Origin of the sequence: Halopseudomonas sp. (genome assembly GCF_038130085.1) — a bacterium.
GTDB lineage: Bacteria > Pseudomonadota > Gammaproteobacteria > Pseudomonadales > Pseudomonadaceae > Halopseudomonas.
Genome location: NZ_JAYPMU010000001.1, coordinates 113,080 through 170,283, shown reverse-complemented (window position 1 = coordinate 170,283; position 57,204 = coordinate 113,080). Strand labels below are relative to the sequence as shown.

51 protein-coding genes are annotated in these 57,204 nt (G+C 59.1%); 36 read left to right on the top strand and 15 right to left on the bottom strand.

The genetic code is table 11. The annotated features are described in order from the left end of the window. Window positions 1–276: 276 nt before the first annotated feature. The 3 genes from AAFM31_RS00790 to metH are packed head-to-tail and all read right to left on the bottom strand — an operon-like array spanning window position 277 to window position 5,635. On the bottom strand, window positions 277–507 hold the full coding sequence (locus AAFM31_RS00790) for a DUF2970 domain-containing protein (RefSeq protein ID WP_341705988.1): 231 nt from the start codon (window positions 505–507) through the stop codon (window positions 277–279). Window positions 508–564: 57 nt separating this feature from the next. Further along, window positions 565–1,899, bottom strand: a complete 1,335-nt coding sequence (locus AAFM31_RS00785; protein WP_341705987.1) for an MATE family efflux transporter — start codon at window positions 1,897–1,899, stop codon at window positions 565–567. A 4-nt stretch (window positions 1,900–1,903) separates the two neighbouring features. After that, a complete protein-coding gene (gene metH / locus AAFM31_RS00780) occupies window positions 1,904–5,635 on the bottom strand; it encodes a methionine synthase (protein WP_341705986.1) in 3,732 nt (1,243 codons plus the stop codon). 128 nt (window positions 5,636–5,763) lie between these two features. Here metH and nfuA point away from each other — a divergent pair, with 128 nt between their 5' ends. Beyond that, window positions 5,764–6,348, top strand: coding sequence for a Fe-S biogenesis protein NfuA (nfuA, locus tag AAFM31_RS00775; protein WP_341705985.1), 585 nt, complete (start codon window positions 5,764–5,766; stop codon window positions 6,346–6,348). Window positions 6,349–6,444: 96 nt separating this feature from the next. Beyond that, window positions 6,445–7,377, top strand: coding sequence for a chemotaxis protein CheV (locus AAFM31_RS00770; RefSeq protein WP_341705984.1), 933 nt, complete (start codon window positions 6,445–6,447; stop codon window positions 7,375–7,377). A 50-nt stretch (window positions 7,378–7,427) separates the two neighbouring features. Here AAFM31_RS00770 and AAFM31_RS00765 read toward each other — a convergent pair whose 3' ends face one another. Next, entirely contained in the window at window positions 7,428–9,359 is a 1,932-nt protein-coding gene (locus tag AAFM31_RS00765; protein ID WP_341705983.1) for a transglycosylase SLT domain-containing protein, read from the bottom strand. Window positions 9,360–9,558: 199 nt separating this feature from the next. On the opposite strand from AAFM31_RS00765, the gene AAFM31_RS00760 reads away from it, so the two are divergent. After that, window positions 9,559–11,481, top strand: a complete 1,923-nt coding sequence (locus tag AAFM31_RS00760) for an ATP-binding cassette domain-containing protein (protein WP_341705982.1) — start codon at window positions 9,559–9,561, stop codon at window positions 11,479–11,481. Window positions 11,482–11,545: 64 nt separating this feature from the next. Here the strand turns inward: AAFM31_RS00760 and AAFM31_RS00755 are convergent, their stop codons facing one another. Beyond that, a complete protein-coding gene (locus tag AAFM31_RS00755) occupies window positions 11,546–11,983 on the bottom strand; it encodes a universal stress protein (protein ID WP_341705981.1) in 438 nt (145 codons plus the stop codon). A gap of 518 nt (window positions 11,984–12,501) precedes the next feature. Here AAFM31_RS00755 and fadB point away from each other — a divergent pair. The 6 genes from fadB (at window position 12,502) to AAFM31_RS00725 (ending at window position 19,695) form a co-directional block, all read left to right on the top strand. Continuing rightward, the gene (gene fadB / locus AAFM31_RS00750) at window positions 12,502–14,649 is read left to right on the top strand and encodes a fatty acid oxidation complex subunit alpha FadB (RefSeq protein WP_341705980.1); all 2,148 of its coding nucleotides are present in this window, start codon (window positions 12,502–12,504) and stop codon (window positions 14,647–14,649) included. A 30-nt stretch (window positions 14,650–14,679) separates the two neighbouring features. Continuing rightward, window positions 14,680–15,855: an acetyl-CoA C-acyltransferase FadA gene (gene fadA, locus AAFM31_RS00745; protein ID WP_341705979.1), complete on the top strand. Its 1,176-nt coding sequence runs from the start codon at window positions 14,680–14,682 to the stop codon at window positions 15,853–15,855. Between the two features lie 82 nt (window positions 15,856–15,937). Next, window positions 15,938–16,150: a DUF1653 domain-containing protein gene (locus AAFM31_RS00740; protein ID WP_211287094.1), complete on the top strand. Its 213-nt coding sequence runs from the start codon at window positions 15,938–15,940 to the stop codon at window positions 16,148–16,150. A gap of 93 nt (window positions 16,151–16,243) precedes the next feature. Continuing rightward, window positions 16,244–18,865: a type I DNA topoisomerase gene (gene topA / locus AAFM31_RS00735; RefSeq protein ID WP_341705978.1), complete on the top strand. Its 2,622-nt coding sequence runs from the start codon at window positions 16,244–16,246 to the stop codon at window positions 18,863–18,865. 11 nt (window positions 18,866–18,876) lie between these two features. Continuing rightward, window positions 18,877–19,377, top strand: a complete 501-nt coding sequence (locus AAFM31_RS00730; RefSeq protein ID WP_341705977.1) for a DUF6586 family protein — start codon at window positions 18,877–18,879, stop codon at window positions 19,375–19,377. A 72-nt stretch (window positions 19,378–19,449) separates the two neighbouring features. Continuing rightward, a complete protein-coding gene (locus AAFM31_RS00725; RefSeq protein WP_341705976.1) occupies window positions 19,450–19,695 on the top strand; it encodes a hypothetical protein in 246 nt (81 codons plus the stop codon). Window positions 19,696–19,761: 66 nt separating this feature from the next. On the opposite strand, the gene sulA is transcribed toward AAFM31_RS00725, so the two are convergent. After that, a complete protein-coding gene (gene sulA, locus AAFM31_RS00720) occupies window positions 19,762–20,250 on the bottom strand; it encodes an SOS-induced cell division inhibitor SulA (protein ID WP_341705975.1) in 489 nt (162 codons plus the stop codon). A gap of 10 nt (window positions 20,251–20,260) precedes the next feature. Further along, window positions 20,261–20,869 (bottom strand): transcriptional repressor LexA, encoded by a 609-nt coding sequence (gene lexA, locus AAFM31_RS00715; RefSeq protein WP_341705974.1) that lies wholly within the window; start codon window positions 20,867–20,869, stop codon window positions 20,261–20,263. Between the two features lie 212 nt (window positions 20,870–21,081). On the opposite strand from lexA, the gene AAFM31_RS00710 reads away from it, so the two are divergent. The 5 genes from AAFM31_RS00710 to AAFM31_RS00690 are packed head-to-tail and all read left to right on the top strand — an operon-like array spanning window position 21,082 to window position 25,240. After that, on the top strand, window positions 21,082–21,750 hold the full coding sequence (locus AAFM31_RS00710; protein WP_341706140.1) for a TetR family transcriptional regulator: 669 nt from the start codon (window positions 21,082–21,084) through the stop codon (window positions 21,748–21,750). Window positions 21,751–21,806: 56 nt separating this feature from the next. After that, window positions 21,807–22,295, top strand: a complete 489-nt coding sequence (locus AAFM31_RS00705) for a L,D-transpeptidase (protein ID WP_341705973.1) — start codon at window positions 21,807–21,809, stop codon at window positions 22,293–22,295. Between the two features lie 49 nt (window positions 22,296–22,344). Further along, window positions 22,345–23,331: a beta-N-acetylhexosaminidase gene (gene nagZ, locus AAFM31_RS00700; RefSeq protein ID WP_341705972.1), complete on the top strand. Its 987-nt coding sequence runs from the start codon at window positions 22,345–22,347 to the stop codon at window positions 23,329–23,331. Continuing rightward, on the top strand, window positions 23,328–24,491 hold the full coding sequence (locus tag AAFM31_RS00695) for a mechanosensitive ion channel family protein (protein WP_341705971.1): 1,164 nt from the start codon (window positions 23,328–23,330) through the stop codon (window positions 24,489–24,491). Before nagZ ends, AAFM31_RS00695 begins: the two co-directional genes overlap by 4 nt. After that, a complete protein-coding gene (locus AAFM31_RS00690) occupies window positions 24,488–25,240 on the top strand; it encodes an S-methyl-5'-thioinosine phosphorylase (RefSeq protein WP_341705970.1) in 753 nt (250 codons plus the stop codon). The genes AAFM31_RS00695 and AAFM31_RS00690 overlap by 4 nt, the downstream gene beginning before the upstream one ends. A 19-nt stretch (window positions 25,241–25,259) precedes the next feature. Here AAFM31_RS00690 and AAFM31_RS00685 read toward each other — a convergent pair whose 3' ends face one another. Beyond that, the gene (locus tag AAFM31_RS00685; protein WP_341705969.1) at window positions 25,260–25,826 is read right to left on the bottom strand and encodes a CsiV family protein; all 567 of its coding nucleotides are present in this window, start codon (window positions 25,824–25,826) and stop codon (window positions 25,260–25,262) included. After that, on the bottom strand, window positions 25,823–29,308 hold the full coding sequence (gene mfd / locus AAFM31_RS00680; RefSeq protein WP_341705968.1) for a transcription-repair coupling factor: 3,486 nt from the start codon (window positions 29,306–29,308) through the stop codon (window positions 25,823–25,825). The genes AAFM31_RS00685 and mfd overlap by 4 nt, the downstream gene beginning before the upstream one ends. 184 nt (window positions 29,309–29,492) lie before the next feature. Between mfd and AAFM31_RS00675 the strand changes: the two genes are divergently transcribed. Continuing rightward, window positions 29,493–30,932, top strand: a complete 1,440-nt coding sequence (locus AAFM31_RS00675) for a glyceraldehyde-3-phosphate dehydrogenase (protein ID WP_341705967.1) — start codon at window positions 29,493–29,495, stop codon at window positions 30,930–30,932. 62 nt (window positions 30,933–30,994) lie between these two features. On the opposite strand, the gene AAFM31_RS00670 is transcribed toward AAFM31_RS00675, so the two are convergent. Further along, the gene (locus tag AAFM31_RS00670) at window positions 30,995–31,510 is read right to left on the bottom strand and encodes a chalcone isomerase family protein (RefSeq protein ID WP_341705966.1); all 516 of its coding nucleotides are present in this window, start codon (window positions 31,508–31,510) and stop codon (window positions 30,995–30,997) included. A 351-nt stretch (window positions 31,511–31,861) separates the two neighbouring features. Between AAFM31_RS00670 and AAFM31_RS00665 the strand changes: the two genes are divergently transcribed. Genes AAFM31_RS00665 through sthA form a run of 9 tightly spaced genes read left to right on the top strand, consistent with a single transcriptional unit; the run spans window position 31,862 to window position 40,438 of the window. Further along, window positions 31,862–33,199, top strand: coding sequence for a Na(+)-translocating NADH-quinone reductase subunit A (locus tag AAFM31_RS00665; protein WP_341705965.1), 1,338 nt, complete (start codon window positions 31,862–31,864; stop codon window positions 33,197–33,199). A 1-nt stretch (window position 33,200) separates the two neighbouring features. Continuing rightward, window positions 33,201–34,415: an NADH:ubiquinone reductase (Na(+)-transporting) subunit B gene (locus AAFM31_RS00660; protein ID WP_341705964.1), complete on the top strand. Its 1,215-nt coding sequence runs from the start codon at window positions 33,201–33,203 to the stop codon at window positions 34,413–34,415. Beyond that, complete coding sequence (locus AAFM31_RS00655; protein ID WP_341705963.1) at window positions 34,405–35,184, top strand: Na(+)-translocating NADH-quinone reductase subunit C; 780 nt, start codon at window positions 34,405–34,407, stop codon at window positions 35,182–35,184. Before AAFM31_RS00660 ends, AAFM31_RS00655 begins: the two co-directional genes overlap by 11 nt. A 2-nt stretch (window positions 35,185–35,186) precedes the next feature. Next, window positions 35,187–35,858, top strand: coding sequence for an NADH:ubiquinone reductase (Na(+)-transporting) subunit D (locus AAFM31_RS00650; RefSeq protein ID WP_371832991.1), 672 nt, complete (start codon window positions 35,187–35,189; stop codon window positions 35,856–35,858). Between the two features lie 6 nt (window positions 35,859–35,864). Continuing rightward, complete coding sequence (gene nqrE / locus AAFM31_RS00645; RefSeq protein WP_083726043.1) at window positions 35,865–36,473, top strand: NADH:ubiquinone reductase (Na(+)-transporting) subunit E; 609 nt, start codon at window positions 35,865–35,867, stop codon at window positions 36,471–36,473. 15 nt (window positions 36,474–36,488) lie between these two features. After that, window positions 36,489–37,712, top strand: a complete 1,224-nt coding sequence (gene nqrF, locus AAFM31_RS00640; protein ID WP_371832990.1) for an NADH:ubiquinone reductase (Na(+)-transporting) subunit F — start codon at window positions 36,489–36,491, stop codon at window positions 37,710–37,712. Between the two features lie 3 nt (window positions 37,713–37,715). Then, window positions 37,716–38,738: an FAD:protein FMN transferase gene (locus tag AAFM31_RS00635; RefSeq protein WP_341705962.1), complete on the top strand. Its 1,023-nt coding sequence runs from the start codon at window positions 37,716–37,718 to the stop codon at window positions 38,736–38,738. 3 nt (window positions 38,739–38,741) lie between these two features. After that, window positions 38,742–38,984 (top strand): (Na+)-NQR maturation NqrM, encoded by a 243-nt coding sequence (nqrM, locus tag AAFM31_RS00630; protein ID WP_341705961.1) that lies wholly within the window; start codon window positions 38,742–38,744, stop codon window positions 38,982–38,984. Between the two features lie 56 nt (window positions 38,985–39,040). Next, window positions 39,041–40,438, top strand: coding sequence for a Si-specific NAD(P)(+) transhydrogenase (gene sthA, locus AAFM31_RS00625; RefSeq protein WP_341705960.1), 1,398 nt, complete (start codon window positions 39,041–39,043; stop codon window positions 40,436–40,438). Window positions 40,439–40,453: 15 nt separating this feature from the next. Here sthA and AAFM31_RS00620 read toward each other — a convergent pair whose 3' ends face one another. From AAFM31_RS00620 to AAFM31_RS00610, 3 genes are read right to left on the bottom strand one after another with little or no spacing between them, the layout of a single operon-like run. Then, complete coding sequence (locus tag AAFM31_RS00620) at window positions 40,454–41,185, bottom strand: glycerophosphodiester phosphodiesterase (RefSeq protein ID WP_341705959.1); 732 nt, start codon at window positions 41,183–41,185, stop codon at window positions 40,454–40,456. A gap of 6 nt (window positions 41,186–41,191) precedes the next feature. Then, window positions 41,192–41,485 carry a phosphodiesterase gene (locus tag AAFM31_RS00615; RefSeq protein WP_341705958.1) on the bottom strand — a complete coding sequence of 98 codons (294 nt, stop codon included), beginning with the start codon at window positions 41,483–41,485 and terminating at the stop codon, window positions 41,192–41,194. 13 nt (window positions 41,486–41,498) lie between these two features. After that, window positions 41,499–42,059 carry a PilZ domain-containing protein gene (locus tag AAFM31_RS00610; RefSeq protein ID WP_341705957.1) on the bottom strand — a complete coding sequence of 187 codons (561 nt, stop codon included), beginning with the start codon at window positions 42,057–42,059 and terminating at the stop codon, window positions 41,499–41,501. Window positions 42,060–42,171: 112 nt separating this feature from the next. Between AAFM31_RS00610 and AAFM31_RS00605 the strand changes: the two genes are divergently transcribed. Continuing rightward, a complete protein-coding gene (locus tag AAFM31_RS00605) occupies window positions 42,172–43,416 on the top strand; it encodes a lipoprotein-releasing ABC transporter permease subunit (protein ID WP_341705956.1) in 1,245 nt (414 codons plus the stop codon). Beyond that, window positions 43,409–44,089, top strand: coding sequence for a lipoprotein-releasing ABC transporter ATP-binding protein LolD (lolD, locus tag AAFM31_RS00600; RefSeq protein WP_341705955.1), 681 nt, complete (start codon window positions 43,409–43,411; stop codon window positions 44,087–44,089). The genes AAFM31_RS00605 and lolD overlap by 8 nt, the downstream gene beginning before the upstream one ends. 4 nt (window positions 44,090–44,093) lie before the next feature. Here lolD and AAFM31_RS00595 read toward each other — a convergent pair whose 3' ends face one another. Further along, the gene (locus AAFM31_RS00595; protein ID WP_341705954.1) at window positions 44,094–44,624 is read right to left on the bottom strand and encodes a DUF2062 domain-containing protein; all 531 of its coding nucleotides are present in this window, start codon (window positions 44,622–44,624) and stop codon (window positions 44,094–44,096) included. Between the two features lie 93 nt (window positions 44,625–44,717). Here AAFM31_RS00595 and AAFM31_RS00590 point away from each other — a divergent pair, with 93 nt between their 5' ends. From AAFM31_RS00590 to murB, 8 genes are all read left to right on the top strand, one after another. After that, a complete protein-coding gene (locus AAFM31_RS00590) occupies window positions 44,718–46,970 on the top strand; it encodes a DNA internalization-related competence protein ComEC/Rec2 (RefSeq protein WP_341705953.1) in 2,253 nt (750 codons plus the stop codon). An 84-nt stretch (window positions 46,971–47,054) separates the two neighbouring features. Continuing rightward, window positions 47,055–47,738 (top strand): MotA/TolQ/ExbB proton channel family protein, encoded by a 684-nt coding sequence (locus tag AAFM31_RS00585; protein WP_341705952.1) that lies wholly within the window; start codon window positions 47,055–47,057, stop codon window positions 47,736–47,738. A 2-nt stretch (window positions 47,739–47,740) separates the two neighbouring features. After that, entirely contained in the window at window positions 47,741–48,175 is a 435-nt protein-coding gene (locus tag AAFM31_RS00580) for a biopolymer transporter ExbD (protein WP_341705951.1), read from the top strand. Beyond that, the gene (gene lpxK, locus AAFM31_RS00575) at window positions 48,172–49,197 is read left to right on the top strand and encodes a tetraacyldisaccharide 4'-kinase (protein WP_341705950.1); all 1,026 of its coding nucleotides are present in this window, start codon (window positions 48,172–48,174) and stop codon (window positions 49,195–49,197) included. Before AAFM31_RS00580 ends, lpxK begins: the two co-directional genes overlap by 4 nt. Window positions 49,198–49,200: 3 nt before the next feature. Further along, complete coding sequence (locus tag AAFM31_RS00570; RefSeq protein ID WP_341705949.1) at window positions 49,201–49,386, top strand: Trm112 family protein; 186 nt, start codon at window positions 49,201–49,203, stop codon at window positions 49,384–49,386. 2 nt (window positions 49,387–49,388) lie between these two features. After that, complete coding sequence (gene kdsB / locus AAFM31_RS00565) at window positions 49,389–50,147, top strand: 3-deoxy-manno-octulosonate cytidylyltransferase (RefSeq protein ID WP_371832989.1); 759 nt, start codon at window positions 49,389–49,391, stop codon at window positions 50,145–50,147. Then, on the top strand, window positions 50,147–50,605 hold the full coding sequence (locus AAFM31_RS00560) for a low molecular weight protein-tyrosine-phosphatase (protein WP_341706136.1): 459 nt from the start codon (window positions 50,147–50,149) through the stop codon (window positions 50,603–50,605). Before kdsB ends, AAFM31_RS00560 begins: the two co-directional genes overlap by 1 nt. Further along, window positions 50,602–51,627, top strand: coding sequence for a UDP-N-acetylmuramate dehydrogenase (gene murB / locus AAFM31_RS00555; protein ID WP_341705948.1), 1,026 nt, complete (start codon window positions 50,602–50,604; stop codon window positions 51,625–51,627). The genes AAFM31_RS00560 and murB overlap by 4 nt, the downstream gene beginning before the upstream one ends. 61 nt (window positions 51,628–51,688) lie before the next feature. Here the strand turns inward: murB and rne are convergent, their stop codons facing one another. Continuing rightward, complete coding sequence (rne, locus tag AAFM31_RS00550) at window positions 51,689–54,865, bottom strand: ribonuclease E (protein ID WP_341705947.1); 3,177 nt, start codon at window positions 54,863–54,865, stop codon at window positions 51,689–51,691. 672 nt (window positions 54,866–55,537) lie between these two features. On the opposite strand from rne, the gene rluC reads away from it, so the two are divergent. After that, complete coding sequence (gene rluC / locus AAFM31_RS00545) at window positions 55,538–56,503, top strand: 23S rRNA pseudouridine(955/2504/2580) synthase RluC (protein WP_341705946.1); 966 nt, start codon at window positions 55,538–55,540, stop codon at window positions 56,501–56,503. Then, on the top strand, window positions 56,490–57,176 hold the full coding sequence (locus AAFM31_RS00540; RefSeq protein WP_341705945.1) for an HAD-IA family hydrolase: 687 nt from the start codon (window positions 56,490–56,492) through the stop codon (window positions 57,174–57,176). The genes rluC and AAFM31_RS00540 overlap by 14 nt, the downstream gene beginning before the upstream one ends. The last annotated feature ends 28 nt before the right edge of the window (window positions 57,177–57,204 follow it).

The window sequence follows — 57,204 nt, the reverse complement described above, 5'->3', positions numbered from 1 at the left end:
GGGCAGACAATAGCAGTTTTTGAATATGCACAAAAGGAATGTTTATCTATATCTTTAGATTGAAAATGCACATAAAAAGTCGCCTTGTGGGCGCTTTGGGAATGGTCTTAACTGACTGCTGTGACCATAACAATAATCAGGGGGCACTTACCATGGCTGATCAACAACTGCAGGGCAACGAATCCTCTCTCGACGCAATCGCCGCCATCGCACTGATCATGATTGTAGTTGTAGCGGCGGTGTTCTGGGTGAGCGGCCAATAGTCTGCGTGGTAACTCAGACGCCAGCCATGTGCAGTACCAGTTTCACCACACCGAATACCACCAGTACGAAAACCAGCGTAAAGGCGATGCCTAGGGCGATGAAGTGACTGGGCTTGCCGCGTGAGAAGTCGCGCTCACGGGCGCGATTGCTTTGCACGCCAAGCGCTGCCGCGGCTACGCTTTGCAGGGTGTCACGCAGTCGCATCGGTTGCTCGTTACTCGGTTTTTGTTCCTGGTCGCTCATGCCGCCTCCGATTCATCCTTCCACAGCAGCATAGTCGTCTCAGGGTATTTGCGCTGGTCAGATGTCGATTCTGGCCCAATGCCGGCGGCGCCACATGATCGCGAAGATCAGTGAGTTAATGCAGCGATTTACCGATTGCAGTAGCCAGACCGCCAGTAGCCCGCCGCCCATGACTGGGCCAATGAGATAGGCGCAGGGTAAAAACAGCAGCCACTGGGTCCCGAAGTTGACGCCCATGACCGTGCGACTGGCGCCGGCGCCCAAGAGTGCCTGGGTCAGTACCAATGCGGTAGCGTCGAGGCTCATGCCGAGACCGGTGATGCGCAGCGGCCATTCGCCCAGCGCAATCAGATTCGCGTCAGGCGTGAACATACCCAAAATCAGGTGCGGCGCCAGCCAGAAGGGCACGCCGAGTAGAAACAAGGCGCATGCGGCCACGCGTACCACGTCCCAACCCCAGCGATAGGCTTCTTCGCGATCATTCTCGCCAAGGCTATGACTGACCAGCGTGGTTGCGGCCATGCCCAGGCCAACACCGGGAAGGATGAGAAACAGCGCGAGGTTGGTCAGCACGTGGGCGATGGCCAGTTCGTCGGTACCAATCTGCGCGATGATCCAGAACAGGGTGGTGATGCCGGTGGCGAAAAAGAACTGCTGCAGGGAGTTCGGCAGTGCCAGCCGAAGCATTGCGCGGATATCCCGCCAGCGCGGGCGGGCACGTAGGAATCCGTGCTCGCGGCCGCTGTGCCATGTGGCGACAAAGTAGAGTGCAGAGCCGATCAGCATGGCAATCGCGGTGCCGGCGCCAGAACCTTCTGCGCCCATTTCCGGTAGTCCCAAGCGGCCGAAGATTAGGCCGTAGCTGATGCCGATGTTGGCCAGATGCATGATCACCAGGATCTGCAGATAGCGCCCGGAGTTGTGGGTGCCATTCCAGTAACCGCGAAAGGCAAAGTTGGCGCCAACCGCGGCGATGGCCAGCACACGCCACTGGAAATAACCCGTACCGACTTCCACGACTGCCGGATCGTCGGCAAGAAAGCGGATGATTGCATCGGCCTGTGTCCAGCCGAACAATGTGAGCGGGATGGCCAGCAGCAGGGCGATGAGCAAGCCTTCGTTCAGTGGTGCGGCAATCTCACCGGTCGCGCCCGCGCCCTTGCGGCGGGCAACCATGGCCTGAACTCCTGCCCCCAGCCCCATGACTAGTGCTACGGCCATGAAGTTGGCGTAGCTGCCGAGGCCAACGCCCGCCAGCGCTTCGCTGCCGAGGCTGCCGACCATCGCGGCATCAATCAGGTTCAGCAAGCTCTGGCTGAGCATGCCACCCATGATCGGCAAGCCGAGGGTGGCGATGCTCTTGAGCCGGTCGCGCGCCGGCAGCACGGCCATCAGTTCAGCGGTCGTAGTTCAGGTTCGGAGCGAGCCAGCGCTCGACGCCGTCCTGTTCTTGCTGCTTGCGCTGGCTGTAAGACTCAACCTGATCGCGACCGATCTTGCCCACCGCGAAGTACTGGCTCTGCGGATGCGAGAAGTACCAGCCGCTGACGGATGCTGCCGGGTACATGGCGAAGTGCTCGGTCAGGTCCACGCCGCACTGCTGCTTCGGATCGAGCAGCTTGAACAGCGTGGCTTTCTCGGTGTGATCCGGGCAGGCCGGGTAGCCCGGCGCAGGACGAATGCCGCGGTATTTCTCGCGGATCAGGTCGTCGTTGGCCAGATGCTCGTCATCGGCGTAACCCCAGTAGTCCTTGCGCACCTGCTCGTGCAGCCACTCGGCGCAGGCTTCGGCCAGGCGGTCGGCCAGCGCTTTAACCATGATCGCGTTGTAGTCGTCACCCTTGGCCTCGTACTCCTTGGCCATTTCCTCGGCACCGATGCCAGCAGTGGTGATGAAGCCGCCGACGTAGTCGGTCTTGCCGCTATCGTCGGGCGCGACGAAGTCGGCCAGCGACAGGTTGGGCTTGCCATCCGGCTTGATGTTTTGCTGACGCAGGTGGTGTAGCCGGGCGAGTGGGGAGCCGTTCTCGTCGCACAATTGGATGTCGTCGCCATCCACCTGATTTGCCGGCCAGAAGCCGAACAGTGCGCGAGCAGTCAGACGCTTCTCACTGATGATTTTTTCCAGCAGCGCCTGAGCGTCGTTGAACAGCGAGGTGGCGGCTTCGCCGACGACTTCGTCCTGCAGGATGCGCGGGTATTTGCCGGCCAGATCCCAGGCGATAAAGAACGGCGTCCAGTCGATGTATTCAGCCAGCGTGCGCAGATCGATGTTGTCCAGTAGCTGGACACCTTGTACGCGGGGTACTGGCGGAACGTAATCGCTCCAGTCGAGTTGCAGGCGGTTGTCGAGCGCCTGCTGGTAGGTCAGGTACTCGGTGCGAGCTGAGCGGTTGGCGGTGCGCTCGCGTACCACAGCGTAGTCCTCACGTACCTTCTGCACATAGCCGCTCTTCAGTTCCTTGGAGAGCAGCGAGGTGGCGACGCCGACGGCACGGGAAGCATCGGTCACGTAGACCACCGCGTCGTTGTGGTAATGCGGTTCGATTTTCACCGCGGTATGCGCCTTGGACGTAGTGGCGCCACCGATCAGCAGCGGCAGGTGGAAGTCGCGGCGCTGCATTTCGCGGGCAACGTGGACCATCTCGTCGAGCGACGGGGTGATCAGGCCGGACAGACCAATGATGTCGCACTTCTCATCAATGGCGGTCTGCAGGATCTTCTCCGCCGGCACCATTACACCCAGGTCGACAATGTCGTAGCCGTTACAGCCAAGTACCACGCCGACGATGTTCTTGCCGATATCGTGTACGTCGCCTTTGACCGTGGCCATCAGGATCTTGCCCTTGGCTTCGGGGGTGTCGCCTTTCTCTTCTTCGATAAAGGGGATCAGATGGGCAACCGCCTGTTTCATCACCCGGGCGGATTTGACCACCTGCGGCAGGAACATTTTGCCGGAGCCGAACAGGTCGCCGACCACGTTCATGCCAGCCATCAGCGGGCCCTCAATCACCTCGATCGGGCGCGTGCAGGCCTGGCGGGCGAGCTCGGTATCTTCGACGATCCAGGTGGTGATGCCCTTGACCAGTGCGTGCTCAAGGCGTTTCTCAACCGGCCAGCTGCGCCATTCCTCGTTTTCCGCTTCCTTGACGCTGCCGTCGCCCTTGAACTGGTCGGCGATGGCGAGTAGGGCCTCGGTAGCTTCGTCGCTGCGGTTGAGGACAACGTCTTCGACGCGCTCACGCAGTTCAGCCGGGATCTCGTCGTAGATCTCCAACTGGCCCGCGTTGACGATACCCATGCTCAGGCCGTTGCGGATCGCGTAATAGAGGAAGACCGAGTGGATAGCCTCGCGCACCGGGTTGTTGCCGCGGAACGAGAACGAAACGTTGGATACACCGCCCGAGCTCAGCGCATACGGCAGGTTATCGCGGATGTAGGCACAGGCGTTGATGAAGTCAACGGCGTAGTTGTTGTGCTCTTCGATGCCGGTTGCAACGGCGAAAATATTCGGGTCAAAGATGATGTCTTCCGGCGGGAAGCCGACTTCGTTGACCAGGATGTCGTAGCTGCGCTGGCAGATTTCGTTCTTGCGCGCCTCGGTGTCGGCCTGGCCTTGCTCGTCAAAGGCCATGACGACGACAGCGGCACCATAGCGCTTGCACAGACGAGCGTGATGCTTGAACTGCTCAACGCCTTCCTTCATCGAGATGGAATTGACGATGCCCTTACCCTGAATGCACTTCAGACCGGCTTCGATTACCTCCCATTTGGAGGAGTCGATCATGATCGGTACGCGGGAGATATCCGGCTCGGAGGCGATCAGGTTCAGGAACCGCACCATCGCCGCCTTGGAGTCGAGCATGCCCTCGTCCATGTTGATGTCGATCACCTGAGCGCCGGCCTCAACCTGCTGCTGAGCCACTTCCAGTGCTTCGGCGTAATTCTCTTCGCGGATCAGGCGGGCGAACTTGGCGCTGCCGGTAATGTTGGTGCGTTCACCGACGTTGACGAACAGGGAGTTGCGGTCGATGGTGAACGGTTCCAGGCCTGACAAGCGGCAGGCACGCGGGATCTCGGGGATCGTGCGCGGCGGATACTTGGCGACCGCCTCGGCAATTGCCTGAATATGGCCAGGCGTGGTGCCGCAGCAGCCGCCAATGATGTTCAGAAAACCTGCGGCGGCGAATTCTTCGACCACAGCAGCCATTTGCGCCGGGGACTCATCGTACTCACCAAACTCGTTCGGCAGGCCCGCGTTGGGGTGGGCGGAGACGTGGGTATTGGCTTTGTTCGACAGCTCTTCCAGATAGGGGCGCAGCTCTTTGGCGCCGAGTGCGCAGTTCAGGCCAACCGAAATTGGATTGGCGTGGCGCACCGAGTTCCAGAAGGCTTCGGTCGTTTGACCGGAAAGAGTGCGGCCTGAGGCGTCGGTGATGGTGCCGGAAATCATGATCGGCAACTCGACGCCGTCTTCTTCAAACACTTGCTGAACCGCAAAGATCGCGGCCTTGGCGTTCAGCGTATCGAAAATGGTCTCGATCAGGATGAGGTCGGCGCCGCCTTCGATCAGGCCGCGTGTGGCCTCGGTGTAGTTCTCGACCAGCTCGTCAAAGGTGACATTGCGGTAGCCGGGATCGTTGACGTCGGGCGAAATCGAACAGGTACGACTGGTCGGGCCAAGCACGCCGGCAACAAAGCGTGGGCGGTCAGGTGTTTCGAGCGTTTTGGCATCGCACACCTGGCGGGCGATGCGGGCGCCGGCCACGTTCAGTTCGTACGCCAGTGCCTGCATACCGTAGTCGGCCTGAGAAATCTGGGTGGCGTTGAAGGTGTTGGTTTCCAGAATGTCGGCACCGGCGTCCAGATAGGCTTTCTGGATCTCGGCGATGACCGGGCCTTGGCTCAGCAACAACAGGTCATTGTTACCCTTGACGTCGCTCGGCCAGTCGGCAAAACGCTCGCCACGGTAGTCCGCTTCCTCCAGCTTGTAGCTCTGGATCATGGTTCCCATGCCGCCATCAAGGATCAGAATACGCTGCTGCAGTGCGTCGCGCAGGGCGGTCAGGCGGGTGCTACGGTCAGACATGGGTACTCCGAAAAGAGGCGCTGAAAAGCCGGCAAGCATACCACGGCGTGCCTGTCGGCAGAATCTCTGTAGGCTCTGGATAATAACCAAGCAAAAAGGTAGGGCTTTATTCGTGTCGCCGCATCCCTTACACTTGCACCCTCAGGTCATTGAGCAAGAGGCATTTCATGGCAGGCATTACCTTTACCAAGGCAGCAGAAGAGTATTTGGCCGATCTGCTGTCCAAGCAGGACACCGAGGGCGTAGGCATCCGGGTGTTTATCACTCAGCCGGGCACCCCGTACGCCGAGACCTGCATTGCCTACTGCAAGCCCGGTGAAGAAAAGCCTGAAGACCGTCTCTTGGCGCTAGATTCTTTCAAGGTATTCATCGATGCGGTCAGCGAGCCGTTTCTGGAAGAAGCGTTGGTCGACTTTGCCACCGACCGCATGGGTGGGCAGCTGACTATCAAGGCGCCCAACGCCAAGGTTCCGATGGTCAATGACGACAGTCCGCTGAATGACCGCATCAACTACCTGCTGCAGACTGAGATCAATCCGGGTCTGGCCAGTCATGGTGGTGATGTGAAGCTGGTTGATGTAGTAGAAGGCGGTATTGCCATTCTGCAGTTTGGCGGCGGTTGCCAGGGCTGTGGCATGGTCGATGTCACGCTGAAGGAAGGTATTGAGAAAACGCTGGTTGCGCGGATTCCGGAAATCAACGGTGTGCGTGACGTTACCGACCATAGCGTTACCGAGAATGCCTACTGCTGATAAGCCCTTGTCCTTCCTGGCATGACTGGCGCTATACTGCCGTAACCGGGCTGGCATCCTGCCAGTCCTTGAGTTTACGGTTTGGCGAGGCTTGTTATGGCAGGGGTACTGGACACGGTCGATCAGCGAACTCGCCTGGTAGGTGAGAACCGGCTCGAAATATTGCTGTTTCAGCTGGCCGGTCCGCAGCTGTTCGCCCTCAACGTCTTCAAGATTCGCGAAGTTCTTACGTTACCTGCTCTGACGCAGATGCCGCAGCGCCACCCGCACGTGGTCGGCGTGATTCATCTGCGCGGTCAGACCATTCCGGTTATTGATTTGTCTGGTGCTATTGGCCTGCAACCGCAAAAGGTCGAGCCGGACAGCACCATTATCGTCACGGAGTACAACCTCTCTGTTCAGGCTTTTCTGGTGCGTACAGTTGATCGCATTCTGAATCTTAATTGGGATGCGGTGCAGCCGCCGCCGCGCGGGGCGGGGCGTGCGCACTACCTGACGGCAATCACACGACTGGAAAATATGCGGCTGGTCGAAATCATTGATGTAGAGAAGGTGCTGGCCGAAATTGTGCCGTTCAACACCCGCGTCAGTGATGCGTTGTTGGAAGATCCGCTACTCGAGCGTGCCCGCGGGCGCGAGGTGCTGGTAGTGGACGATTCGCCTACCGGGGTTAATCAGGTGCGTGACACGCTGGCCCAGTTGGACCTCAAGCTGCATGTCGCAACCGACGGCCTGAAAGCCTTGAAGATGCTCAAGGCGTGGGCTGACGCGGGTGAAGATATTAATGAGCGGCTGCTGATGGTGATCACCGACGCAGAGATGCCCGAGATGGACGGCTATCGCCTGACGACTGAAATTCGTCAGGATCCGCGTCTGAAAGACCTGTACGTAGTCTTGCACACGTCGCTGTCCGGTAACTTCAACAAGGCGATGGTTGAGAAGGTTGGCTGTGATGGCTTTCTTTCCAAGTTTCAGCCCGACCAGTTGGTGGAAACCGTACGCACCCGACTGCAGCGTTTGGAATCCTGATCGCTGGCTCAAATGAAAAGGCCTCTTGCCTGCGCGGCAAGAGGCCTTTTTTATGGCTCCAGATAGCGCTCATGCTGCTCCATGACCGGTTGCTGGATGCCGAGTTTCTGGCCGTAGATAACGGCATAACTCAGTACGCTTTGCACGTACTTGCGGGTCTCGTCGAACGGGATCGCCTCAATCCAGACGTCTGCCGGCAGGCTGCCCATGCCGCGAGTCCATTGACGTACTCGTCCTGGGCCGGCGTTGTAGGCGGCAGAGGCCAGTACCCGGTTGCCGCTGAACTGCTGGCTCAGCCCTGACAGGTAGGCTGCGCCGAGCGCGATGTTGCGTTCAGGGATCAGTGCGTCCGCGTTGCCAGAATAGGGTATGGCGTAGCGGCGTGCGGTCTCGCGCGCCGTGGCTGGCATCAGCTGCATCAGGCCCATGGCGCCGGCATGGGAGCGGGCGTCGGCCATAAAGGCGCTTTCCTGGCGCGTGATGGCGTAGACCCAGGTGGAGTTTATCTGGCGCGCTCGGGCCTGATCCTGAATGGGTTGCTGGTAGGCCATCGGGAAGCGGATATCCAGATCGTCCCAGTATTGCGCCTGGCTGATGCCGCGGATGGCCGGGAAGTACCAGGCCATTTCGTTGGCGAGCACCGCCTGGGCAATCAATTGCTCGCGATTGAATCGCTCTCCGGCGTGGTACCACTCGCGGCGTGCGCTGATGACATCGTTGCGGTTGAGGAACTCACGAGCGCGCAAGATGCCCGGGTCCTGTTGCACGCTGCGCATGACATCGTCGGCGACGCTCGCGCGCTGGTGATTCAGGGCGTAAGGCTGGCGAGCACGCTCGGCGGCGAGGAAGCCGTAAAAATCCCGCTCCTGTGCCAGCGACTTGTATTCGCTGACCAGTTCGCCGGCGGCGCTGGACGATAGCTGGGTGCTGCGCAGACGCCAGTACTGCCAGCGGCTTTGTTGCGCCAGCGACGCTGGGAGTTGCTGGGTTAGCTGGCGCGCGGTATCCCACTGGCGGGTGCGAAGCGCCAGACGGACGCGCCACTCGCTGACTTCGTCATCCTTCATCTGGGGATCGTTGGCAGCCATGAAGGGCAGGGCAGCGGGGTCGACCTTCTTGGCCAGGCGCACGCCGATATCGCGGGTGATCGCGAGACGATCCTCTTCGCTGTAGGGCAGGTCCTTGTAGTCGGGCCACAGACCGAGTGCTCCGCTGGCGTCATCACGACCCATGCGGCGCAACGCGACGGTGGCGATGTCGGTCATCTGCTTGCTCGGCAGGTTGCGGTAGCGAGCGGTGTCGCGCAGCTTGGTTGGCTGGGTGGCGGTATCGACAAACAGGGTTGCGAGGGCCTGGTTCTGCTGCACTAATTTGGCCAGGTAGCGCGCAAGGGCGTCCTGACGGTACAGCAGGGCAAGCCGGATGCGCTGCCAGACGATCTCGTCGGTCAGGCCCCCGGCGGCACGCCAGCGCTCGAACAGTGGGTCGCAGGCGTTGGGTTGGGAGCGGCCAACGGTCCAGAGCGCCTGTGCCTGCTGCATCGCGCCGGTGCGATCGCCAAGGTCCCACTGGTGCATGGCGCGGCGACAGTCCTGGCTGGCGTTGCGGTCGGCTTCGAGGTAGTGCTGATCGAACAGGTTCCACTTACCTTCGCTTGTCAGGCGGGTCAGCCAGCGGTCTTTCAGACGTGCGGCGAATGGCAGGTCGCTGTGTTTGTCGACGAAGTCGGCCAGGTCGCTGTCGGAGGCCGTAGCGAAGGTCTGGCTCAGGTAGGCCTGGCGTACGTAAGGGTAAAGAACGTAGTCACGCAGGCCCGGTTCCAGTTGCCGGAACTGGTCCCACTGCTGTTTTTCGATGCTGCTGAGCGCGCGGTCATAGGCCAGTCGCTGGCTTTCGATGCGGCCGCTGGCTTGAGCAAGGGCCGGCAGCAATAACGCGGCTACGAGGGTACGGCAAACTACTGAACGGATGTGGATGCGCATGATGATCCTGCCGCAGGGCGGCGTGGTGCAGTTGAACGTCAGCTGCTCGTCGCGAACGCGACGGACGACAAAGCTGTCTGCTCAGCTTAGCGGTTTGGTTGATGGCGGCAAAGGGGCGCTTTTGTTAATTGCTGTGTAGCGGTTATCGGGCGCCTCGGCAAAGGGTAGAATGTCCGGCTTGATAGCCAACAGGTGATTTATGCCGCTGCTCTCGTTTTCCGATGTTTCGCTGGCCTACGGGCTCAATCCGTTGCTCGACAAGGTCGGCTTTCAGCTCGACCGTGGCGAACGGGTCTGCTTGATTGGACGCAACGGCGCAGGCAAATCCAGCCTGTTCCGCCTAGTGACTGGTGAGCAGGTGCCGGACGAGGGGGAAATCTGGTTTGCTCCGGGGCTGAAGATCGGTCAGCTGCCGCAGGAACTGCCTGCTGCTGATGACAAGACGGTCTACGACGTGGTTGCCTCGGGTTTGGCTGGCGTGGGTGAACTGCTTGCCGATTACCATCACCTGATCACCGGCGAGATGGGTGACGCCGAGCTGGCGCGTCTTGAGAAGGTTCAGGTGCAGTTGGAGGCCAAAGACGGCTGGCGACTGGACCAGTTGGTTGATACCACGCTGACCCGTCTGGGCTTGCCGGCTGACAAGCAGATGTCTGAATTGTCCGGCGGCTGGCGCCGCCGGGTGCTGCTGGCGCAGGCGCTGGTGGCCGAGCCTGATGTGCTGCTGCTGGATGAGCCGACCAACCACCTGGATATTCATACCATTGCGTGGCTGGAATCGGTGCTGCTGGAGTTCCGTGGTGCGGTGCTGTTTATTACCCACGACCGTGCCTTCCTGCAGGCACTGGCGACCCGGATTCTGGAGCTGGACCGTGGCCAGTTGATCGACTGGCAGGGCGATTACCGCAGTTTCCTTGAGCATAAGGAGCAGCAGCTGGCTGCTGAAGCTACGGCCAACGCGTTGTTCGACAAGAAGCTTGCTCAGGAGGAGGTCTGGATTCGCCAGGGCATCAAGGCCCGTCGGACCCGTAATGAAGGCCGTGTACGTGCCCTCAAGGCCATGCGTGAGGAGCGTGCTCAACGCGTCGAGCGCCAGGGCAAAGCCAGCTTTCAGCTGGAAACGGCCGAGGCGTCAGGTAAGCGGGTTATCGAGGCGGAGAACGTCAATTTTGCGTGGCCGGATCGGTCGCCGCTGGTGCGTGACCTGTCGCTGAACGTGATTCGTGGCGATCGCATCGGCCTGATTGGCAATAACGGCTCGGGTAAGAGCACGCTGCTCAAGCTGCTGCTGGGTCAGCTGCAGCCGACCAGTGGCCGGATTCATAGTGGTACCCGGCTGGAAGTCGCTTACTTCGACCAGTTGCGTGATCAGTTGGACCCGGAAAAGACGGTCATCGACAACATTTCCGAAGGGCGCGATTTTATCGAGATCAATGGCGATCGTCGGCACATCATCAGTTACCTGGGAGACTTCCTGTTCTCTGCGGAGCGGGCGCGAACCCCGGTAAAGGCATTGTCTGGCGGTGAGCGCGCACGCCTGTTGCTGGCGCGTCTGTTCAGTAAGCCCGCCAACATGCTGGTGCTCGATGAGCCGACCAACGATCTTGATGTGGAAACGCTCGAGTTGCTGGAAGAGGTGCTCGCCGGGTTCGATGGCACTGTGCTGATCGTCAGCCACGACCGAGCGTTTCTCGACAACGTGGTGACCAGCAGCCTGGTGTTTGAAGGGCAAGGGCGGGTGCGCGAGTACGTTGGTGGTTATGCGGACTGGTTGCGCCAGGGCGGCAGTGTGGATCAGCTGGCGGAGTGGGGTGAGAAAGCACAGCCGCAGAGCGCGCCAGTTGCTGCGTCTGCCCCCGAGCCGGTTGCGGCGGCGCCGGCGGCAGCTGGCAAGACCAAACTCAGCTACAAGTTGCAGCGTGAGCTGGATGGGCTGCCTGCCGTGCTGGAAAAGCTGGAGGCCGAGCTGGATGCCTTGCAGGCGCAGGTCGGTGATCCTGAGTTCTATCTGCAGTCACATGAGGTTACTGCGCCAGTGCTGGCGGCGGTTGAGGCCAAGCAGGCCGAGCTGGATGCGGCGATGGAGCGCTGGGCCGAGCTTGAGGATATGGCTGGCGGTTAATCAGGGCAGTACAGGGTGGGCCGTAGCTTCGGCCCACCCTCTGTGGTCTGGGTGGGAAGGGAGCTCAGCTCTTCTTGCCAAGGCGAACGGCAATGACGTCACAGGGTGCGCCGTGCAGTACGTCGTTGGCAGTGGACCCCAGTAACAGAGCCAGACCATGGCGGCCGTGACTGCCGACGACGATAAGGTCGCAGTCCTGCTCGGTAGCGATTCGGTGGATTTCCTGCCGGGGGTGGCCGAAGGCGATCTGCAATTGCTCCTCCGGCAAGCCGTAGTCGGCAGCAAACAGCTGCATCCGCTCTTTCGCCTGTTCGAACTGCTGCTGTTGCAGCATGGACAGGTCCATCGGCACGTCTCCGCCGTAGGCCATTGCCAGTGGCTCCACTACATGCAGCAGGGAAAGCTTGGCGTTCAGGGCATTGGCCAGCTGCAATGCGTGGTCGGCGACAGCGCGACACTCTTCAATCAGGTCTACTGCTACCAGCACGTGTTTGTACAGCATTGGCTCTTTCTCCTTTTTTTGCAGCGATACTAGCAGTCTTGGAGAGCTGCGTGCAGCCCGTTTCTATGCTCTATCCTGCAGGCTGCCAGCCAAAGTCTTGTGAATAAGCATAGCGCTGATCCTAGGGTGCTAACAGTCACCTGTCTGGGCTTATTTGTCTGCTCTTCGGTGGTGCGTGCGCTCACTCAATGCGCCGTTCTCGGGCGTGCTACTGATAAAGTTGGCGCATTGTGTTGGGTGTTTCTGTTTTTGTTATCTGTTTGTTTTTTAAGGTGTTTGTTCTATTTTTACGTGGTTTTAGCGTGGTTTTGTTTGGCCTTGTGCCACGTCTCCCAATTGACAATAGAGGCGAATTCACAGAAGGTGTGCGCACCGAATCAAACGGTCGTATGAATTTTTGATTCAGCGTATCACCCGATTATCGGGATCGTTCATGACACTGGTGGGCTGACGTGTCGGCAAAGGCACGCGGCTGGCCGGTGTTTCTCATGTGCTTTTCATAGCGTGGAGATCAGTTGATGATTTACGAAGGTAAAGCCATCACGGTTCAAGGCCTTGAAGACGGCATCGTCGAGCTCAGATTTGATCTGCAGGGCGAGTCGGTCAACAAGTTCAATAGCGCCACTCTGTCCGAGCTGCAGGCGGCGGTAGAGGCCATCCAGAACAATGCCGATGTTACCGGTGTTGTTGTCACCAGCGGCAAGGACGTATTCATCGTCGGTGCCGATATCACCGAATTCGTAGGCACGTTCAAGCTGCCGGAAGAAGATCTGGTTGCCGGTAACCTGGAAGCCAACAAAATCTTCAATGCATTCGAAGATCTGAATGTACCCACTGTCGCTGCCATCAACGGCATCGCGCTGGGTGGTGGTCTGGAAATGTGTCTGGCTGCTGACTTCCGCATCATGGCCGCAAGCGCAAAAATCGGTCTGCCGGAAGTCAAGCTGGGTATCTACCCGGGCTTCGGCGGTACCGTGCGTCTGCCGCGTTTGATCGGTGTGGACAACGCCATCGAGTGGATCTGTGGCGGTGCTGAGCAGCGTGCAGACAAGGCTCTGAAAATCGGTGCTGTCGATGCTGTAGTGGCTGACGACAAGCTCAAGGCCGCTGCTATCGACGTCATCAAGCGCGCCATCGCTGGCGAGCTGGACTACAAGGCCAAGCGTCAGCCCAAGCTGGAAAAGGTCAAGCTGAACACCATCGAGCAGATGATGGCGTTTGAAACCTCCAAAGGTTTCGTTGCTGGCCAGGCTGGTCCGAACTACCCGGCACCGGTTGAAGCGATCAAGACCATCCAGAAGGCGGCTAACCACGGTCGCGAAAAGGCGCTGGAAATTGAAGCTGCCGGTTTTGCCAAGCTGGCCAAGACCTCGGTTGCTGCCAGCCTTGTAGGTCTGTTCCTGAACGACCAGGTGCTCAAGCACAAGGCCAAGAAGTACGACAAGGAAGCTGGCGATGTGAAGCTGGCTGCCGTACTTGGCGCAGGCATCATGGGTGGCGGTATCGCTTACCAGTCTGCGGTTAAGGGCACGCCGATCCTGATGAAGGATATCCGCGAGGAAGGCATTCAGCTGGGTCTGGACGAAGCGTCCAAGCTGCTGGGCAGCCGCGTTGCCAAGGGCCGCATGAAGCCCGACCAAATGGCCAAGGCGCTGAACGCTATCCGTCCGACCATGTCTTACGGCGACTTCAAGGAAGTTGACCTGGTGGTTGAAGCGGTTGTCGAGAACCCGAAGGTCAAGCACGCGGTGCTGGCCGAGGTTGAAGGCCAGGTTGGTGAAGACACCATCCTCACCTCCAACACCTCGACCATCTCCATCACGTACCTGGCCGAGGCGCTCAAGCGTCCGGAAAACTTCTGCGGCATGCACTTCTTCAACCCGGTACACATGATGCCGCTGGTTGAGGTTATCCGTGGTGCGAAGTCCAGCGACAAGGCTGTTGCCACTACCGTCGCTTACGCCAAGAAAATGGGCAAGACGCCGGTTGTCGTCAACGACTGCCCCGGCTTCCTGGTTAACCGTGTTCTGTTCCCGTACTTCGGTGGCTTTGCTCGCCTGATCGGCATGGGCGCGGACTTCCAGCGCGTTGACAAGGTCATGGAAAAGTTCGGCTGGCCGATGGGCCCGGCTTACCTGATGGACGTTGTCGGCATGGACACCGGTCATCACGGCCGTGACGTCATGGCTGAAGGCTATCCGGATCGCATGGCTGACAAGACCCGCACCGCTGTCGACGTCATGTATGACGCTGGCCGCCTGGGTCAGAAGACCGGTAGCGGCTTCTACGCCTACGAGATGGACAAGAAGGGCAAGCCGAAGAAGGTGGTTGATGCGAAGGCTTACGAACTGCTGAAAGAAGTGGTTCTGGAGCAGCGCGAGCTGACCGACGAGGAAATCATCGAAATCATGATGGTTCCGCTGTGTCTGGAAACTGTACGCTGCCTGGAAGACGGCATCGTTGAGTCCGCGGCTGACGCAGATATGGGTCTGATCTACGGCATCGGCTTCCCGCCCTTCCGTGGTGGCGCCCTGCGTTACATCGACACCATCGGCGTGGCGGAATTCGTCGCCATCGCTGACAAATACGCCGAATTCGGCGCCATGTACGCACCGACTGAAAAGCTGCGTGAAATGGCGAAGAACGGTCAGAAATTCTTCGGTTAACCGCGGAACGTACAGAGCGAGAGTAAATCTATGAGCCTGAATCCGAGAGACGTCGTAATTGTCGATTTCGGCCGCACCCCGATGGGCCGTTCCAAGGGCGGCATGTATCGCAACGTGCGTGCTGAAACCCTGTCCGCCAACCTCATCACTGGCGTACTGGCACGTAACCCGAAGATCGATCCGGCAGAAGTTGAAGATGTGATCTGGGGCTGTGTAAACCAGACCCTGGAGCAGGGTTGGAACATCGCGCGCATGGCGTCGCTGATGACCCCGATTCCGCACACCAGTGCTGCGCAGACTGTCAGCCGCCTGTGCGGTTCGTCGATGAGCGCACTGCACACCGCCGCTCAGGCGATCATGACCGGTAACGGTGATGTGTTCGTCGTTGGTGGTGTCGAGCACATGGGCCACGTCAGCATGATGCACGGTGTTGATCCGAACCCGGCCATGTCGCTGTATGCCGCCAAGGCGTCCGGCATGATGGGTCTGACTGCTGAAATGCTGGGCAAGATGCATGGCATCACCCGCGAGCAGCAGGATGCCTTCGGTGAGCGTTCTCACCGTCTGGCGCACAAGGCCACTGTCGAAGGCAACTTCAAGGATGAAATCATCCCGATGGAAGGCCACGACGAGAACGGCTTCCTGAAAGTGTTCACCACCGACGAAACCATTCGTCCGGAGACCACTCTGGAAAGCCTGGCTGCCCTGCGTCCGGCGTTCAACCCGAAAGGCGGTACCGTTACTGCGGGTACCTCCTCGCAGATCACTGACGGCGCTTCCTGCATGATCGTGATGTCTGCCGAACGCGCTCAGGCCCTGGGTCTGGAGCCGCTGGCTGTCATCCGTTCCATGGCGGTTGCGGGCGTTGATCCGGCGATCATGGGTTACGGCCCGGTTCCGTCCACCAAGAAGGCGCTGCAGCGCGCTGGCCTGACCATGGATGACGTCGACTTCGTTGAACTGAACGAAGCCTTCGCCGCCCAGGCTCTGCCGGTCCTGAAAGACCTGAAGTTGCTGGACAAGATGGACGAGAAGGTGAACCTGCACGGCGGCGCGATCGCCCTGGGTCACCCGTTTGGCTGCTCCGGTGCGCGTATCTCCGGCACCCTGCTGAACGTCATGAAACAGAACAGCGGCACCATTGGTATCTCTACCATGTGCGTTGGTCTGGGTCAGGGTATCACCACGGTCTTCGAGCGCGTCTGAAGTCAGTAGGTGTTACAGGAAGCCGAGGCCTTGTGCCTCGGCTTTTTTATTGATGCTGTCAGTGGGCAGAGGAGGTTCAACAATGCGTCCCGGGCGCTATCGGCACTATAAAGGAAAGGACTATCAAGTCATTGGTCTGGCGCGGCACTCTGAGACCGAGGAGCAGTTGGTTGTTTATCGAACGCTGTATGGCGAGTTCGATCTTTGGGTAAGGCCGCTGGCCATGTTCAATGAAGTGGTTGAGGTTGACGGGGAGTCACATCCGCGCTTTACCTTTATCAGCGAAGACGTGTAGGCTCTGGCCCCTCCAGTCCATCCGGCAATCTGCCGAGCGATGTGGCTGAGTCGCCAGTTTCGAGTTCAGTTCGGGTCAGGAAAACAAGTATCCATGGGAAAAGCACTGGTCATTGTGGAGTCGCCAGCCAAGGCCAAGACAATCAACAAGTATCTCGGCAACGAGTATGTGGTGAAGTCGAGTATCGGCCATATTCGCGACCTGCCCACCAGCGGCAGTGGCAAGACCGAAAGCAAACCCAAGGGTGGCCGTAAGGTCGCCGCCAGCGAGCAGGAGAAGCAGCAGAAGGCGCGAGCCCAGTTGGTCAAGCGCATGGGTGTCGATCCTGAGAACGACTGGAAAGCGCACTACGAAATCCTGCCCGGCAAGGAGAAGGTCGTCGACGAATTGCGTCGTCTGGCCAAGGATGCTGACACCGTCTATCTCGCAACGGACTTGGACCGCGAAGGGGAAGCCATCGCCTGGCACCTGCGCGAGAGCATCGGCGGCGACGACTCGCGCTACAAGCGCGTGGTGTTCAACGAAATTACCAAGAAGGCCATTCAGGAGGCCTTCTCCGAACCCGGTGAGCTGGATATGAACCGGGTCAATGCCCAGCAGGCGCGTCGCTTTCTCGACCGCGTAGTGGGTTACATGGTCTCGCCATTGCTGTGGCAGAAAATTGCCCGTGGCCTGTCGGCTGGCCGTGTGCAGTCGGTAGCGGTCAAGCTGATCGTTGACCGTGAGCGTGAAATCCGTGCTTTTGTACCAGAAGAGTTCTGGGAAGTTCATGCGCGCCTCAATACGCCCAAAGCTGAAAGCGTTCGCTTTGAGGTGGTAAAACAGAACGGTGAGACCTTCCGTCCGACCAACAAAGCGCAGACTGACGCGGCGTTGGCTGTGCTGGAAAAAGCGGCGTACAAGGCCGTCAAGCGCGAGGACAAGCCGACCAGCTCGCGCCCCAACGCGCCTTTTATCACCTCAACGCTGCAGCAGGCTGCGAGCACGCGCCTGGGCTTCAGCGTCAAGAAAACCATGATGATGGCCCAGCGTCTTTATGAGGCTGGTTACATCACCTATATGCGTACCGATTCGACTAATCTGTCGGCGGACGCCATTGCGATGGCGCGTGGCTATATCGAAAGCAACTTTGGCGAAGCCTATTTGCCGGAGAAGCCAAACCTGTACAGCAGCAAGGAAGGAGCGCAGGAAGCGCACGAAGCAATCCGTCCTTCCGACGTTAAGCTCAAGCAGACCGACCTCAAGGGTATGGAGCGCGATGCTGAGCGCCTGTACGAGCTGATCTGGCGTCAGTTCGTGGCCTGTCAGATGACGCCGGCCAAGTACCTGTCGACCAGTATCCAGGTGGCTGCTGGCGAGTTTGAGCTGCGTGCCAAGGGCCGTATTCTCAAGTTTGATGGTTATACCCGTGTGATGCCGCAGCAGGGCAAGGGTGGCGAAGACGAGGTGTTGCCGGAGATCAAGGTCGATGACGTTCTGGCGCTGCAGGGCCTGGATCCCAAGCAGCACTTTACCAAGCCGCCGGCGCGCTACGCCGAGGCGAGCCTGGTAAAGGAGCTGGAGAAGCGCGGTATCGGTCGCCCATCCACTTACGCGTCGATTATTTCGACGATTCAGGATCGTGGCTACGTCACTCTCAACAACCGCCGGTTTTATGCGGAGAAGATGGGCGACATCGTCACTGAGCGCCTGAATGAAAGCTTTCCGAACCTGATGGATTATGGCTTCACTGCAAAGATGGAAGAGTCGCTGGATGACGTGGCTCACGGTGAGGTGCTTTGGAAACAGGTGCTGAACAACTTTTACGCCGATTTCAGTGCCAAGCTGGGTGCCGCGTCTGCGTCTGGCGAAGACAAGGGCATGCGCGCAAATCAGCCCACGCTGACCGACATCCCGTGCCAGGACTGCGGTCGGCCGATGATGATTCGCACCGCCTCGACCGGTGTGTTTCTCGGCTGTTCCGGCTACGCGCTGCCGCCGAAAGAGCGTTGCAAGGCGACCATCAATCTGGTGCCGGGCAACGAGGTGGCAGCGGATGATGAAGAGGGCGAGTCGCGCGTACTGCGTGGCAAGCACCGCTGTGCTATTTGTGGTACCGCCATGGACAGTTACCTGATCGACGAGCGGCGCAAGTTGCACGTCTGTGGTAACAATCCGGACTGTTCGGGTTTTGAGATTGAAGCGGGTCAGTTCAAGATCAAAGGCTACGACGGCCCGACGCTCGAATGCGACAAGTGCGGCAGCGAAATGCAGCTCAAGACCGGGCGTTTCGGCAAGTATTTCGGTTGTACCAGCAGCGAGTGCAAGAACACCCGCAAGCTGTTGCGCAACGGCGAGGCTGCGCCGCCGAAGGCTGATCCAGTGCCGATGCCAGAGCTCAAGTGCGAGAAGGTCGACGACGTCTATGTGCTGCGTGACGGTGCCTCCGGCCTGTTCCTGGCGGCAAGCCAGTTCCCGAAAAACCGGGAAACTCGGGCGCCATTGGTCAAGGAGTTGATTCCGCACAAGTCGGAGATCGATCCGAAGTATCATTTCCTGCTCGATGCGCCAGTGGCTGATCCGGACGGTAATCCGACCGTCGTGCGCTATAGTCGCAAGACTAAAGAGCAGTATGTGCAGACCGAGGTTGAGGGTAAGCCCACAGGATGGCGGGCATTCCATGATGGCAAGCGGTGGTCGGTGGATGACGGTCGCAGCAAGAAGGCCAAGCGGTAAGGCAGGCAACCATGGCTAACGAAGTCTATACCCGCACCAATCAGGCGTTGTACTTTGCTCGCCGGGCTATCGAATCCTGGCAGCAGGCGGAGCAGAGTGATGCGATCGATGCGCTGACGCAGGCGCAGTACCATCGTGAGCATGCGGTGTTTCACCTGTATCGGGGTGTTCTGGCGCTGATTCATGAGGTTGCGGATCGCTACCGCTGGCCGCTGGTCGATGCGCGTGATGTGGAGGGCGTGTTGATTCCCTCCGTGGTGACGCGTTTTCCCGGCCCTGAATTGGCTGAGTTGACCGAGTTGGCCGACAACTCGGAAACTTGGCTCGCGGGTGTTATTGCTGCCTGGCAACGCCTGCAGGCGCCGCCGCAGCCTGTCGATAACTCGACCAACTCTCTGATTGCTACCAGTGCTACTCCTGTCGCCGAATGGACCAGCGGGCAGGCGGAGGAGGCGTTGCAGGAAATTTCCCGTCGCGTACGGGCCTATCGGGACGGCATGCAGGAGTGGTGACGGCGGGATCGCGGATGCCCTGAATGCGGCGCTGTGTTACACTGCGCGCAGTTCAGACAGGAGATCTCCGCAATGCCTTCACCCTTCCTTGAAATCGTCGAGCTCGCCAACGGCAAGGTTGCTCTGCGCCGTTCCGACGAAGAAGGTGAGCCGTTGGTGGTGATCGAATTCTCCCGCGATGCGCGCGAGTATCTGCAGGAAAGTTATATCGAAGTTGCCAAGGCAATGATCAGCGCTGGTATGCAGGCAGCGGGTCAGATGATGGATGAGGACGATGGCGACGACGAGGTTATTCCTGAAAGTCGCGTTCTGCACTAAGTGATTTTGGACGTGCCATGAGCACCAGAAAGGCCAGCAGCTAGCTGGCCTTTTTTGTATCTGCTCTCAGCCAAGGTGAACGTTCAGGCTCTGGCAGCGACCGACCTGCGCCGCACGCTCGAGGCGAGGGGCTACGCAGCTGTCGCGGTCGAGCCAGCTGACGACGGTATGGCTGCCGCCCATCTTGAGCAGGTCACAGCAGAGCTTAAGGCTATCCATGCCAGCCTTGGAGCGCACAATCATGATGCGCTGAGGGTCGAGGTTGGCCCCTCGCAGCCACTGTTGGCTAACCGAGGCAGGCGGGTCGATCAGCGTAAGCCAGCGGCGGCAGTCCTTCTGGCTTAGTTCGCGCAATACCGGAGCCAGCCACTGCAAGCATTGACGGGCGCTGCCTTGCAGCGTCATCTCGCTGTAGCTGCCGTCCGGCTCATCCTCTTGCGGGCTGGCGTGAACGGGTTGCTCGAAGGCGTGGTGCTTGAGACGTGTCGCCATCAAGGCGTTATGAAACAGGTCAGTCTGAGTCAGGGTCTGTTGCTCGGTGCGGGCGTACTGCATGATCAGCTCCTCAGCGGCGGATAACTCCGACGCTTAAACCTTCAATGGTAAGTTCCTGTTCTGCGAGATCGACTTCAATTGGCTTGAAGTCCGGATTTTCTGCAATCAACGACACTTTGCGGCCCTGGCGTTGGAAGCGCTTGACGGTCACTTCCTCGCCGATGCGCGCGACGATGACTTGGCCATTTCGAGCTTCGCTGGTGCGGTGCACGGCCAGCAGGTCGCCATCCATGATGCCGATGTCTTTCATACTTTCTCCCTGAACGCGCAGCAGGTAGTCGGCGCGCGGGGTGAAAAAGTCGGGGGATATGCGGCAATGATCTTCGATGTTTTCCAGTGCCATGATGGGCGCGCCAGCGGCGACCCGGCCGATTACTGGTAACTGATCATCGTTTGCTTCGTTCTCTGACTCTGGCAGTCGGATGCCACGGGATGCGCCGGGGATCATCTCGATTGCGCCTTTGCGGGCTAGCGCGCGCAGGTGGTCTTCGGCGGCATTGGGCGATTTGAAGCCCAAGGTTTTGGCGATGTCGACCCGGGTCGGCGGATAGCCATTGCTGTCCATGTATTCCTTGATGAATGCCAGAACCTGCTGTTGTCGCGCGGTTAGTTTCTGCATCGCGGTTAGCCTGTGTTTTTATCCAGTATCTGGGATTATATACAGTTGTTTTGTCTCGGCAACCCCCAATGTTGATGCCGTTTACTTGAGCGGATTGATAAAGGAGTGGGAGAGTGGCGCGACTGATTGGCGCGGGGAGCAGGCTTGGGGTTGACACTAAATTCGTTTTAAACGTATGTTTGAAACGATTGTTTGTCTCACTGGGGGAGCGCATGGCGCAGTCCGACACGGTCAAGCGAATTCTTGACGCCGCTGAACAGCTTTTCGCCGAAAAAGGTTTTGCTGAAACCTCTCTGCGCCTTATCACCAGCAAGGCGGGCGTAAATCTGGCCGCCGTTAACTATCACTTCGGGTCGAAGAAGGCGCTGATTCAAGCGGTATTCGTGCGCTTCCTTGATCCATTCGTCAGCAGCCTTGAGAAAGAGTTGGACTTGCGTGAGTCGCGGGACAAGGACACGCCGCTGACGCTCGAGGCTCTGCTGGAGATGCTGGTGCATCAGGCGCTAGCAGTGAAGCCGCGTAGTGGTAATGACCTTTCTACCTTCATGCGCTTGCTTGGTCTGGCATTCAATCAGAGCCAAGGCCATTTGCGCAAATACCTCAGTGAAGTGTATGGCAAGGTATTTCAGCGTTATATGCAACTTCTGGTCAGTGCGGTGCCGGGCATACCTCCGCAGGAGTTGTTCTGGCGCGTGCACTTTATGCTTGGTAGTGCAGCGTTCACCATGTCGAGCATGAAGGCGCTGCGGGCCATTGCGGAAGCCGAGCTGGGCGAGCCTCGTCCCGTAGATGATGTCTTGCGCCTGATGGTGCCTTTCCTGGCCGCAGGCATGCGCGCTGAAAGCGCTGCGCTTGCGAGCCCCGAAGTGGTGGCACTCTAGGCTGCATTTACCTGCGCTGCGCTGTCCGCTAAGGTGTGCGCAGCGCCGGAGGTGACATGCAGCTTGATCATATCCATATTTCCCTGAACGATCAGACGCTAATCGGCTACCGCGCCGGTGAGCCGGTCTGTCGCTATATCGTTTCTACTGCACTTAACGGGCCTGGCGAGCAGGAGGGGTCCGGATGTACGCCGCGCGGTGCCCACCGCGTGCGTGCGCGCATTGGCGATGGTTTGCCGCTGGGTGCGGTGTTTATCGGCCGGCGTCCTACTGGCGAGATTTGGTCGCAAGCGTTGGCGGATCGGTTCCCGCAACGGGACTGGATCCTGACGCGTATTCTCTGGCTCTGCGGCGAGCAGGTCGGATTCAATCGTGGTGGTCGGGTCGATTCCCAGCGCCGCTATATCTATTTGCATGGTACTGGTGACGATCAGCCGATGGGTGAGCCGCTTTCTCATGGCTGCATCCGTCTGCGCAATGCCGACATGCTGGAACTGTTCGAACGCACACCGGTCGGTTGTAGCGTTCAGATTGATGCGCTTTGAGGGCGCGTTACCGTATTCAGGAGAAGTAATATTGAAACAGGGTGCCTTGATGTTGGATCTGCCTGGCCTTTGGCTGGAAGCAGAGGATCGGCAGTTGTTGCGTCAACCGGAAGTCGCCGGCTTGATCTTGTTTGCGCGCAATACCGAGTCGCCCCGTCAGGTTGCTGAGCTCGTGCGCTCAATCCGCAAGGAGCGTCCGGACATGCTGATTGCGATTGACCAGGAAGGTGGGCGGGTCCAGCGCTTGCGCCGCGACGTACTGCGCTTGCCGGCGTTGGCGGATGTGGCTGCGGTTGACGACGGCCGTGTCGAGTCTGTCGCCCAGGCGGCGGCCTGGGTTATGGCGACGGAGATGCTCGCTTGCGGTATCGATATCAGCTTTGCACCTGTCCTGGACCTTGATTACGGCCGTAGCCAGGTGATTGGTAACCGTTCGCTGGGTGGCGATCCTGCGCGGGTTGCGCGGCTGGCGGCCGCCTATATCGATGGTTTGCACGCGGCGGGTATGGCCGCTACCGGCAAGCACTTTCCGGGGCACGGCTGGGCTGAAGCGGACTCACATTTTGCGCTGCCGGTCGATGAGCGCCCGCTGGATGAGATTCGACGTACTGATCTCGTGCCCTTTGCGGCGCTTGCGGGCAAACTCGATGGGATTATGCCGGCGCACGTTGTGTATTCGCAGGTCGATGCCTTGCCGGCTGGTTTCTCGACCCGCTGGCTGCAGGACATTCTGCGGGCGGAGCTGGGTTTTGATGGGGTTATCTTCAGTGACGATCTGACCATGGCCGGTGCGCATGCGGTTGGCGGTATGGCTGAACGGGTTGATGCGGCGCAGGCGGCGGGTTGCGACATGTTGCTGATCTGTAATGATCGTGCGGCGGCGGAAGAGGGCTTGGTGCACGCGCAGAAGCAAGGTTTGCAATGCCCGGCCCGGATCGCGCGCATGCTGACGTGCACACCGGCCGGTGTTGACTACCGTGCGGCGCCTGAGTGGCATCAGGCAGTTTCTTTGTTGAGGGAGTTTGATCTGGTTTGAATGACTTCATTGAACAGCTGCCGGAGCAGCTGCAGCTTGAGCAGCTTCCGCTGATTGGCGAGGCCTGGATCTATCATGTGTTTGCCGTGGTGCTGGCATCGTTGGTGAGCGCCTACATCGCCAAGCGTGTGCTGGATCACATGCAGAAACGTGCAGAGAAAACCCGCAATATTTGGGACGACGCCCTAGTGGGCGCGGCGCGTCGGCCAGCCTGGGTGCTGATCTGGAGCATGGGGCTGATGTGGGCGGCTCGGATTACTGCGGTGCAGATGGACGAGAGCCTGGCGCACGTGCTTGATCAGGTACAGCGCGTGCTGCTGATAGTGCTATTGACCTGGTTCATTTTGCGCATGATGCAGCAGGTCGAGCGGCGCCTGGTGGACCCCTATTATCGCGAGACGCCGGCTGACCAGACCACCGTTAGCGCGATAGGCAAGCTGCTGCGGGCTTCAGTGGTCATTACCGCGGCGCTTGTGGTGCTGCAATCGCTGGGTTACAGCATTTCCGGGGTGCTGGCATTCGGTGGTATTGGTGGTATTGCCGTTGGCTTTGCTGCCAAGGATCTGCTTGCCAACTTCTTCGGCGGCTTGATGATTTATCTTGATCGTCCGTTCGTGGTCGGTAACTGGGTGCGCTCGCCGGATCGCAATATCGAAGGGACGGTTGAGGAGATCGGTTGGCGCCTGACGCGGATTCGCACGTTCGACAAGCGTCCGCTGTATATCCCCAATGCAGTGTTCGCCAACATTGTGGTGGAAAACCCCTCGCGCATGACCCATCGGCGGATCTACGAGCATATCGGCATTCGTTATGACGATATCAAGCGCATGGAGCCGATCGTGGCCGACGTGCGCAAGATGCTGCAGAGTCACGCGGATATCGATCAGGAGCAGACGCTGATGGTGTTCTTTGATCGCTGTGCGCCGTCTTCGGTCGACTTCTTTATTTACTGCTTCACTACGCCAGTCTGGGCTGAATTCCATCGCGTGAAAGAAGATGTATTGCTCAAGATTCTGGCCATTATCGAGAAGCATGAAGCGCAGGTCGCGTTCCCGACGTCGACCATTCATTTGCCGGATGCGCTCGAGTTGCGTAGTGCTCAGGATGCTGGCGGGCGGCTGCGTGAGTCTGCGCGTGAGCTGCAGGAGAACGACGCGTGAGCGGAACTTGGGGCGTTATCGGCGGTACCGGCCTCAGTGCGCTGGACGGGCTGGAGATTGAGGGCGAAGACCAGGTTCAGACGCCGTGGGGAGAGCCGTCAGCACCCGTGGTGCGAGGGCGCATCGGTGGACAGTTGGTCTGCTTCCTGGCGCGCCATGGTCACCCGCATCGTATACCGCCGCACCGGGTGAACTATCGCGCCAATATCTGGGCCCTGCGTGAAGCCGGTGTTGATCGCATCATTGCGGTCAACGCGGTCGGCGGGATTCATCCAGCGCTGGGTACCGGTGCATTCTGTGTGCCGGACCAGCTGATTGATTACACCTGGGGGCGGGCCTCTACGTTCTTCGAGGATGATCTGGAGGCGGTGACGCATATTGACTTCACCTCGCCTTACGACGAGTCGTTGCGTCAGCAATTACTTGGAGCGCTCCGTGCGCACGGGCATCAGTGCCTCCCTGGCGGCGTCTATGCTGCGACCCAGGGGCCTCGACTGGAGACGGCGGCGGAAATTCGGCGGCTCGAGCGTGATGGTGCTGATCTGGTGGGTATGACTGGCATGCCGGAAGCCGCATTGGCTCGAGAGCTGGATGTGGCGTACGCCTGTCTGGCACTGGTGGTGAACCCGGCTGCCGGTAAGGCGACGGAGGTGATCACCATGGAGGCGATTGAAGCGGTTGTTCATGCCGGGATGCAGCAGGTTAAGGCGGTGCTGCAGCAGGTTCTCAAGGCCTCACCGCGCGCCTGAGCGCGCGGTGGTCGTCCGTTCAGCGGCTGATGGTTACTAGCATGCCAAGGCTTTGGTGGTCCAGATAATGAACCTCGCCCGGGCGCAAGGCGCGGGTTTGATGCAGAAACTCTGAGATTAGCGGCGTTTCGGACTGCAGTTGCAGCTCTGCTGCCGAACGATTACGCCAGAACGCGACTTTCAGTTCAGTCAGGTTCTCCTGCCGCAGGTTGACCAATCCCTGAATGGGATAGATGCCATTGTCGGCATTGCCGCGATGCAGGGCGACGATCAGATCATTGTCCAGCGGCTGAGTCCAAGCCTGATGCAGATATATCTGATAACCGCTTTGCTCCAGCTTGCGAGCCTGGTTGCTCAGCCGGTAGCGCGTCTGATCGATGGTGCGTACGTCGGTGCGTGCGGTCCCTTCGAGGTCAACTGCCTCGGCAGCCCAGTCCAGGTCCGGAGGCGTGCCCTGAACCAGTGGCGCAGATGGCTGCCCGAAGAACACCACCTCAACCAGATAGTCTTCAGCGTTGGCAGACAGCGAAACGCAGGCTAGGGTGGACAGCAGGGCGACGGAGAGCAGTTTGCTCAACAGTTTCATGGGCGTTTTCCTTTGCCTTTAGGGGTGTCTTTCGGGGTTTCGGTGAGGCGTTCAAATAAGGCTTCAACCGTATTCAGGCGCAGCTCGGCGTTGCCCATGGGCGAATTGAAGCGAAATACCGTTGCGCCTTCAAGTCGATAGCGTTGCGGGCTGTCCTGAATCATGCGCACCAGCACCATCGGGTCGATCCGCGTGTCAGCGGCAAACTCGATCCGGCCGTGCTCCGCGCCAACGTCGACCTTGGTTATACCCAGTGGCTCGCAGCGCAGTTTAAGTGTGGTAATGCGGAACAGGGTTTTGACCGGCTCGGGCAACAGACCGAAACGGTCGATCATCTCAACCTGCAGATCCTTCAGCGCTTCTTCGTCCGCTGCGTTGGCGATGCGTTTGTAGAGGATCAGGCGGGCGTGGACGTCCGGCAGGTACTCTTCGGGAATCAGTGCGGGCAGGCGCAGATTGATATCGGTTCCGCCGCCAAGAGGCTGCTCCAGTTCCGGTTGCTTGCCCTGCTTGATCGCCTTGACGGCGCGTTCCAGCATTTCCATGTAGAGGGTAAAGCCGACTGCCTGAATCTGGCCGCTCTGGCCTTCGCCCAGCAACTCGCCTGCGCCGCGAATTTCCAGATCGTGGGTGGCCAAGGTAAAGCCTGCACCAAGGTCTTGGGCGCCGGCAATGGCCTCCAGGCGTTTCTCGGCGTCGCTGGTGATCTTGCGACCTTCCGGGGTTAGCAGGTAGGCATAGGCCTGATGGTGGCTGCGGCCGACGCGTCCGCGCAGCTGATGCAGCTGTGCCAGGCCAAACTTGTCGGCGCGCTCGATGATGATGGTGTTGGCGCTGGGGACGTCGATGCCGGTCTCGATGATCGTACTGGTGACCAGAATGTTGAAGCGGCGGTGATAGAAATCGCGCATCACCTGCTCCAGCGCGCGCTCGGGCATCTGGCCGTGACTGATGCCGATGCGGGCTTCTGGTACCAGTTCGGCCAGATCGGCTGCGCACTTCTCGATTGTCTCGACATCGTTGTGCAGGTAATAGACCTGACCGCCACGCAGCAGCTCACGCAGGATTGCCTCTTTGACCACGGGTTTTTGCTGCACCATGACAAAGGTTTTAACCGACAGCCGTCGCGCCGGCGGCGTGGCAATGATTGATAGGTCACGCATGCCGGAGAATGACATGTTCAGGGTGCGTGGAATCGGCGTGGCGGTCAGGGTCAGCACGTCGACTTCGCTACGCAGCGCCTTCAGCGCTTCCTTCTGGCGCACACCGAAGCGGTGCTCTTCGTCGATGATGACCAGGCCGAGATCCTGGAACTGGACGTCGCCCTGCAGCAGCTTGTGGGTGCCGATCATGATGTCGACCTTGCCTTCGGCCAGCTCGGCAGCGGCGGCTTTGACTTCCTTGGCGGACTTGAAGCGCGACATCACTTCAACCCGCACCGGCCAGTTGGCAAAGCGGTCCTTGAAGCTGTTGTAGTGCTGCTGGGCGAGCAGGGTGGTCGGCACCAGTACCGCAACCTGCTTGCCGCTGTGCACCGCGAGGAAGGCCGCGCGCATGGCAACCTCGGTCTTGCCGAAGCCGACATCGCCGCAGACCAGGCGATCCATCGGTTGCGGGCTGGTCATGTCCTTGAATACGGCTTCGATGGCGGCCAGCTGGTCGGCGGTTTCCTCGAACGGGAAGTCGTCGGCAAAGCTTTGGTAGTCCTGCTCGGGGTCGGCAAAGCTGAAGCCCTGGCGCGCGGCGCGGCGGGCATACACATCGAGCAGCTCGGCGGCAACGTCGCGAACCTTCTCGGCGGCCTTGCGGCGGGCTTTCTGCCACTGATCGGAGCCAAGACGGTGCAGGGGGGCGCTGTCGTCGTCGCTGCCGGAGTAACGGGCGATCAGGTGCAGGTTGGCCACCGGCACGTACAGGGTCGCCTCATCGGCGTATTCGAGTACCAGAAACTCGGCCTGCTGGTCTTCAACCGTCAGGTTGGTCAGGCCACGGTAGCGGCCGACGCCGTGATCGATGTGAACCACCGGTGCACCTTCGCGCAGCTCGGTCAGGTTGCGGATCACCGCGTCGCCGAGATCGGTCGCTTTGCCGCGGCGGCGGCGCTGCATCACGCGCTGGCCGAACAGTTGGCTTTCGGCGATCAGGGCCACACCTGCGCTGTTGATCAGCATGCCCTGGTCGAGTGGTGCGATGGTGATGGCAACGGGGCTGCTGGCAGCGCTGAATGCCGGCCAGCTGTCGATCTCGTCAGGTTTGATCTGAATGCGGGCCAGCAGTTCGGTCAGTGCTTCGCGGCGGCCGGCGGTCTCGGCGACGAACAGGGTGCGCCCCGGATGTTGCTGCAGAAAGCGCTGAAGAGCCGCCAGCGGGTTTTCCAGCTTGTTGTCGATCGCCAGTTCGGGCGGCAGCGGGCAGTCAAATACACTGGCCTGCGATTCGTCCGGGCGATCCTGATGACAAACGACGCGCGGATGCTGCTTCAGCAGTGCAAAGGCTTCTTCAACCGGCAGAAACAGCTCGCCCGGTGGCAGCAGTGGTCGGGTCGGATCGACACCTTGTTCGGTATGTCGGGTGCGGACGTCCTGCCAGAAATGTTCGGCGTTCTGTTCGATGCCGGGCAGGGTGAATAGCCGGGTGTTGTCTGGCAGATAGTCGAACAGACTGCCCAGTTCGTCGAAGAACAGCGGCAGGTAGTATTCAATGCCGGGTGGAATCAGGCCTTCGCTCAGATCCATATACAGAGGGCAGCGCCGGTGATCGACCTCGAACCGCTCGCGAAAGCGGGCGCGGAATCCGGTCAGGGCCGACTTGTCGAGCGGGAACTCCTTGGCTGGTAGCAGGTGAATGCGATCCACCTTGTCGATTGAGCGCTGGGTTTCCGGGTCGAAGGTGCGCAGTGTCTCGATTTCGTCGTCCAGCAGGTCGATCCGGTAGGGCAGGGTGCTGCCCATCGGGAACAGGTCGAGCAGTGCTCCGCGCACCGCGTAATCCCCGTGCTCGTAGACGGTGTCGACACAGCGGTAGCCAGCGGCGTCGAGGTTGATGCGCATCTGGTCGATGTCCAGTTGCTGGCCGATCTCGAGCAGTAATACCGAACCGCCCAGAAACTCGCGCGGTGGTAAGCGATGTAGCACCGTGGTCATCGGCACGACAAGAATGCCCTGGCCGAGACGCGGCAGCTGGAACAGGGTTTTCAGGCGCTGGGAGATGATGTCCTGGTGCGGCGAGAAGCGGTCGTACGGCAGGGTTTCCCAGTCGGGGAAGCTGATGACTGGCAACTGCGGGGCAAAAAAGTGCAGCTCCTGTTCCAGGCTGTCGGCTGAGGCGGTATCTGGTGTGATCACCAGGCTCAGCCCGTCGTGTTGCTGCGCGCCCTCGGCGATGGCCAGGGCGCGGGCGGCGCCCTGCAGGCCGGTCCAGTACAGGCGGTTACCGGTGGCGGCCGTCAATGGAGGGGATAGCAGCGGCTTGGGTGCGGGCATGCGATGGCTCTTGAGGTCGGTTCGGATTCGCGCTGGCCGGTGGCCGGCTGACAAAGGCAGGCAGTTTAACGCGCTCGTTGCGTTTGTGCCCGTGCCGGCTGGATTTTGTCCGGAAGATTGCCTATGGCGCGCGCTGAAAGCATAATATGCGCCCTTTGGTTATCAAGACTTGGAAGGTAAAGCCGTGACTCAAGCCCAATTTGAGCAGTGTCTGGAAAACTGGACGGACCGTGAAGCCACCGCTGAGGCGATGATTCCGCTGATTGGCCGTCTGTACCGTGAGCATAACGTTGTCACGTCCATTTATGGTCGTGGCCTGGTTAACCGCTCGGTTATCAGTCTGCTGAAATCTCACCGTTTCGCTCGTCAGATCGACGACAACGAGCTGTCAGTTCACGATACCTTCCCGGTTCTCAAAGAGCTGCTGGACCTGAACCTGGGCCCGGCTTCCATCGATTTGGCCCGTCTGGTCAATAAGTTCCGTGCATCCGGCAGTGATGACCTGAACGCCTTCCTGCGCGTCGAGCTGGCCAGTGTTATCGGCAAGGCCGGTGAGGATCGTCAGGGTCGTGACGTTGTGCTGTATGGCTTCGGTCGTATCGGTCGCCTGCTGGCGCGTATTCTGATCGAGAAAGCTGGTGCTGGTGATGGTCTGCGCCTGCGTGCCATTGTGGTTCGTAAGGGTGCTGCCAACGACCTGTCCAAGCGTGCCAGTCTGCTGCGTCGTGACTCGGTTCATGGTTCCTTCCAAGGCACCATCACCATCGACGAAGAAAACAACACCATCACTGCTAACGGCAACCTGATCCAGGTTATCTACGCGAGTGACCCGACTAGCATCGATTACACCGCCTACGGCATCGAAGACGCTATCGTCGTCGACAACACCGGTGTATGGCGCGACGAGGCTGGTCTGTCCCAGCACCTGCAGTGCAAGGGCGCCTCTCAGGTTGTTTTGACCGCTCCGGGTAAAGGCGACCTGAAGAACATCGTTCACGGTATCAATCATGCGGCGATTACCCCGGAGGACAAAATTGTCTCCGCGGCATCCTGCACTACCAACGCTATCGTGCCGGTGCTGAAGGCGATCAACGACAAGTTCGGTATCGTCAATGGCCACGTTGAGACTGTTCACTCGTACACCAACGACCAGAACCTGATTGACAACTTCCACAAGGGCAACCGTCGTGGTCGCAGCGCTGCGCTGAACATGGTTATCACCGAGACGGGTGCTGCCAAGGCTGTTGCGAAGGCGCTGCCGGAGCTGGCTGGCAAGCTGAGCGGTAACGCTATCCGGGTTCCGACGCCGAACGTCTCCATGGCGATTCTGAATCTGAATCTGGAAAAGTCGACCGATCGCGACGAGGTCAACGACTACCTGCGCCACATGGCGCTGCACTCCGAGCTGCACAAGCAAATTGATTTCACCAACTCGCAGGAAGTGGTTTCCACTGACTTCGTAGGTTCGCGTCACGCTGGTGTTGTTGATGCTGAAGCGACTATCTGTAACGACAACCGTGTCATTCTGTACGTTTGGTATGACAACGAGTTTGGTTACAGCTGCCAGGTTGTTCGCATTCTGGAAGATATGGCTCACGTGAATTCGCCGGCGTTCCCGGCCTGATTCATCGGGTAGTCAACAAAAAAGGCGCTTTGGCGCCTTTTTTGTTTCCGCTTTTTGTTCGGTCAGCGCAGCAGGGCGCTACGCAGGTCGTCGGATAGTCCGTCCTGTCCCAGCCATATGCCTAGATAGATTTCAGCTAGCCCAGGGGTCTTACTGCGAAAGCTAAGCTGGTCGTTGTAGTGCAGTTGCAGTTCACCTTCTGCTGTGCGCGTGAGGCTGTAGGTGTCTCCTTCGCTGACGTCGGTGAAGTGGCTGTGAAGCTGGTCGATATCAGCTTGCAGTGGTGCCAGTTGGGATGCGGGGTGCTGGCGTTCGAGGATAACACCGGCGGCTTTGATCATATCTTCGCGGTCAATCGAGCGGTGATATTGCAATGACAGGCGAACTGGCTGTTGGGTGTCGAGTACGTCGGTCAGATTGCTGTCGCTCTGGGCGTACAGGGTGGCGGTGTAAATATCCATGAACAGATATCGAACCAGGTGCTGGTTGCGAGTGGTTAAGCTCGCATCGATGGTTGCCGCTGCGGTTGTTGAGGTGAGCAGCAGCAGGGCGGTCAGGAGGGTGCTTGGTAGTGACATGCGAGTCTCCCTGATTGGTTGTTTTGTGCTCAGTTTATGCCGTTGTGGTTGCTTGTGGTGTAAGGCTGTTTCTGTTCGCCGGATACAGTGTTTCCGGGTGTTTCAGGATCGCTCTGAAATACGCGTGAGTGTTATCGATTTCATTAATGGCGGCGATTAAAAAACCGAAAAATCCAAGGGCTCGGTAGCATTGAGTAGTCATGCTCTTTATACTTGGCGGGATTTTTTATGGGGGTTTGAGGCTGCCCCGGTTGCTGCCCGCAAGCGCGGTCAAGGCCGGAGCAACAGCGTATCTAAGCTTGTTTTGGCAGCCCGCCCGTGAAGATTTCAAACAGTGATTAGGCTATTCGTATGATAAAAATCAAACGGGGCTTGGATCTGCCAATCACCGGGTCTCCCGAACAGCGCATTGAAGACGCTCGTGCGGTGCGTAGTGTTGCCGTTGTTGGCTTCGACTACCACGGTATGAAGCCGACCATGGAAGTGCGCGAGGGAGATCGGGTCAAACTTGGACAGGTTCTGTTCAGCGACAAGAAAACTCCGGGCGTTGTATTTACTGCGCCTGCCGCTGGTGTCGTCAGCGCAATCAATCGTGGTGAAAAGCGTGTTCTGCAGTCGGTCGTCATCGACGTCGACGGCGATGACGCCATCACCTTTCCTGCCCATGACGCCAAAGCCCTTGAGGGTCTGGCGCCGCAACAGATTCGTGAGCAACTGATCAGCTCCGGTCTGTGGACTGCGCTGCGTACCCGTCCGTTCAGCAAGACCCCGGCCGTTGATGCTGAGCCCAGTTCGATTTTTGTTACCGCGATGGATTCCAATCCGCTGGCAGCCGATCCGGCCGTCATCGTTAAGGAACATGCCGCTGACTTCGAAAACGGCCTGAAGGTACTGGCGCGTCTGGCTAAAGTATGGCTGTGCAAGGCCGACGGCGTGAGCCTGCCGGGCGAAGGCGTAAGTGGTGTCAGTACTGAAAGCTTTGCTGGCCCGCATCCTGCTGGCCTGCCGGGCACTCATATTCACCACCTGGATCCGGTCAGTGAAAGCAAGAGCGTATGGCAGATCAACTATCAGGACGTGATCGCATTCGGTGTGCTGTTCACTCAGGGTCGTATCTGGACTGATCGTTACGTTGCTCTGGCTGGCCCGCAGGTTGAGAAGCCGCGTCTGCTGAAAACCCGTCTGGGTGCAAACCTGGATGAGCTGACTGCAGGTGAGCTGAAAGCGGGTACTAACCGTGTGATTACCGGTTCCGTCTTTGGCGGCCGTGTTGCCCGTGGTCCGGTTGCCTATCTGGGACGCTTCCACTCGCAGGTATCGGTCCTGAAGGAAGGCACCGAGCGTCAGATGATGCACTACCTGCGCGCCGGTGCGAACAAGCACTCGGTTCTGAATATCTTCATTTCCAAGCTGGCGCCGTCGCGCCTGTTCAATTTTGACACCAGCACCAACGGCAGCCCGCGCGCCATGGTTCCGGTGGGCAATTACGAACTGGTCATGCCGCTGGACATCCTGCCGACCCAACTGCTGCGTTATCTGGTGGTGGGCGATACCGATATGGCTCAGAAGCTGGGTGCATTGGAACTGGATGAAGAAGATCTGGCGCTGTGCAGCTACGTCTGCGCTGGCAAGTACGAGTACGGTCCGATTCTTCGGGATAACCTGACTCGCATCGAGAAGGAGGGCTGATATGGGCCTGCGTTCATTCCTCGACAAGATCGAGCACAACTTCGAGAAGGGCGGAAAGCACGAAAAGTGGTACGCCCTCTACGAAGCAATTGATACCTTCTTCTACCGCCCGGGCAGTGTCACCAAGACCACTGCTCACGTGCGTGACGGTCTCGACCTCAAGCGCATGATGATTACCGTATGGCTGTGTACCTTCCCGGTGATTTTTTACGGGATGTACAACATCGGTTTCCAGGCCAACACGATCTATGCCGGCAACCCTGATCTGCTGGCTGCTCAGGATAACTGGCGCCTGGCGTTGATCGCCATGTTTGCCGGTTTTGATCCGGCAAGTCTGTGGGACAACCTGATCCACGGGGCAGCCTACTTCCTCCCGGTTTATGCCGTGACCTTCCTGGTCGGCGGCTTCTGGGAAGTGGTATTCGCGTCCATCCGTAAGCATGAAGTGAACGAAGGCTTCTTCGTTACCTCCATTCTGTTTGCCCTGATCGTGCCGCCGAGCATTCCGCTGTGGCAGGTCGCTCTGGGTATCAGCTTTGGTGTTGTGATCGGTAAGGAAGTGTTCGGTGGTACCGGTAAGAACTTCCTGAACCCGGCTCTGACCGGCCGTGCGTTCCTGTTCTTTGCCTATCCGGCGCAGATGTCCGGTGACGCGGTCTGGACTGCAGTCGACGGCTTCGCTGGTGCTACTGCACTGAGCATGGCAGCCTCCGGCGGCGTTGAGCAGATTGTCGGCAGCGGTCTGACCTGGCTGAACGCGTTCTACGGCAACATGCAGGGCTCCATGGGTGAAGTCTCCACGCTGGCTATCTTCATCGGCGGCGCGGTTCTGCTGATGACCAAGATCGCCAACTGGCGCATTGTTGCCGGTGTGATGCTCGGCATGGTTGCAACCAGCCTGCTGTTCAATGTCATTGGCTCCGACACTAACCCGATGTTCGCGGTGCCGTGGTACTGGCACATGGTGATCGGCGGTTTCGCCTTCGGCATGATCTTCATGGCGACTGACCCGGTGTCCGCCTCCATGACTAATACCGGCAAGTGGTTCTTCGGTGCCCTGATCGGTCTGATGGTCATCCTGATTCGTGTCGTCAACCCGGCGTTCCCCGAGGGCATGATGCTGGCGATTCTGTTCGCCAACCTGTTTGCCCCGCTCATTGACCACTTCGTGGTTCAGGCCAACATTAAACGGAGGCTTGCACGTAATGTCCGCTAAGAAAGAATCCGTTGCCCGCACGCTCACGGTAGCGCTGCTGGTCTGTCTGGTCTGCTCTGTCGTTGTTTCTGCCGCTGCCGTAGCGCTAAAGCCGGTGCAAACGACCAATAAGCTGCAGGACAAACAGCGCAATATTCTGCAGATTGCCGGTCTTTTTGATCCGAGTGTCAGCGTTCAGGAGCAGTTCCAGGAGATCACTCCGCGCTTGGTTGATCTGCGCACTGGCGAGTTCAGTGATGCCCTTGACGCGCTGACCTTTGATCAGCAGAAGGCCTCTAAGGATCCGGCTATGTCCCAGCAGCTGGATGGCGAGCAGGACATCGCAAGCATTCGTCGCCGTGCCGACTACTCCACCGTTTATGTTGTGGAAAACCCTGATGGCAGCATCAAGACCCTGATTCTGCCGATCCACGGCTATGGCCTCTGGTCCACCCTCTATGGCTTCATGGCGCTGGAAAGCGATCTGAAGACCGTCGTGGGTCTGGGCTTCTACCAGCACGCCGAAACCCCCGGTCTCGGTGGTGAGGTGGATAACCCGAACTGGAAGGCCCAATGGACTGGCAAGGTTGTCTTTGATGAGTCCGGCGAGCCTGCGATCAGCGTAGTCAAAGGCTCGGTTGATCCGAGTAACCCGAATGCCGAACACCAGGTGGACGGTCTGGCTGGCGCCACATTGACCAGCCGGGGCGTAGAAAACCTGGTGCGTTTCTGGCTGGGTGAAGACGGCTTTGGTCCGTTCCTCGAACATCTTCGTGCAGGGGAGGCATAATCATGGCTAAGGCCACTGCAAAACAGGTTCTGTTCGAGCCTATTTTCAGCAACAACCCGATTGCCCTGCAGATCCTCGGGATCTGCTCGGCACTGGCGGTTACCACCAGCCTGAGCGTGACCCTGGTCATGTGTATCGCGCTGACCTCGGTAACGGCGCTGTCGAACTTCTTCATTTCGATCGTGCGTAACCAGATCCCCAGTTCGATCCGTATGATCGTGCAGATGGTGATTATCGCGTCGCTGGTGATCGTGGTAGATCAGGTGCTCAAGGCTTATGCCTACAGCATCAGCAAGCAGCTTTCGGTCTTCGTCGGTCTGATCATCACCAACTGTATCGTGATGGGTCGCGCCGAAGCCTTCGCGATGCAGAACCCGCCGCACATGAGCTTCCTGGACGGTGTTGGTAATGGTCTGGGTTACAGCTTCATCCTGATCTGTGTTGCGGTCATCCGTGAGCTGTTGGGTGCCGGCAAACTGTTCGGTATCGAAATTCTGCCGCTGGTCAGTGCCGGTGGCTGGTATCAGCCCAACGGTCTGCTGCTGTTGCCGCCGTCTGCGTTCTTCATCATTGGTCTGATCATTTGGGCACTGCGCTCGTGGAAGAAAGATCAGGTGGAAGCTGCAGAGTTCAAGATGGCTCCGCAGACGCGCGCCATGAAGGAGGCCATGTAAGCCATGATTGAACATTACATCAGCCTGCTGGTGCGGGCGATCTTCGTCGAAAACATGGCGCTGGCCTTCTTCCTGGGGATGTGTACTTTCATCGCTATCTCCAAGAAGGTTCAGACCGCTCTGGGTCTGGGTATTGCGGTGGTTGTGGTACTGACCATCACGGTTCCGGCCAACAACCTGATCTACACCTATCTGCTCAAGGATGGCGCGCTGGCCTGGGCTGGCATGCCGAACGTTGATCTGAGCTTCCTTGGTCTGCTGAGCTACATCGGTGTGATCGCGGCAATCGTGCAGATCCTCGAGATGCTGCTCGACAAGTTCGTGCCTGCGCTCTACAACGCTCTGGGTGTGTTCCTGCCGCTGATTACCGTTAACTGCGCAATCATGGGTGCGTCCCTGTTCATGGTTGAGCGCGATTACGCATTCGGAGAGAGCGTGGTCTATGGTGCTGGTGCCGGTATCGGCTGGGCGCTGGCCATTGTTGCGCTGGCGGGTATCCGTGAGAAGCTCAAGTACAGCGATGTACCGGACGGGCTCCGTGGTCTGGGCATCACCTTCATTACTGTTGGTCTGATGTCGCTGGGCTTCATGTCCTTCTCCGGCGTGCAACTGTAAGAGGAGCTGTAACTGATGAACATGGAAATTTATCTGGGCGTCGGGATGTTTACCGCGATCGTGTTGTCGCTGGTTGCCATCATTCTGATTGCCCGTTCCAAGCTGGTCAGCAGCGGCGACGTCACCATCGAGATCAATGGTGAGCGTACGGTTACCGTTGCTGCCGGTTCGAAGCTGTTGAACACGCTGTCTGCCAACGGCATCTTCCTGTCTTCCGCTTGCGGCGGCGGCGGTACTTGCGCTCAGTGCAAGTGCATCGTTGAAAGCGGCGGTGGCGAGATGCTGCCGACCGAGGAGTCGCACTTCACCAAGCGCGAAGCCAAAGAAGGCTGGCGTCTGTCCTGCCAGACTCCGGTCAAGCAGGATATGAAGATTGAGGTTCCGGAAGAAGTCTTCGGTGTGAAGAAGTGGGAGTGCACCGTTGAGTCCAACCCGAACGTAGCGACCTTCATCAAGGAGCTGACGCTGAAGCTGCCGGAAGGCGAGAACGTCGACTTCCGCGCTGGCGGCTATGTGCAGCTGGAATGCCCGCCGCACGAAGTTCACTATAAAGATTTCGACATTCAGCCGGAATTCCGCGGTGACTGGGACAAGTTCAACCTGTGGAAGTATGTCTCCAAGGTAGATGAAACCACCATCCGTGCTTACTCCATGGCTAACTACCCGGAAGAGAAGGGGCTGGTGAAGTTCAACATCCGTGTGGCGTCGCCGCCGCCCGGTCGTGATGATCTGCCGCCGGGTAAGATGTCCTCCTGGGTGTTCTCGCTCAAGCCGGGTGACAAGGTTACCGTTTACGGTCCGTTTGGTGAGTTTTTTGCCAAGGACACCGATGCCGAAATGGTCTTCATCGGCGGTGGTGCCGGTATGGCGCCGATGCGCTCGCACATTTTCGATCAGCTCAAGCGTCTGAACTCCAAGCGCAAGATGAGCTTCTGGTACGGTGCTCGTTCACTGCGTGAAGCCTTCTATGTTGAAGAGTACGATCAGCTGGCGGCCGAGAACGACAACTTCAAGTGGCATCTGGCACTGTCCGATCCGCTGCCGGAAGATAACTGGGAAGGCCCGACCGGTTTCATCCACAACGTGTTGTTCGAGAACTATCTGAAGGACCATCCGGCTCCCGAGGACTGCGAGTTCTACATGTGTGGACCGCCGATGATGAACGCATCCGTGATCAAGATGCTGCAGGACCTTGGCGTCGAGCCTGAGAACATCCTGCTAGACGACTTCGGCGGCTAGTACATGCGTCTGAGCGTTATCCGGCCCGTTATTGCTGTTGCCCTGGCAACAGCCCTAACGGGCTGTTTCAATTCTGTAGACCCGGTTTCGGAAATCTATGGCGCGACCATGGGCAGCACCTACTCGATCAAGTGGGTGCCTGTAGAAGATGGGCCTGATGCCGAGACGCTGCAGGCAGATATCGACGACATGCTTGCCCGTTTTGACCAGGAGGTCTCTACCTGGCGCTCCGACTCCGATTTGGCCCGTTTCAACGCGGCGCCTGCAGGAGCCTGCATGGAAATGCCGGCGTCTGCTCTCGATCTGGTCAAATTGTCGAAAGAGCTTAGTCATGACAGCGGCGGTGCATTCGACATCACCATTGGCCCTCTACTGAAACTGTGGGGCTTCCATGGTGATCCGCAGCTGCAGACCGTTCCTGATGCGGATCAGCTTGCGCAAACCATGCAGACGGTCGGTCAGCAGCACCTGCACGTTCGTGGTTCTCAGCTGTGCAAGGATGTCGCGCTGACAGTTGAACTGAGCAGCGTAGGGGCCGGCTATATGGTTGACCGGGTTTCTGAACGTCTTGAGCACTATGGCATCAAAAACTACATGGTTGAGATGACCGGAGAGCTGAAAGCGGTTGGCCGCAAGCCAGGCGATAGGCCTTGGCGGATCGCCATTGAGGAGCCCCGTGATGATAACCGCGTAGCGCAGATGATTCTGTCGCTTGATGGAGAGGGCGTTTCTACCTCGGGTGACTACCGCAATTACTTCGAGCTTGAAGGTCAGCGTTTTTCGCATACGTTTGATGCGCGTACCGGGCGACCTGTGATGCACAAGCTGGCTGCTGTTACGGTGCTTGACCCCTCTGCTGCGCGGGCTGATGGCTTGTCAACATTGCTCATGATCATGGGCGAAGAGGCGGGATGGGATTATGCTGTAGCCCATAACATCGCCGCGTTCTTTGTGGTTCGCGATGGAGAGACCTTTCAATCCAGGGTAACTCCTCACTTTGATGCCCTTACCCAGGGCAAGGAGTAAAACATGGTTTGGTTATTGGCCTTTGTGCTCATGCTGCTGTGTGTGGCGGGCATGGCCGTTGGTGTGATGATGGGCCGCAAGCCGATTGCGGGCTCGTGTGGTGGTATCGGCGCTGTCGGCGTCGACAAGGCCTGTGGTATCTGTGGTGGTGATACCACCAAATGTGAGGAAGCCAGTGCCAATGCCGGTGTCCCGCAACGCCCCCTGAATACGGATCTCGGCCGCGACGCGACCAAGGTCGACTAGTGATCCACCAGCGGCACGTGGCACCCTCTTTTTCCGTGATACAAGGATCAGACTGAATGGCCGTATATAACTACGACGTGGTGGTGTTGGGCTCCGGCCCTGCAGGTGAAGGCGCGGCGATGAACGCCGCCAAGCACGGCCGCAAGGTGGCCGTGGTTGAGGAGCGCAGGGAAGTGGGCGGCAACTGCACTCATCTGGGAACCATTCCCTCCAAAGCGTTGCGTTACTCGGTCAAGCAGATCATTCAGTTCAACACCAATCCGATGTTCCGTCAGATTGGTGAGCCACGCTGGTTCTCCTTTCCAGATGTGCTGCGCAGCGCAGAAAAGGTGATGAACAAACAGGTTGCTTCGCGAACCAGTTATTACGCGCGCAATCGGGTCGATGTGTTTTTTGGCAAGGGCAGCTTTGCTAACGAGCACACTATCGACGTCGTTGATGGCTCCGGCGCGGTCGAAAAGTTGATTGCCAAGGAGGTGATCATTGCCACCGGTTCGCGTCCGTATCGCCCCGCAGATGTCAACTTTGGTCACCCGCGAATCTATGACAGCGATACCATCCTTAAACTTAACCATACGCCGCGTACGCTGATTATCTATGGCGCCGGCGTAATCGGTTGCGAGTACGCGTCGATTTTCTGCGGTCTGGGTGTGAAGGTCGATCTGATTGATACACGCGACCGGCTGCTCAGCTTCCTCGATGATGAGATCTCCGATGCGCTGAGTTATCACCTGCGTAATAGCAGCGTGCTGATCAGGCACAATGAGGAATACGAGAAAATCGAGGGGTTGGATAACCGTGGCGTGGTGCTGCAGCTCAAATCTGGCAAGCGGCTGAAGGCTGATGCTTTGCTCTGGTGTAACGGGCGTACCGGTAATACCGATGGGCTAGGGCTGGAGAATGTCGGTTTGCACCCGAATGGGCGCGGCCAGCTTGAGGTGGACGAGAACTACCGCACGACTGTGCCGAATGTTTATGCCGTTGGTGACGTGATCGGTTGGCCGAGTCTGGCGAGCGCCGCGTTTGACCAGGGGCGTTCTGCTGCCGGCAATATCGTCAGTAACGATGGCTGGCGGTTTGTTGATGACGTGCCGACGGGTATCTACACCATTCCCGAGATCAGCTCATTGGGTAAAACCGAGCGGGAGCTGACCGATGCATGCGTGCCCTACGAGATTGGGCAGGCGTTCTTCAAGAGTATCGCGCGCGCCCAGATCAGTGGTGAGCCAGTGGGTCTGCTGAAAATCCTGTTCCATCGCGAAACGCTGGAAGTGCTCGGCATTCACTGTTTTGGTGATCAGGCGGCCGAGATTGTCCACATTGGTCAGGCGATCATGAACCAGCAGGATGGCGCCAACACCATCAACTACTTCGTAAATACCACGTTCAACTATCCAACGATGGCAGAGGCTTACCGCGTAGCCGCTCTCGATGGTCTCAACCGGTTGTTCTGACTAATCAGGGGCGCGTTATCCGCGCCCCTGATCCAGTACTGTCATTGCCAGCTTCGGCGCGTCAGTAATGAGGCTGTCAACGCCCATCTCCGCAAGCTTGCGCATCAATGCTGGGTCATTTACCGTCCACACCGAGACGTGTAAACCTGCGGCTTGTGCCTCGCGCAGTCGGTTTTCGTTGCAGAGTTTCCAGTTAAGAATCAGGTACTCGCAGCCGTAGCGCCGAGCGCTTTTTACCGGATCAAGCAGGCCGTATTCTTCCACCAAGCCGGTTGGCAGCAGAAAGTTACTACGCTTGGCAAAGCGCAGCAGTGTGCGACTGGAGGAAGTTACGACGGCCTTGTCCTGCAGCTTGTATTGCTCGGTAAGGCTGGCGATTGCATCCAGTACAATGCGCGACTGGCGCTCTGAGCCGCTTTTCACCTCCAGCTGGTAGTGCTGGATCTCCGGGCATTGCTGCAGGAGCTGCTCCAGGGTTGGAATGGGGCAGGGGGTGGGCCAGCCGGGAAGGCCGAGGCGTGCGTCGATGCGCGATAGCTCTGCCGCGGTGTGCTGGGCTACCTTGCCGCGCAGGCCGGTGGTCCGCTTCAGGGTCGGGTCGTGTATCACCATCAACTGCTGGTCTGCAGACAGGTGCAGGTCAAGTTCAACGCGCGTGACGCCCGCATCAAGTGCTTTGCGAAAACTGGGCAGGGTATTTTCTGGTGCTTCTGCTCGAGCACCACGATGTCCGTAAATCAGGGTCATTTCAGATCAGGGCGCCTTGGGGGCGTGCTGACGTACGCTGTCTATGACCTTGTTGTACTCGAAGTAGACGCTGAAGCCCGGATAGTCCCAGCGGGTGATCGGTGGTTGGCCAACGGCGGCGTGGCGCTTGCTGGGTTCGCCCCAGCGCGCAGTGACGCTATCAAAGGTGGCTCCGCGCTGAGGGAGCGGCGCCTGCTGGCCCCCGGCCTGCTCGCCAACGGGGATACGAAGGGTGTCTGCTTGTGCGGTGCCAGCCAGTGCCAGGCAAGCGCAAAACAGCAGTGAATAGGTGGCTTTCATCTCGGAGTTCCTTTCAGGTTGATTTGGCAGCGCGGATGTCTTGCGCCTGTTTCTGCAAAATGTGTCTTGCCAGTAGTTGGCGTTGGGCATCATTGAGCAGGTCGAAGTTCAACGCGATATGCCAGCGATCAGGGAGTCCGGTGGGCTCGCAACGCACCACGCGGGCCGGGATCGCCAAGCCCAGCGGCGCCGGCAGTAAAACCAGCCGCGCTGCGACCCAGCTGTCGACCGGGTATGCTGTGCCACTCTGAAAGTCGACACCGCCTTCGCTGAGCGTGACATTCTGGGGCTCGCCCAGATCGTCGCCGAGCTCAAGGGCCAGCGTTTTGCCGAGCAGGTCGATGCGTTTGTTGATGATTTTCAGGTATTGAGCCATGGCTCGGTCGCGTTCGCTGATCTGACGTAGCAGGTGCTGCGACTCGTAGTCGAGCATGTGCAGATCAGCGAGCAGGTTGAACAGTGCGCTCTGGCGTGAGCCTAAATCTTCGTCAGGGCCTGCTATAGGCTTGCAGTCCAGGTGAATTTGATCCTGAATGCGGAAGAACTCGCGGCTATCTTCATGGTCTGTGTGCATGGCGATTCTCTTTTCGCGCCGCTGGCAGGCGCTGACCAGGCTGTGATGTTCAGTGTAACATGTCGCTCAAAATTCACCGGCTGCGGCCGGAGCATAAGGTAACCGGCTTTTCATGTTCAGACCTTTACCCTTTTTTATTGGCCTGCGCTACACCCGCGCCAAGCGGCGCAACCATTTCATTTCTTTCATTTCGCTGATCTCCATGTTGGGGCTGACGCTGGGTGTCATGGTCATGATTTTGGTGCTGTCAGTCATGAACGGCTTCGATCGTGAGCTGCGCACGCGGATTCTCGGGATGGTGCCGCACGCGACCATCAACGGTTACCAGCCGATCAGTGATTGGCGTTCGCTGGCAGAGCGCTTCGAGCAGAACCCCAAGGTTGTTGGCACCGCTCCGTTCATTCAGCTGCAAGGCATGTTGACGCATAACGGCAGCGTTGCGCCGGTACTGGTTAACGGTATCGAGCCGCAGGCGGAGAAGCGCGTGTCGATTTTGGAAAATCACATGCAGTCGGGCTCGTTGGATAATCTGGCGGCCGGCGAGTTTGGCATCGTCATTGGAGAGCTTATTGCCAAGCGTTTCAACGTGGCGGTAGGCGATAAACTTACGTTCGTGCTGCCGGAAGCCTCGGTTACGCCGGCAGGCGTCTTTCCGCGTCTTAAGCGTTTCACGGTGACTGGTGTCTTTAAGGTGGGCGCTGAGTTGGATGCGTCATTGGCTATGATTCACGTCGATGACGCAGCGCGTCTCAGTCGTTGGGAGCCGGGGCAGGTCCAAGGCGTGCGGCTCAAGTTGAAGAACCTGTTTGAGGCCCCTCAGGTCGCCTGGGATCTGGTGCGTGAGCTACCGGGCGACTACTACGCCCAGGACTGGACCCGCACCCACGGTAACCTCTTCGCTGCGATCAAGATGGAGAAGACCATGATTGGTCTGCTACTGATGCTGATCGTTGCGGTCGCCGCCTTCAACATCATTTCGACGCTGGTGATGGTGGTAACCGACAAAAAGGCTGATATCGCCATTCTGCGCACGTTGGGCGCCACGCCTGGGGCGATAATGGGGATTTTCATGGTCCAGGGCTCGTTGATCGGCGTCGTCGGCACGCTTAGCGGCGGTGTTTTGGGTGTGCTGGCTGCGCTGAACGTCTCCGACATGGTGGCCTGGCTGGAGCGTGTGCTGGGTATTCAGTTCCTTAGTTCGGACGTCTATTTCATCAGTTACCTGCCGTCCCAGTTGATCTGGAGTGATGTGGTGGTTATCTGCGTTACTGCGCTGAGTCTCAGCTTTCTTGCCACTCTGTATCCCGCTTGGCGGGCGTCACGAACCGAGCCTGCGGAGGCGCTGCGCTATGACTGATCTCGTTCTTGAGTGCCGTAACCTGTGCAAGGATTACGCGGTAGGGCCGCAGAATTTGCGGGTGCTGAACAATGTCGAATTGCATCTGCAGCGCGGTGAGCGAGTCGCCATCGTTGGCAGTTCCGGGTCAGGTAAAACGACCTTGCTGAACATGCTTGGAGGGCTGGACACGCCGACCTCCGGCGAGGTGAGACTGGCCGGGCGCCAGCTGTCGGCGCTGAAGGAAGTGGAGCGCGGCCGGCTGCGGAACGAAGAGCTGGGGTTCGTTTATCAATTCCATCATCTGCTGCCGGAATTCAGCGCGTTGGAAAACGTTTGCATGCCGTTGCTGATTGGTCGCACACCGATCGCTGAGGCACGTGAACGGGCCATTGCCATGCTGGAGCGCGTTGGGCTGGGTAAGCGAATCGGTCACAAGCCGGCAGAGCTGTCTGGCGGCGAGCGGCAAAGGGTGGCCATTGCCCGCGCACTGATTAATCAGCCGGCCTGCGTACTGCTGGATGAGCCGACTGGTAACCTTGATCAGGATACGGCGGAAAGTGTTCAACAGCTCATGCTGGAGCTAAGTCAGACCCTGAAAACCGCATTTTTGGTAGTAACCCACGATCTTGCGCTAGCGGCTCAAATGGACCGCACTCTCACTCTGCGTCAGGGGCAATTGCTGTCTGCCTGACGTTTCACTCCGGTGACTGGCGACGACGTCGCAATTTGCGTCGTTGCCAGTTGCGTGACACCCACATCCGCCAATACAAGAGCGTCAGCACATAGCCCAGTGCGGCGACTATCGTCCCGACCACCAGAGAACCCAGCAGCAGCGGCTGCCAGATGTGGTGCAGCTCTGCCATCAACCAGGTCACTGACAGTTCCATCGGCATACTGCGCTCTGATGTGCCAAGCAGCAGCACGCCCACCTGATACTGGGCGAAGAAAATAGGTGGCATGGTAACGGGGTTCGTCAGCCAGACCAGGCTGACAGAAATCGGTAGATTGGAGCGCACCAGAATTGCGATTGCTGCGGCAACGGCCATCTGCAGTGGTATTGGCATCAGTGCAACGAACAGGCCGACGGCCATGGCGCGCGAGACGCTATGTCGATTGAGATGCCACAGATTCGGATCATGCAGCAGGTTGCCCATGAACTGCAGGGACTTGCTGCCCTTGATCCGGTCCGGATGGGGCATCATGCGTTTGAGTAAGCGGCGCGGCATCGCTGGGTTCGGTTTAGCTGGCGTGCGCCAATTATGCATGGATTGTCAGGCGGGCACTACTGCCTGACAGCTAAAGGAAAACAGGATGTTTTCGTGAGTGATGTGCGTCTGCTGCTGCTTTGTCTGCTGGCAGGAATGCTGTGTCCGCTGCTGCTCGAGGTGCTACCGCCTTGGTCGCCTTTTGCCTTTGGTGCTGTCGTGCTCGGCGTGATGTGTCGTCGTCGCACGCTGCCTTGTCTACCGGCCCTGCTGCTGTTCAGTTGCTCGCTCTCTTGGTCGCTTTACTTCCATCAAGGTGCCCTTGAATCTCGCCTGCCGCAGGCGCTGGATAACCAGTTAGTAAAGATCGAGGGCCGGATTGATTCGCTGCCGACGCAGACAGCAACCGGTTGGCGCTTCGTGCTGCAGGATGTGCATGATGATAAGGGACGGCTGTTACCTGATATGCGACTGCACTGGTGGGGTGGTGATGCAGTGGCAGCAGGGGAGGTCTGGCTGTTTGATGCACGCCTCCGGCGGCCCAGGGGAATGCGTAACCCTAGGGCCTTTGACTACGAATCATGGCTGTATGCGCAGGGCATCGGTGCGGTCGGTAGTGTTAAGCAGGGAGAGCGTATATCCGCTGCCCCTGCACTCGGGCAGTGGCGTGATTGGGTACAGCGAGAGCTGGCTAAGTCACTGTCGGACGTTCAGGGTGGGACACGGTTGCTGGCTTTGCTGACCGGTGATCGGCAGGCGCTCGCCCCGACCGACTGGGATCGTCTGCAGTCGACCGGAACAACGCACTTGCTGGTTATTTCTGGATTGCACATTGGCATGCTGGCGGCAGCGGTCTTCCTGCTCGCTGGGTTGGTGTTGCGTATGGTGCCAACAGGCTGGTCGCGGCCGCAGCTGTGGTTGAGCGCGCCTGTCGCTTTGCTCGCTGCTACGGGCTATGCGGGGCTCGCCGGAATGGGGGTGCCGGTGCAGCGTGCACTACTGATGTGTTTGCTGGTGCTGTTGCTCAAACTGTGGCGGCGGCGCTTACCTGCCGTTGATCTGTGGTTGGCCGCGATGGTCATTGTCACTGCGATCAATCCTGCGGCGCCGTTGCGAGCGGGCTACTGGTTGTCGTTCATGGCGGTGGGGTTGTTGTTACTAGGGATGGGCGGGCGCTTGCACGCACGCAGCCTATGGTGGCGCTGGGGCAGGGCGCAGTGGGTTGCGTTTATCGGCCTGTGGCCGTTTCTGCTGTTGTGGGGATTGCCCGCTAGCGGGGTGGCGATGCTGGTTAACCTGCTGGCAATTCCTTGGGTAAGTCTGTTTGTTGTCCCTGCGGCGCTGTTTGGGGCCGCGTTGCAGCTTATGGCGGGGTTGGATGGCCCGCTCCTGCTGGCTGCCCATTTGCTGAATCTCCTGCTGCTGGCACTGGGCTGGGTAGCGGAGTGGGCGGACGTGCTAAGGATACCGTTTCCGGGCTGGGTTGCTTGGTTGATTGCGATGGCTGGAGTCGTTGCCTGGCTGTTACCGGTTGCCCTGTTGCGCCCGCTGGCGCTGTTATGTCTGTTGCCGTTGATCCTGCCCGAGCAGCAACGACCTGAGCCGGGTGAGGCTCGTATTGTCATCCTGGATGTGGGGCAGGGACTTTCGGTGCTGGTGCAGACCGCCAATCATGATCTGCTTTACGATGCAGGTGCGCGCCTAGCCAGCGGCTTTGACCTTGGGGAGGCTGTCGTGGGGCCTGCGCTACTCAGCTTTGGTCTGGGTAAGCTGGACCTGTTGCTGCTCAGTCACGCCGACACAGATCATGCTGGGGGCGCTATGGCGTTGGCTCGGTTGGTCCCGCCGAGGCGTATTGTCAGCGGCGAGGCGGATCGCTTGCCCGACGGGCTGTCTGCTGAAGCCTGTCGTTCGGGGGAAGAGTGGTTATGGGACGGCGTGCGCTTTCGTCTGTTACAGGCCCGGTCCACTGGTGAGGATGGTAATGCCCGCTCCTGCGTGCTGCAGATCTCGGCTGGTACCCGCTCAGCGTTGCTGCCTGGCGATATCAGTAAGGCTGACGAGTCACTGTTGCTGGGGCAACTTGCGCCATCCGAGGTTGTGCTGGCGCCACATCATGGCAGTCGCAGCTCTTCCAGCTATGCGTTCATTCGGCGCGTGAGTCCTGAGTGGGTGGTATTCAGCGCTGGCTTCCACAATGCCTTCAATCACCCCCATCCGCAGGTTGTGGAGCGGTACCGCGAATTGGGCAGCGAAGCGATTTATACTGGCGGTTCCGGGGCGGTCAGCTTTATTCTGAGCCCCGTCCGGCCGGTTGTTCCGGAGTGGCGTTGGCGCGATGCGGCAAGGCGCTTCTGGCACGAATAACAAGCAGTTGTGCGTTGGTTTTGCGGGCCTTGGAGCCGGCACGCTGTGCTAGAGTAGGCAACGTTTTTGGGGGAGGGATCGCTTGTGTGGGAATTGATCAGTTCTGGCGGATGGTTGATGTTGCCCATCATCCTGTCGTCAGTCATCGCATTGGCCATCGTAATTGAGCGTCTGTGGGCGTTGCGCAGCGGTAGGGTCGCGCCTGCCAACCTGCTTGGCCAAGTCTGGCGGTGGGTCAAGGATGGTCAACTGGATGCGGCAAAACTGAAGGCGTTGCGTGCCGACTCGCCACTGGGCGAGATTCTGGCTGCGGGCCTGGCCAATTCGCGCCACGGGCGCGAGATTATGAAAGAGTGTATTCAGGAGGCCGCCGGCAAGGTGGTCCACGAGCTTGAGCGCTACCTCAATACGCTGGGTACCATTGCTGCGATTACGCCGCTGCTGGGTTTGCTGGGCACCGTAATCGGCATGATCGACGTGTTCAGCGCGATCATGATCCAGGGCACCGGTAACACAGGGGTGCTGGCTGGTGGTATCTCCAAGGCCTTGATCACAACTGCGGCTGGTTTGACCGTCGCCATTCCTGCGGTGTTCTTCCACCGTTTCTTTGTGCGCCGTGTCGATGAGCTGGTGGTCGCCATGGAGCAGGAAGCGACCAAGCTGGTAGAGGTCATGCAGGGTAACCGTGAGGTCGACTTTAACGGCAACGGCAACGGCAACGGCAACGGCAACGGTCGCAAAGCTGCGGTCGGCGGCAAGGGGGCCTGAGCGTGAACTTTCGTCGGCAGAAAATAGAAGAGGTCAGCGTCAACCTGACCCCGCTGATCGACGTCGTGTTCCTGCTGCTGATCTTTTTCATGGTGTCGACCACCTTCACCCGTGAAACCCAGCTCAAGCTGGATCTGCCTGAGGCGGTGTCGGGTGAGCGGGTGGAAGACCGTACGGTCACGCAACTGGAACTGACCATCAATGCGTCAGGTGAGATGGCATTGAATGATCGCACTCTGATTGCTTCGGATCTCAAAACTCTTATGGCCGCGCTGCAAAAAGAGTCCGGTGGGGACAATCAGTTGCCGTTGGTGATTACCGCCGATGGTCAGACACCTCATCAGTTTGTGATCACGGCAATGGATGCGGCAGGGCAGCTCGGCTTCAATCGCTTGCGTCTGACAACCAGCGAAATTGAGGCGGACGCAGGTAAGTGAGCAGTCAGTCGCTTGAGCAGCGGCTGCTGCGGGCTTGGTACGGCAAGGCTGCCTGGCTTTGGTTGCTGCGCCCCTTGTCTGCTTTGTATTGCCGAGTTGCGGCGCGTCGCCGCCACGCTTATCTGAGTGGTGAGCGTGACCAGTGGCAGCCGCCTGTGCCGCTGATCGTAGTGGGCAATATCACCGTTGGCGGCACCGGCAAAACGCCGATGGTGCTCTGGTTGATCGAATTTTTGCGTGCGCAGGGCTACCGTGTCGGCGTTATCAGTCGTGGCTACGGGGCCAAGCCGCCGCATTTTCCCTGGATGGTATCGGCGACGGACGACCCCGCTGTTTGCGGTGATGAGCCGTCTCTGCTGGTGCGTCGCTGTGGTGTTCCACTGGTTATTGATCCCGATCGTCCCGCGGCGGCGAGGCATCTGCTTGCTTCGGCTGATGTTGATCTGATCATCAGTGATGATGGTCTTCAGCACTATGCGTTGGGGCGCACTGTTGAGCTGGTGATGCTGGACCACGAGCGCGGACTCGGTAACGCGCGCTGCCTGCCAGAGGGCCCGCTGCGAGAGCCGGCTGAACGGCTGGAGTCGGTTGATTTGGTGGTTAGAAATGGTGCCCCCGGTGACTCCTCCAACGGCTTCTCTATGCAGTTGTTGCCGCAGACGCTGATCAACCTTGCAACCGGCGAGCGGATTGCGGCGGTGCGCTGGCCCGGTCCACGTCAGGTGACGGCGATGGCAGGTATTGGCAATCCACAGCGGTTCTTTCGCACCCTAGAATCCCTTGCCTTCACGTTTGATACCCGCATTTTTCCCGATCACGCGCACTACGACGCGTCCATACTGGAGTCGTTGCCGGGCGATCGTCCGGTGCTTATGACCGAGAAGGACGCAGTAAAGTGCGCGGGGCTGGCGCAAGTTAACTGGTGGTACCTCAGTGTTGAGGCGCACCTGAGTGAGACTTTTGAGGCGGCGCTGCTGAATTTGTTGTCGGTGCCTCATTCCGAAAAAATAGAGCAGGAGTAACTGATGGATCCTAAATTGCTGGATGTGCTCGCCTGCCCCCTGTGCAAGGGGCCGCTGGTGCTGAGTAGCGACAAGCAGGAGTTGTGGTGTCGTGCTGATGGTCTGGCGTTTCCGGTGCGTGACGGTATTCCGGTGATGCTGGAAACCGAAGCGCGCGCGCTGGATGCTGACGAAAAGCTGGGTGACTGAGCATGTTTCACGTCATTATTCCCGCTCGCTATGCCTCCACCCGTCTGCCAGGTAAGCCTTTGCAGCTGATCGATGGCAAGCCTATGGTTCAGCACGTATGGCAGCAGGCCTGCAAGAGCGGTGCGGCGTCGGTCATTGTCGCGACTGATGATCAACGCATCATGGACGCCTGTGCCGCCTTCGGAGCCAAGGCGATCATGACCCGCGCTGATCATCCGACCGGTACTGATCGGCTGCAGGAAGTGGTCAGCCAGCTGGGGCTGCCGGACGATGCCTGTGTGGTTAACGTCCAGGGTGACGAGCCGATGATTCCTCCGGCTGTGATCGATCAGGTCGCTGCCAACCTGATCGCGGCGCAAGAGGCCGGTATCGCGACGCTGGCGGAGCCGATTCACGACAGCGAAACGCTGTTCAATCCCAATGCAGTGAAAGTGGTCTGTGATCATCAGGGATATGCACTGTACTTCAGTCGTGCGCCCATGCCCTGGTGTCGTGATCAGTTCGCCAGCGGTCCGGCTGAACTGCCGGAGGGTATTCCATTCCGACGTCACGTCGGTATTTATGCCTACAAAGTCAGTTTCCTGCACGCGTATGTCGGCTGGCCCGCCAGTCCGCTGGAGACGGCTGAGTCGCTGGAGCAGTTGCGAGCACTCTGGTTCGGTACTCGTATTCATGTTGCCGATGCCTGTGAAATGCTGCCGGCCGGCGTCGATACCGCTGAAGATCTTGAGCGCGTGCGGAAGTTGTTGGGGCAGGCATGATGCGCGTTCTTTTTGTTTGCCTGGGCAACATTTGTCGCTCGCCCACTGCGCAGGGGGTGTTTGAGTCAATGCTCGTTGAGCGTGGCTTGCAGGCGCAGTTCGAGGTCGACTCCGCCGGAACTGGCGGCTACCACGCCGGGGAGGCGCCAGACCGGCGCGCGCAGGCAGCAGCTCGCCGCCGTGGCTATGATCTCAGCGCGCAGCGTGCTCGCGCGGTGCGCTCGGCAGACTTTCAAGAGTTTGACCTGATCTTGGCGATGGATCGGAGCAACCTGGAAAACTTGTTGCGGGTGGCACCGAGCAATTGCGCAGCGCAGATTCGACTATTCATGAGCTATGCGCCGTCTTGGCCGGCGGAAGTGCCGGACCCATATTTTGGTGGTGACCAGGGGTTTGAGCAGGTGCTCGACATGCTGGAGGCGGCATCTGCTGCGTTGTTGGACGAGGTGGCGCGTTGATGCTGGCGCTGGAGTCTGACGCTGATCTGCAGCCGTTTAATAGCATGGCCATCAGTGAGCGTGCAGAGCGCTTGGTGCGGGTGGAGTCTGATGCCCAGCTGCGTGAGGCGCTGGCACTGGCTGATGCTCACGGTTGGCCTGTTACCTTGTTGGGCGGCGGTAGCAACGTCGTGTTGGCAGGGCCGGTCCCAGGTCTGGTGTTGGTTATGTGCAGCCGGGGGCGACGGGTTCTGAAGCGTGACGGCGACGCCGTATTGGTCGAGGCTGAGGCCGGAGAAAACTGGCATCGTTTGGTGGGTTGGTCGTTGGATCTGGGCTTGAGTGGCCTGGAGAACCTGGCCCTGATTCCGGGGACTGTGGGGGCCGCCCCGGTACAAAACATTGGCGCCTATGGTGTTGAGGTGCGCGACCTGTTCGATAGCCTGGATGCGCTGGATCGGGAAACGGGTGAGATCCGTGGTTTCTCACTGGAGGAGTGCGAATTCGCCTATCGCGACAGCGTGTTCAAGCGCGAGGTTGGGCGTTATGTGATTCTTCGGGTTCGCTTGCGCTTGCATACCCATGCGCAGTTGCGAGTGGATTACGCGCCGCTGGCTGCAGCTTGGGCGGCGACAGGTTTGGCCCGGCCCGACGCGCGGGTTGTCGCCCAACTGGTGATGTCGATTCGTCGCAGTAAACTGCCAGACCCGTCAGTGATGCCTAATGCCGGGAGTTTTTTCAAGAACCCCTTGGTTTCTGCATCGGTGGCAAGTGCGCTGGCGGCGCAGTTTCCTTCCATGCCTCAGTTTCTGCAGACCGATGGCCAGGTGAAGCTGGCAGCGGGTTGGCTGATTGATCAGGCGGGTTGGAAGGGCTTCAGGGATGGGCCGGTCGGGGTGCATAGCGAGCAGGCGTTGGTGCTGGTGAATCCGGGTGGGGGTACTGGTGCCCAAGTGCTCGGTCTGGCGGAGAAGATCAGGCAGGATGTGCTGCAGCGCTATGGTGTGCTGCTAGAGCAGGAGCCGCCAGTGGTTGGTGGCTAGGTCGCCAATCACGAGGCACAAAAAAGGGGATGCGATGCATCCCCTTTTTTGTGGCTGACTATCAGGTCTTGTCGCCCTCGGTCAGCTCAGGCTTACGAGGGGCTTGCTCTGCGTCTGCTTGCTCCGAAGCGTCTTCTGCGGTTGCTTCGGTTTGCTCTGTTTCAGCAGTGGCTGCCGCGTCGGCACGTTCAGTCGCTTGCTCTTCAGCGGTGCTGTCGAGCAGGTCAACCTGACGTGGCTCGCTCTGTTCGGCGGGCGCTTCGACGGCCGGAGCTTGCTCGGAGATCTCTGCGACAGTCTCTGCTTGCTCTGCAGGTACTGCCTCGACGGCTTCCTCGGGCTCGGCTTGAGCGGCTTTCGCTGCCTCTGCTTCGGCCTGGCGCTTGGCCTCAAGCTGGCGCTTGCGGATCTCGCGTGGGTCGTTATAAGCGCGGCCACTCTCGGTTAGTGCAGGAATGCTGGCCTCGGTCTCGGCTGGTTGCTCCGCGACGGTTTCGGCCTTGCTCTCTTGCGCGGGTGCCTCGGCAGTGGGGGCAGCACTAACTTCGGCTTTCGCCTCGACTTCGGCTTCCGGGGCTGCTGCTTCGGTTACCTGTTCTGCAGTCTCGCCTTCTTCGGCCGCCTGCACTTCAGTGCTTTCGGTCGGTGCTTCGACTGCATCGCCTGCGGTCTCGGCTTCGACTTCTGCTTCCTTCGGCTGGGCTTGGCTGAACGCTTCGACTGCGGTTTCGATAGACGCTTCGACCTTGGTCACTGTTTCGGTCAGGCCGGCTTCGACCGGTGCCTGCACGTCAGCAACGTCAGCCTGGCTCGATTCTGCGGGCGCTTGCTCTGCCGGAGCTGCTTCTGTTTGTGCAGCTTCAGTGGCGATGGTTGCTGTTGCGGCAGCCGTTGCAGCGACCGTTTCCGCATTGCCTTCTGCTGCCGGGATATCAGTCCCTTCGCTGTTGCCATCGGCGTCGGCGGTACCTTCGGCTTGCGGGCGACGGCGGTTGTTGCGGCGACGTTGGCTGCTGCGTGAGCGGCGCTTGGGACGCTCGCCTTCGGCAACCTCGGTTTCCGAGGTGACAGCTTCGTCGGCTACATCAGCGGCGCTAACCTGCTCTTCAACCTGCTCGGCCTGCTCTGGGCGCGGCTGCTGAGGACGACGCTCGCGCTGCTCGCGTGGCTGGCGCTCCTGCGTATTTTCCTCGCGGTTGCTGCGCTGTTCAGTGTCAGCAGCAGGGGCAGCAGCCGAGCGACGGCGGCGACGTTGCTGGTTGGTGCCTTCAGTACGCGTTTCTGTGGTTTCGCTCTCAGTGCGCTCAGTGCGCTCTGCGCGTGGCTGCTGTTGCTTGCGCTCGCCGTCTTGGCGGTTGCCGCGTTCGCTGCGATCACTGCGCTCGTTACGTTCGCCGCGCTCACCGCGTTCGCTCCGCTCGCCGCGCTGGCGGCGGTTGCGGTTGTTGCGGCGCTCGTCGGCGTTACGACTGCTGCGTTCACGCTTGCGTTCGTTGCTCGGCTGCTCTTCCTGCTTGGCCGGCTCTTCCGCGGGCTGTTCGCTGGCGAACAGACCAACCAGGCTCTTGATCAAGCCCTTGAACAGGTTGGGTTGGGCTGCCTGGACGGCCTCAACGGCAGCTGGCGGGGTCGGAGCCGGACGGGCCGGGGAGAGCGCCTTGACGGCCGCTTCCTGACGGACAATGGCGCGGGTCTGGCTAACCGGGGTCGGTTCTTCGACCTCGACGGTGCTGGTGGCGTTGTAACTGGTTTCGCCGTTCAGAACGGACTCGTGGTCATCGCGCAGACGCTGAACGTCAAAGTGTGGCGTGTCCATGTGCGGGTTTGGCAGAACCAGTACACGCACGCGGGTGCGGGCTTCGGTCTTGGCCAGTACGTCGCGCTTTTCGTTCAGCAGGAAGGTGGCAACCGGCACCGGCACGTGGGCGCGGACTTCGGCGGTACGTTCCTTCAGGGCTTCTTCTTCGATCAGGCGCAGTACTGACAGCGACAGGGATTCCACGTCACGGATGGTGCCGCGGCCGTTACAACGGGGGCAGACGATGCCGCTTGTTTCGCCCAGAGACGGACGCAAGCGTTGGCGGGACATCTCCAGCAGGCCAAAGCGTGAGATGCGGCCAACCTGAACGCGGGCGCGGTCGGCCTCGAGGCTTTCGCGGACGCGTTCTTCGACAGCGCGCTGGTTCTTGGCTGGCGTCATGTCGATAAAGTCGATGACGATCAGGCCGCCGATGTCACGAAGGCGCAGTTGGCGGGCGATCTCTTCGGCCGCTTCCAGGTTGGTCTGCAGCGCGGTTTCCTCGATATCGCCACCCTTGGTTGCGCGGGCGGAGTTGATGTCGATGGAGACCAATGCTTCGGTGTGGTCGATGACGATGGAGCCGCCGGATGGCAGTTTCACTTCGCGTTCGAACGCGGTTTCGATCTGGCTTTCGATCTGGAAACGGTTGAACAGCGGAACGCTGTCTTCATACAGTTTGACCTTGCTCGCGTACTGCGGCATGACCTGGCTGATGAAGTTCAGCGCTTCTTCTTTGACTTCGGCGCTGTCGATCAGGACTTCGCCGATGTCCTGACGCAGATAGTCGCGAATGGCGCGAATAATGACGTTGCTTTCCTGGTAGATCAGGAACGGGCTCTTGCGCTCCTCAGAGGCGCCTTTGATAGCTTCCCAGAGCTGCAGGAGGTAGTCGAGGTCCCATTGCAGTTCTTCGGCGCTACGGCCCAGACCGGCTGTGCGGACGATCATGCCCATGTCGGCAGGAACGTTGAGGCTGTTCAGGGCTTCACGCAGTTCGTTGCGTTCCTCGCCTTCAATGCGACGGGAAATGCCGCCAGCGCGGGGGTTGTTCGGCATCAGCACCAGATAGCGACCGGCGAGGCTGATGAAGGTGGTCAGGGCTGCGCCCTTGTTGCCACGCTCTTCCTTGTCGACCTGGACGATAACTTCCTGGCCTTCTTTCAGAACGTCTTTGATATTGACGCGACCTTCAACTTGCTTGGAGAAGTATTCGCGGGAGATTTCCTTGAGCGGGAGAAAGCCGTGACGTTCGGAGCCGAAGTCGACAAAAGCGGCTTCCAGGCTGGGTTCGACGCGGGTAATGCGGCCTTTGTAGATGTTGGCCTTTTTTTGCTCGCGGGCGCCGGACTCGATGTCCAGATCGTAGAGGCGTTGACCATCTACCAGGGCGACACGCAACTCTTCGGGTTGAGTTGCGTTAATGAGCATTCTTTTCATGAAGTACCGTTGTGTTTCCGATGCTTTCCGGTCTACACGGTCACGGCACCTGCGACTCTATGGTTCGGTGTCAGGTGTGTTTCTGTCATCGGCACTCGGCCGAGATGCAGAGTTCACATCGTCATGTTCTGACGACAGTTCAATCTGTTACAGCTACTGCATACAGAGAAACTGCTTCTGGACTCCCGGCAGAGCGATTCTGGCGGGCGCGGCAGCGGGTGGCTGCCGGAAGGGGATCTGGGGCGTCAGCGCATTGTCTGCGGGGGCCTTCGATCCATACAGCCGTCGCACCTGGCGCGGCTGCCGGGAATCCTTGGGGAGGAATCAGCGGGATTGGGGACGGGGACACGCTATATGGCCAGTGTCTACGCTCGTCACATCATCCTGAAGCTGTGCATCTCCACCTAAACACGTACCCATCTGAATCGGGTGCCGCTCCGTTGTTGGTCGGTAGCGGGTTAATGTTCTGGCCTTCATCACGATGACCAGGGTGTAAACATAAGCCCCGTCGGCGGTCGGTGTTGCCTGCTGCGGCCGGGCTGTATGTAGTTGTTTCTGGGGTTTGGCAGGGTTGTTTGACCTGGGATCCCCGGCTGCAGAATCGGCAGCTCGCCGGACTATAGCAGCATTTTTTAAGTGCTTCAATTGAATGAAAAATTGTATGATGCGCCGATGAAAAACACCTCTCCTGAACTGCCTACCCAGGTCCAATTCGATGATATCTCCGCCGATCAGGCGGGTCAGCGCATTGATAATTATCTGATCACGCGCCTTAAGGGTGCGCCCAAAACGCTTGTCTACCGCATCCTGCGTAAGGGTGAGGTGCGAGTGAACAAGGGGCGCGTCAAGCCGGACTACCGCCTGCAGGCTGGTGATCAGCTGCGCATTCCGCCAGTGCGCCTGCCGGCGCCGAACGAGCCGGTGTTGGTCGGGCAGGGCATTCTCAATGCGCTGGAGCAGAATATTCTGTTCGAGGACAAGGGGCTTATTGTTGTTAACAAGCCTGCGGGGCTGGCTGTGCATGGCGGCAGCGGACTGCATTTTGGTGTCATTGAGGCCATGCGTCAGCTGCGCCCGGATTGTCCGCAGATGGAGTTGGTCCATCGGCTTGATCGAGACACCTCCGGTTGTCTGATGATCGCCAAAAAACGTAGTGTCCTTCGGCATCTGCACGCGGCATTGCGCGGTGATGGTGTCAATAAACGCTATTGGGCGCTGGTGCGCGGACGTTGGCCCGGATCCACCAAAAAGGTTCATGCGCCGTTGCAGAAAAACAATTTGCGCTCGGGTGAGCGGATGGTTGAAGTGGATCCGGCTGGCAAGGAGAGTCTGACCGAGTTCAAGGTGCTGCAGCGCTTTGCGGATTACGCGACGCTGGTTGAGGCAAGGCCGATTACCGGGCGCACCCATCAGATTCGGGTGCATGCCAAGTATGCGGGTCACCCCATTGGGGGCGACCCCAAGTATGGCGATGATGATTTCTCTCGTGAGTTGCGCGAGATGGGAGGCAAGAGGCTGTTCCTGCATGCGCGGTCGCTGTCTGTGGAAATGGCTGACGGTAATCTGCTTGAGGTAGAGGCCGAGCCGGGGCCGATGTGGGATGAAACGTTGCGCAGGCTGGGTAATGTCGGCGATTGATACGCTGATCTTCGACTGGGATGGCACTCTGGCTGACTCGGTCGGTCATATTGTTCGTGCCATGCAGGGCGCTTCTGAGGCGGTTGGGCTAAGCGTGCCCAGTGCGCACGCGGTGCGTGGCATTATCGGGTTGGCGTTGCCGGAAGCGGCGGCGACGCTGTTTCCGCGGGATCGGCAACTTTGGGTTGCGCTAGTCGATGCCTATCGCGACTTTTATCTGTCTGGTGAACAGGCGCCGGTCGCGCTGTTTCCGGGCGTGCGTGAGGCGCTAGATAGCTGGCGTGCTCAAGGGTTTCGTTTGGCTGTGGCGACCGGTAAAGGTCGAAACGGTTTGGTCCGTATTCTTGAGCAGCACGATATGCTCGATTACTTCGATGCAACGCGCTGCGCAGACGAGGCGGTGAGTAAGCCGGATCCCGCCATGCTGTATCAGCTGCTGGATGAGTTGGGGGCTTCCTCGTCCACTGCGTTGATGGTGGGTGATAGCGGGTTTGATATTCAGATGGCGCATAACGCTGGGATGTGTGCGTTGGCCGTCAGTTACGGCGCGCAGTCGAGAGAGCAGTTGCTTGCCTTTGGGCCTATGGACTGTATTGATGTGTTCGCTGAAATGCCGGTCTGGCTGCAGGCTAATCGAGTCGTTGCTGGGCACAATATGATTGAGAGGGTGTAATGGATCGGGATCGCTGGACTGAGGGTGA

Coding starts and splice junctions, on each gene's coding strand:
- AAFM31_RS00790 (WP_341705988.1), bottom strand. CDS start 507: ATGAGCGACCAGGAACAAAAACCGAGTAACGAGCAACCGATGCGACTG.
- AAFM31_RS00785 (WP_341705987.1), bottom strand. CDS start 1,899: ATGGCCGTGCTGCCGGCGCGCGACCGGCTCAAGAGCATCGCCACCCTC.
- metH (WP_341705986.1), bottom strand. CDS start 5,635: ATGCTTGCCGGCTTTTCAGCGCCTCTTTTCGGAGTACCCATGTCTGAC.
- nfuA (WP_341705985.1), top strand. CDS start 5,764: ATGGCAGGCATTACCTTTACCAAGGCAGCAGAAGAGTATTTGGCCGAT.
- AAFM31_RS00770 (WP_341705984.1), top strand. CDS start 6,445: ATGGCAGGGGTACTGGACACGGTCGATCAGCGAACTCGCCTGGTAGGT.
- AAFM31_RS00765 (WP_341705983.1), bottom strand. CDS start 9,359: ATGCGCATCCACATCCGTTCAGTAGTTTGCCGTACCCTCGTAGCCGCG.
- AAFM31_RS00760 (WP_341705982.1), top strand. CDS start 9,559: ATGCCGCTGCTCTCGTTTTCCGATGTTTCGCTGGCCTACGGGCTCAAT.
- AAFM31_RS00755 (WP_341705981.1), bottom strand. CDS start 11,983: ATGCTGTACAAACACGTGCTGGTAGCAGTAGACCTGATTGAAGAGTGT.
- fadB (WP_341705980.1), top strand. CDS start 12,502: ATGATTTACGAAGGTAAAGCCATCACGGTTCAAGGCCTTGAAGACGGC.
- fadA (WP_341705979.1), top strand. CDS start 14,680: ATGAGCCTGAATCCGAGAGACGTCGTAATTGTCGATTTCGGCCGCACC.
- AAFM31_RS00740 (WP_211287094.1), top strand. CDS start 15,938: ATGCGTCCCGGGCGCTATCGGCACTATAAAGGAAAGGACTATCAAGTC.
- topA (WP_341705978.1), top strand. CDS start 16,244: ATGGGAAAAGCACTGGTCATTGTGGAGTCGCCAGCCAAGGCCAAGACA.
- AAFM31_RS00730 (WP_341705977.1), top strand. CDS start 18,877: ATGGCTAACGAAGTCTATACCCGCACCAATCAGGCGTTGTACTTTGCT.
- AAFM31_RS00725 (WP_341705976.1), top strand. CDS start 19,450: ATGCCTTCACCCTTCCTTGAAATCGTCGAGCTCGCCAACGGCAAGGTT.
- sulA (WP_341705975.1), bottom strand. CDS start 20,250: ATGCAGTACGCCCGCACCGAGCAACAGACCCTGACTCAGACTGACCTG.
- lexA (WP_341705974.1), bottom strand. CDS start 20,869: ATGCAGAAACTAACCGCGCGACAACAGCAGGTTCTGGCATTCATCAAG.
- AAFM31_RS00710 (WP_341706140.1), top strand. CDS start 21,082: ATGGCGCAGTCCGACACGGTCAAGCGAATTCTTGACGCCGCTGAACAG.
- AAFM31_RS00705 (WP_341705973.1), top strand. CDS start 21,807: ATGCAGCTTGATCATATCCATATTTCCCTGAACGATCAGACGCTAATC.
- nagZ (WP_341705972.1), top strand. CDS start 22,345: ATGTTGGATCTGCCTGGCCTTTGGCTGGAAGCAGAGGATCGGCAGTTG.
- AAFM31_RS00685 (WP_341705969.1), bottom strand. CDS start 25,826: ATGAAACTGTTGAGCAAACTGCTCTCCGTCGCCCTGCTGTCCACCCTA.
- mfd (WP_341705968.1), bottom strand. CDS start 29,308: ATGCCCGCACCCAAGCCGCTGCTATCCCCTCCATTGACGGCCGCCACC.
- AAFM31_RS00670 (WP_341705966.1), bottom strand. CDS start 31,510: ATGTCACTACCAAGCACCCTCCTGACCGCCCTGCTGCTGCTCACCTCA.
- AAFM31_RS00665 (WP_341705965.1), top strand. CDS start 31,862: ATGATAAAAATCAAACGGGGCTTGGATCTGCCAATCACCGGGTCTCCC.
- AAFM31_RS00660 (WP_341705964.1), top strand. CDS start 33,201: ATGGGCCTGCGTTCATTCCTCGACAAGATCGAGCACAACTTCGAGAAG.
- AAFM31_RS00655 (WP_341705963.1), top strand. CDS start 34,405: ATGTCCGCTAAGAAAGAATCCGTTGCCCGCACGCTCACGGTAGCGCTG.
- AAFM31_RS00650 (WP_371832991.1), top strand. CDS start 35,187: ATGGCTAAGGCCACTGCAAAACAGGTTCTGTTCGAGCCTATTTTCAGC.
- nqrF (WP_371832990.1), top strand. CDS start 36,489: ATGAACATGGAAATTTATCTGGGCGTCGGGATGTTTACCGCGATCGTG.
- AAFM31_RS00635 (WP_341705962.1), top strand. CDS start 37,716: ATGCGTCTGAGCGTTATCCGGCCCGTTATTGCTGTTGCCCTGGCAACA.
- nqrM (WP_341705961.1), top strand. CDS start 38,742: ATGGTTTGGTTATTGGCCTTTGTGCTCATGCTGCTGTGTGTGGCGGGC.
- sthA (WP_341705960.1), top strand. CDS start 39,041: ATGGCCGTATATAACTACGACGTGGTGGTGTTGGGCTCCGGCCCTGCA.
- AAFM31_RS00620 (WP_341705959.1), bottom strand. CDS start 41,185: ATGACCCTGATTTACGGACATCGTGGTGCTCGAGCAGAAGCACCAGAA.
- AAFM31_RS00615 (WP_341705958.1), bottom strand. CDS start 41,485: ATGAAAGCCACCTATTCACTGCTGTTTTGCGCTTGCCTGGCACTGGCT.
- AAFM31_RS00610 (WP_341705957.1), bottom strand. CDS start 42,059: ATGCACACAGACCATGAAGATAGCCGCGAGTTCTTCCGCATTCAGGAT.
- AAFM31_RS00605 (WP_341705956.1), top strand. CDS start 42,172: ATGTTCAGACCTTTACCCTTTTTTATTGGCCTGCGCTACACCCGCGCC.
- lolD (WP_341705955.1), top strand. CDS start 43,409: ATGACTGATCTCGTTCTTGAGTGCCGTAACCTGTGCAAGGATTACGCG.
- AAFM31_RS00595 (WP_341705954.1), bottom strand. CDS start 44,624: ATGCCGCGCCGCTTACTCAAACGCATGATGCCCCATCCGGACCGGATC.
- AAFM31_RS00570 (WP_341705949.1), top strand. CDS start 49,201: ATGGATCCTAAATTGCTGGATGTGCTCGCCTGCCCCCTGTGCAAGGGG.
- kdsB (WP_371832989.1), top strand. CDS start 49,389: ATGTTTCACGTCATTATTCCCGCTCGCTATGCCTCCACCCGTCTGCCA.
- AAFM31_RS00560 (WP_341706136.1), top strand. CDS start 50,147: ATGCGCGTTCTTTTTGTTTGCCTGGGCAACATTTGTCGCTCGCCCACT.
- rne (WP_341705947.1), bottom strand. CDS start 54,865: ATGAAAAGAATGCTCATTAACGCAACTCAACCCGAAGAGTTGCGTGTC.
- rluC (WP_341705946.1), top strand. CDS start 55,538: ATGAAAAACACCTCTCCTGAACTGCCTACCCAGGTCCAATTCGATGAT.
- AAFM31_RS00540 (WP_341705945.1), top strand. CDS start 56,490: ATGTCGGCGATTGATACGCTGATCTTCGACTGGGATGGCACTCTGGCT.